Annotated in this window: 62 protein-coding genes and 1 riboswitch (2 of these 63 only partly in view); of the genes, 23 read left to right on the top strand and 39 right to left on the bottom strand. The window is 48.3% G+C overall.

The genetic code is table 11. The features are described 5' to 3' along the window. Together H615_RS0102485 and H615_RS0102480 are read left to right on the top strand one after the other, a co-directional pair. Positions 1-438: the final stretch of a Ger(x)C family spore germination protein gene (locus tag H615_RS0102485; RefSeq protein WP_027953677.1), read on the top strand. The gene continues 744 nt to the left of window position 1, outside the view; 438 of the gene's 1182 nt are visible here — the last part of the coding sequence; its start codon lies beyond the left edge, outside the window; it ends in the stop codon at positions 436-438. A 13-nt stretch (positions 439-451) separates the two neighbouring features. Further along, a complete protein-coding gene (locus H615_RS0102480) occupies positions 452-1543 on the top strand; it encodes a GerAB/ArcD/ProY family transporter (RefSeq protein ID WP_027953676.1) in 1092 nt (363 codons plus the stop codon). Positions 1544-1592: 49 nt separating this feature from the next. Here the strand turns inward: H615_RS0102480 and H615_RS0102475 are convergent, their stop codons facing one another. The 5 genes from H615_RS0102475 to H615_RS0102455 all read right to left on the bottom strand — a co-directional run bounded on the left by H615_RS0102475 (position 1593) and on the right by H615_RS0102455 (position 5746). Continuing rightward, positions 1593-1988: a VOC family protein gene (locus H615_RS0102475; RefSeq protein WP_027953675.1), complete on the bottom strand. Its 396-nt coding sequence runs from the start codon at positions 1986-1988 to the stop codon at positions 1593-1595. An 85-nt stretch (positions 1989-2073) separates the two neighbouring features. Beyond that, positions 2074-2730, bottom strand: coding sequence for a response regulator (locus H615_RS0102470; protein ID WP_027953674.1), 657 nt, complete (start codon positions 2728-2730; stop codon positions 2074-2076). Beyond that, positions 2727-4271: a GAF domain-containing sensor histidine kinase gene (locus tag H615_RS0102465; RefSeq protein ID WP_027953673.1), complete on the bottom strand. Its 1545-nt coding sequence runs from the start codon at positions 4269-4271 to the stop codon at positions 2727-2729. Before H615_RS0102465 ends, H615_RS0102470 begins: the two co-directional genes overlap by 4 nt. Before the next feature lie 18 nt (positions 4272-4289). Beyond that, complete coding sequence (locus H615_RS0102460) at positions 4290-4802, bottom strand: NADPH-dependent FMN reductase (protein ID WP_027953672.1); 513 nt, start codon at positions 4800-4802, stop codon at positions 4290-4292. 125 nt (positions 4803-4927) lie between these two features. After that, positions 4928-5746 (bottom strand): helix-turn-helix transcriptional regulator, encoded by an 819-nt coding sequence (locus H615_RS0102455; protein WP_027953671.1) that lies wholly within the window; start codon positions 5744-5746, stop codon positions 4928-4930. A 115-nt stretch (positions 5747-5861) separates the two neighbouring features. Between H615_RS0102455 and H615_RS0102450 the strand changes: the two genes are divergently transcribed. Next, positions 5862-7028: an MDR family MFS transporter gene (locus H615_RS0102450; RefSeq protein ID WP_027953670.1), complete on the top strand. Its 1167-nt coding sequence runs from the start codon at positions 5862-5864 to the stop codon at positions 7026-7028. Between the two features lie 93 nt (positions 7029-7121). Here the strand turns inward: H615_RS0102450 and H615_RS0102445 are convergent, their stop codons facing one another. From H615_RS0102445 to H615_RS0102365, 14 genes are all read right to left on the bottom strand, one after another. Continuing rightward, the gene (locus H615_RS0102445; RefSeq protein ID WP_027953669.1) at positions 7122-7439 is read right to left on the bottom strand and encodes a hypothetical protein; all 318 of its coding nucleotides are present in this window, start codon (positions 7437-7439) and stop codon (positions 7122-7124) included. Between the two features lie 49 nt (positions 7440-7488). Continuing rightward, positions 7489-10878 carry an SCO7613 C-terminal domain-containing membrane protein gene (locus H615_RS0102440; RefSeq protein WP_035531171.1) on the bottom strand — a complete coding sequence of 1130 codons (3390 nt, stop codon included), beginning with the start codon at positions 10876-10878 and terminating at the stop codon, positions 7489-7491. A 102-nt stretch (positions 10879-10980) separates the two neighbouring features. Next, on the bottom strand, positions 10981-11697 hold the full coding sequence (locus tag H615_RS0102435) for a phosphatase PAP2 family protein (RefSeq protein WP_027953667.1): 717 nt from the start codon (positions 11695-11697) through the stop codon (positions 10981-10983). 222 nt (positions 11698-11919) lie between these two features. Beyond that, entirely contained in the window at positions 11920-12270 is a 351-nt protein-coding gene (locus tag H615_RS0102430) for a nuclear transport factor 2 family protein (RefSeq protein ID WP_027953666.1), read from the bottom strand. Further along, positions 12267-12593: a VOC family protein gene (locus H615_RS0102425; protein WP_342341472.1), complete on the bottom strand. Its 327-nt coding sequence runs from the start codon at positions 12591-12593 to the stop codon at positions 12267-12269. The genes H615_RS0102430 and H615_RS0102425 overlap by 4 nt, the downstream gene beginning before the upstream one ends. Before the next feature lie 58 nt (positions 12594-12651). Beyond that, on the bottom strand, positions 12652-13305 hold the full coding sequence (locus tag H615_RS20720) for a YdbC family protein (protein WP_051254560.1): 654 nt from the start codon (positions 13303-13305) through the stop codon (positions 12652-12654). Between the two features lie 144 nt (positions 13306-13449). Then, positions 13450-14184, bottom strand: a complete 735-nt coding sequence (locus H615_RS0102415) for a class I SAM-dependent DNA methyltransferase (protein WP_027953664.1) — start codon at positions 14182-14184, stop codon at positions 13450-13452. A 14-nt stretch (positions 14185-14198) separates the two neighbouring features. Beyond that, positions 14199-14621 carry a metallothiol transferase FosB gene (gene fosB, locus H615_RS0102410; RefSeq protein ID WP_027953663.1) on the bottom strand — a complete coding sequence of 141 codons (423 nt, stop codon included), beginning with the start codon at positions 14619-14621 and terminating at the stop codon, positions 14199-14201. Positions 14622-14714: 93 nt separating this feature from the next. Continuing rightward, positions 14715-14960 carry a hypothetical protein gene (locus tag H615_RS0102405; RefSeq protein WP_035531167.1) on the bottom strand — a complete coding sequence of 82 codons (246 nt, stop codon included), beginning with the start codon at positions 14958-14960 and terminating at the stop codon, positions 14715-14717. Continuing rightward, positions 14957-15589, bottom strand: coding sequence for a lysozyme family protein (locus H615_RS0102400; protein ID WP_027953661.1), 633 nt, complete (start codon positions 15587-15589; stop codon positions 14957-14959). The genes H615_RS0102405 and H615_RS0102400 overlap by 4 nt, the downstream gene beginning before the upstream one ends. A 359-nt stretch (positions 15590-15948) precedes the next feature. Then, a complete protein-coding gene (locus tag H615_RS0102395) occupies positions 15949-16224 on the bottom strand; it encodes a hypothetical protein (RefSeq protein ID WP_027953660.1) in 276 nt (91 codons plus the stop codon). A 1230-nt stretch (positions 16225-17454) separates the two neighbouring features. Further along, the gene (locus tag H615_RS0102375; protein WP_027953657.1) at positions 17455-18624 is read right to left on the bottom strand and encodes a type III PLP-dependent enzyme; all 1170 of its coding nucleotides are present in this window, start codon (positions 18622-18624) and stop codon (positions 17455-17457) included. A gap of 3 nt (positions 18625-18627) precedes the next feature. Next, complete coding sequence (locus H615_RS0102370; RefSeq protein ID WP_027953656.1) at positions 18628-20601, bottom strand: IucA/IucC family protein; 1974 nt, start codon at positions 20599-20601, stop codon at positions 18628-18630. Then, a complete protein-coding gene (locus H615_RS0102365) occupies positions 20598-22427 on the bottom strand; it encodes an IucA/IucC family protein (RefSeq protein WP_027953655.1) in 1830 nt (609 codons plus the stop codon). The genes H615_RS0102370 and H615_RS0102365 overlap by 4 nt, the downstream gene beginning before the upstream one ends. A gap of 202 nt (positions 22428-22629) precedes the next feature. Between H615_RS0102365 and H615_RS0102360 the strand changes: the two genes are divergently transcribed. Then, the gene (locus H615_RS0102360) at positions 22630-23373 is read left to right on the top strand and encodes a hypothetical protein (RefSeq protein WP_027953654.1); all 744 of its coding nucleotides are present in this window, start codon (positions 22630-22632) and stop codon (positions 23371-23373) included. A 42-nt stretch (positions 23374-23415) separates the two neighbouring features. On the opposite strand, the gene H615_RS0102355 is transcribed toward H615_RS0102360, so the two are convergent. The 4 genes from H615_RS0102355 to H615_RS0102340 all read right to left on the bottom strand — a co-directional run bounded on the left by H615_RS0102355 (position 23416) and on the right by H615_RS0102340 (position 29230). Beyond that, positions 23416-24564, bottom strand: coding sequence for a mannitol-1-phosphate 5-dehydrogenase (locus H615_RS0102355; RefSeq protein ID WP_027953653.1), 1149 nt, complete (start codon positions 24562-24564; stop codon positions 23416-23418). A gap of 1 nt (position 24565) precedes the next feature. Beyond that, positions 24566-25003 carry a PTS mannitol transporter subunit IIA gene (locus H615_RS0102350; protein ID WP_027953652.1) on the bottom strand — a complete coding sequence of 146 codons (438 nt, stop codon included), beginning with the start codon at positions 25001-25003 and terminating at the stop codon, positions 24566-24568. A 14-nt stretch (positions 25004-25017) separates the two neighbouring features. After that, the gene (locus tag H615_RS0102345) at positions 25018-27111 is read right to left on the bottom strand and encodes a BglG family transcription antiterminator (protein ID WP_027953651.1); all 2094 of its coding nucleotides are present in this window, start codon (positions 27109-27111) and stop codon (positions 25018-25020) included. 295 nt (positions 27112-27406) lie between these two features. Next, on the bottom strand, positions 27407-29230 hold the full coding sequence (locus tag H615_RS0102340; protein WP_027953650.1) for a PTS mannitol transporter subunit IIBC: 1824 nt from the start codon (positions 29228-29230) through the stop codon (positions 27407-27409). Between the two features lie 249 nt (positions 29231-29479). Between H615_RS0102340 and H615_RS0102335 the strand changes: the two genes are divergently transcribed. Then, complete coding sequence (locus tag H615_RS0102335; RefSeq protein ID WP_027953649.1) at positions 29480-31111, top strand: acetolactate synthase large subunit; 1632 nt, start codon at positions 29480-29482, stop codon at positions 31109-31111. A 212-nt stretch (positions 31112-31323) separates the two neighbouring features. Here the strand turns inward: H615_RS0102335 and H615_RS0102325 are convergent, their stop codons facing one another. The 3 genes from H615_RS0102325 to H615_RS0102315 form a co-directional block, all read right to left on the bottom strand. Then, entirely contained in the window at positions 31324-31953 is a 630-nt protein-coding gene (locus H615_RS0102325) for a fumarylacetoacetate hydrolase family protein (protein WP_027953648.1), read from the bottom strand. Positions 31954-32120: 167 nt separating this feature from the next. Continuing rightward, positions 32121-32660 (bottom strand): YcxB family protein, encoded by a 540-nt coding sequence (locus H615_RS0102320; protein ID WP_027953647.1) that lies wholly within the window; start codon positions 32658-32660, stop codon positions 32121-32123. A 110-nt stretch (positions 32661-32770) separates the two neighbouring features. Continuing rightward, the gene (locus H615_RS0102315) at positions 32771-33397 is read right to left on the bottom strand and encodes an FMN-dependent NADH-azoreductase (RefSeq protein WP_027953646.1); all 627 of its coding nucleotides are present in this window, start codon (positions 33395-33397) and stop codon (positions 32771-32773) included. A 246-nt stretch (positions 33398-33643) separates the two neighbouring features. On the opposite strand from H615_RS0102315, the gene H615_RS0102310 reads away from it, so the two are divergent. Continuing rightward, a complete protein-coding gene (locus H615_RS0102310; protein WP_027953645.1) occupies positions 33644-33832 on the top strand; it encodes a YjzC family protein in 189 nt (62 codons plus the stop codon). A 31-nt stretch (positions 33833-33863) separates the two neighbouring features. On the opposite strand, the gene H615_RS0102305 is transcribed toward H615_RS0102310, so the two are convergent. Further along, positions 33864-34088 carry a hypothetical protein gene (locus H615_RS0102305; protein WP_027953644.1) on the bottom strand — a complete coding sequence of 75 codons (225 nt, stop codon included), beginning with the start codon at positions 34086-34088 and terminating at the stop codon, positions 33864-33866. A gap of 137 nt (positions 34089-34225) precedes the next feature. On the opposite strand from H615_RS0102305, the gene H615_RS0102300 reads away from it, so the two are divergent. The 4 genes from H615_RS0102300 (at position 34226) to H615_RS21940 (ending at position 35766) form a co-directional block, all read left to right on the top strand. Beyond that, on the top strand, positions 34226-34543 hold the full coding sequence (locus H615_RS0102300) for an ArsR/SmtB family transcription factor (RefSeq protein WP_027953643.1): 318 nt from the start codon (positions 34226-34228) through the stop codon (positions 34541-34543). Positions 34544-34615: 72 nt separating this feature from the next. Beyond that, positions 34616-35044 (top strand): DMT family transporter, encoded by a 429-nt coding sequence (locus tag H615_RS0102295; protein WP_027953642.1) that lies wholly within the window; start codon positions 34616-34618, stop codon positions 35042-35044. A gap of 12 nt (positions 35045-35056) precedes the next feature. Beyond that, positions 35057-35515, top strand: a complete 459-nt coding sequence (locus H615_RS0102290) for a DMT family transporter (RefSeq protein ID WP_027953641.1) — start codon at positions 35057-35059, stop codon at positions 35513-35515. 89 nt (positions 35516-35604) lie between these two features. Further along, positions 35605-35766 (top strand): aspartyl-phosphate phosphatase Spo0E family protein, encoded by a 162-nt coding sequence (locus H615_RS21940; RefSeq protein WP_084162951.1) that lies wholly within the window; start codon positions 35605-35607, stop codon positions 35764-35766. Between the two features lie 30 nt (positions 35767-35796). Here H615_RS21940 and H615_RS0102280 read toward each other — a convergent pair whose 3' ends face one another. Then, positions 35797-36882: a GGDEF domain-containing protein gene (locus H615_RS0102280; RefSeq protein WP_051254621.1), complete on the bottom strand. Its 1086-nt coding sequence runs from the start codon at positions 36880-36882 to the stop codon at positions 35797-35799. A 268-nt stretch (positions 36883-37150) separates the two neighbouring features. Beyond that, positions 37151-37234, top strand: a riboswitch (cyclic di-GMP riboswitch). Between the two features lie 10 nt (positions 37235-37244). Between H615_RS0102280 and sda the strand changes: the two genes are divergently transcribed. Next, positions 37245-37466 carry a sporulation histidine kinase inhibitor Sda gene (gene sda / locus H615_RS0102275; RefSeq protein WP_027953639.1) on the top strand — a complete coding sequence of 74 codons (222 nt, stop codon included), beginning with the start codon at positions 37245-37247 and terminating at the stop codon, positions 37464-37466. Here the strand turns inward: sda and H615_RS0102270 are convergent. Continuing rightward, positions 37453-37863, bottom strand: coding sequence for an Lrp/AsnC family transcriptional regulator (locus H615_RS0102270; RefSeq protein WP_027953638.1), 411 nt, complete (start codon positions 37861-37863; stop codon positions 37453-37455). The genes sda and H615_RS0102270 overlap by 14 nt on opposite strands. 116 nt (positions 37864-37979) lie before the next feature. Between H615_RS0102270 and H615_RS0102265 the strand changes: the two genes are divergently transcribed. The 5 genes from H615_RS0102265 (at position 37980) to H615_RS0102245 (ending at position 43431) form a co-directional block, all read left to right on the top strand. Further along, positions 37980-38729, top strand: a complete 750-nt coding sequence (locus H615_RS0102265) for an MBL fold metallo-hydrolase (RefSeq protein WP_027953637.1) — start codon at positions 37980-37982, stop codon at positions 38727-38729. A gap of 154 nt (positions 38730-38883) precedes the next feature. Continuing rightward, positions 38884-40119: a Zn-dependent hydrolase gene (locus H615_RS0102260; protein ID WP_027953636.1), complete on the top strand. Its 1236-nt coding sequence runs from the start codon at positions 38884-38886 to the stop codon at positions 40117-40119. Positions 40120-40132: 13 nt separating this feature from the next. Beyond that, entirely contained in the window at positions 40133-41743 is a 1611-nt protein-coding gene (locus H615_RS0102255; protein ID WP_027953635.1) for an amidohydrolase, read from the top strand. After that, complete coding sequence (locus tag H615_RS0102250) at positions 41740-41961, top strand: DUF3311 domain-containing protein (protein WP_027953634.1); 222 nt, start codon at positions 41740-41742, stop codon at positions 41959-41961. Before H615_RS0102255 ends, H615_RS0102250 begins: the two co-directional genes overlap by 4 nt. Then, positions 41962-43431: a sodium:solute symporter family protein gene (locus tag H615_RS0102245; RefSeq protein WP_027953633.1), complete on the top strand. Its 1470-nt coding sequence runs from the start codon at positions 41962-41964 to the stop codon at positions 43429-43431. 77 nt (positions 43432-43508) lie between these two features. Here H615_RS0102245 and fdhA read toward each other — a convergent pair whose 3' ends face one another. From fdhA to H615_RS0102200, 9 genes are all read right to left on the bottom strand, one after another. Beyond that, on the bottom strand, positions 43509-44723 hold the full coding sequence (fdhA, locus tag H615_RS0102240) for a formaldehyde dehydrogenase, glutathione-independent (protein ID WP_035531162.1): 1215 nt from the start codon (positions 44721-44723) through the stop codon (positions 43509-43511). 167 nt (positions 44724-44890) lie between these two features. Then, the gene (locus H615_RS0102235; RefSeq protein ID WP_027953631.1) at positions 44891-45517 is read right to left on the bottom strand and encodes an FMN-dependent NADH-azoreductase; all 627 of its coding nucleotides are present in this window, start codon (positions 45515-45517) and stop codon (positions 44891-44893) included. 182 nt (positions 45518-45699) lie between these two features. Then, positions 45700-45843: a hypothetical protein gene (locus H615_RS22230; RefSeq protein WP_156896418.1), complete on the bottom strand. Its 144-nt coding sequence runs from the start codon at positions 45841-45843 to the stop codon at positions 45700-45702. 63 nt (positions 45844-45906) lie between these two features. After that, positions 45907-47355 carry an aldehyde dehydrogenase family protein gene (locus H615_RS0102225; protein ID WP_035531159.1) on the bottom strand — a complete coding sequence of 483 codons (1449 nt, stop codon included), beginning with the start codon at positions 47353-47355 and terminating at the stop codon, positions 45907-45909. 8 nt (positions 47356-47363) lie between these two features. Next, positions 47364-48104, bottom strand: coding sequence for an SDR family NAD(P)-dependent oxidoreductase (locus tag H615_RS0102220; protein ID WP_027953629.1), 741 nt, complete (start codon positions 48102-48104; stop codon positions 47364-47366). Positions 48105-48119: 15 nt separating this feature from the next. Continuing rightward, on the bottom strand, positions 48120-49178 hold the full coding sequence (locus H615_RS0102215; RefSeq protein WP_035531157.1) for a tartrate dehydrogenase: 1059 nt from the start codon (positions 49176-49178) through the stop codon (positions 48120-48122). Continuing rightward, on the bottom strand, positions 49175-50404 hold the full coding sequence (locus tag H615_RS0102210) for a M20 family metallopeptidase (RefSeq protein WP_035531154.1): 1230 nt from the start codon (positions 50402-50404) through the stop codon (positions 49175-49177). Before H615_RS0102210 ends, H615_RS0102215 begins: the two co-directional genes overlap by 4 nt. Positions 50405-50417: 13 nt before the next feature. Next, positions 50418-51884, bottom strand: a complete 1467-nt coding sequence (panF, locus tag H615_RS0102205) for a sodium/pantothenate symporter (RefSeq protein ID WP_027953626.1) — start codon at positions 51882-51884, stop codon at positions 50418-50420. After that, positions 51881-52162: a YhdT family protein gene (locus H615_RS0102200; protein ID WP_027953625.1), complete on the bottom strand. Its 282-nt coding sequence runs from the start codon at positions 52160-52162 to the stop codon at positions 51881-51883. The genes panF and H615_RS0102200 overlap by 4 nt, the downstream gene beginning before the upstream one ends. 199 nt (positions 52163-52361) lie before the next feature. On the opposite strand from H615_RS0102200, the gene H615_RS0102195 reads away from it, so the two are divergent. The 5 genes from H615_RS0102195 (at position 52362) to H615_RS22770 (ending at position 55079) form a co-directional block, all read left to right on the top strand. Then, positions 52362-53528: a PucR family transcriptional regulator gene (locus tag H615_RS0102195; RefSeq protein ID WP_027953624.1), complete on the top strand. Its 1167-nt coding sequence runs from the start codon at positions 52362-52364 to the stop codon at positions 53526-53528. A 143-nt stretch (positions 53529-53671) separates the two neighbouring features. After that, positions 53672-54130 carry a LytTR family DNA-binding domain-containing protein gene (locus H615_RS0102190; protein WP_027953623.1) on the top strand — a complete coding sequence of 153 codons (459 nt, stop codon included), beginning with the start codon at positions 53672-53674 and terminating at the stop codon, positions 54128-54130. Continuing rightward, complete coding sequence (locus H615_RS0102185) at positions 54127-54540, top strand: DUF3021 domain-containing protein (protein ID WP_027953622.1); 414 nt, start codon at positions 54127-54129, stop codon at positions 54538-54540. Before H615_RS0102190 ends, H615_RS0102185 begins: the two co-directional genes overlap by 4 nt. Before the next feature lie 72 nt (positions 54541-54612). Further along, positions 54613-54921, top strand: coding sequence for a hypothetical protein (locus H615_RS0102180; protein ID WP_027953621.1), 309 nt, complete (start codon positions 54613-54615; stop codon positions 54919-54921). 35 nt (positions 54922-54956) lie between these two features. Then, entirely contained in the window at positions 54957-55079 is a 123-nt protein-coding gene (locus tag H615_RS22770; protein WP_277988067.1) for a hypothetical protein, read from the top strand. A gap of 37 nt (positions 55080-55116) precedes the next feature. Here H615_RS22770 and H615_RS0102170 read toward each other — a convergent pair whose 3' ends face one another. Continuing rightward, positions 55117-55542: a DUF1801 domain-containing protein gene (locus tag H615_RS0102170; protein ID WP_027953620.1), complete on the bottom strand. Its 426-nt coding sequence runs from the start codon at positions 55540-55542 to the stop codon at positions 55117-55119. A 211-nt stretch (positions 55543-55753) separates the two neighbouring features. On the opposite strand from H615_RS0102170, the gene H615_RS20715 reads away from it, so the two are divergent. Beyond that, positions 55754-57292 (top strand): spore germination protein, encoded by a 1539-nt coding sequence (locus H615_RS20715; RefSeq protein WP_051254559.1) that lies wholly within the window; start codon positions 55754-55756, stop codon positions 57290-57292. Then, a protein-coding gene (locus tag H615_RS0102160; RefSeq protein ID WP_051254558.1) for a Ger(x)C family spore germination protein crosses the window boundary here: on the top strand, positions 57289-57487 show its 5' end (the start). Its footprint extends 998 nt past the window's final position; the window shows 199 of its 1197 coding nt (coding positions 1-199); its start codon is at positions 57289-57291; its stop codon lies beyond the right edge, outside the window. The genes H615_RS20715 and H615_RS0102160 overlap by 4 nt, the downstream gene beginning before the upstream one ends.

The following is a 57487-nucleotide window of genomic DNA, read 5'->3' as shown; positions in this document are numbered from 1 at the left end:
CTGCGGGGAGTGAATCAAAAAGAGAGCCTCACCTTCCCATGTAAGGATGACAACCGTTATATGACCATCAGAACTACAAACACTAATGCTTCAACGAAAGCATCGGTCGATCCATTATCCTTCAACATACAGGTTCACGTGAAAGCTTATGTAGAGGAATACGGGTGTAAAGAGGAAATGAATGGGCAGCGGGGGATTCAAGAGCTTGAGGAATGGCTGGAAGAAACGATAAAAAAAGAACTGACAGTCATGGTTCAAAAACAAGAGGAAGAGGGGGCAGACTTTCTCGGTTTAAAAGATCACTTGTACCGCCATTCACCTGCCTATTGGAAAAAGATGAAGAAGGAGAAAAACGAAGACCTTTCAAAGGTCCCTGTAACGATCGATGTTCAGGCTGTGCTTACTAAAATAGGGAAAACCTCTAAATTACCTTTATGATGAGGACGATAACATGGAACGGACAATCATTACCCCCACTCAGTTTTTCTCACTCATGCTTTTATTCCTGACAGGAACCACCATTATTGTAGGCTTGAACTTCACAGCGCTGCAGGATAGTGGATTTGCTGTACTCTTCGAGATGGCCGCCGGTACTTTCATGTTCTATTTTTATATGTACCTCTCTGAAAAAAGAGGGTGGCAGAATCTCGATGGAATCTTAACCCAAGCATACGGAAAAACAACAGCCAAAGTAATCATTCTGCTCTACAGCTTGTACTTTCTCTATATTGCCGGCCGCGTAACCACAGACTTTTCCTTTTTCGTGACGCACATTATTTTTCAGGACACTCCTCCGTGGGTCATTATGATCCCATTTCTGATGATCATCGGTTACTCGACGGTCTTAGGGATCGAAGCTGTCGCCCGTAGTGCAGAAATTCTTGTTTTCTTTACGATTATGCTTTTGGTTATGTTATGGGGACTCGGGTTCTTTTCCGAAGAATTCGATCCCATCTATCTGCTGCCGTTATTTGATCAGGATTGGTCTGTCCTGCTCTCCATGATTTTCCCTACGGGTATCAGCTTTCCCTATGGAGAGTTGATCGTATTCACCGTTCTGTTTTCCTTGGTAAAAAATAAAAAAACAGTGAAACGCTACGCCTGGGTCCCTATTTCAGCAGCAGGCTTTATCATTATCATCACGATGGAGCTTGTCATCGGCATCCTGCATGCACCGATGGCAGAACAGTATTTCTTTCCTTTTGCTAAGGCGATGGAGCTTGTGACTTATTTCTCCTTTATTGAACACCTTGAAATTTTCACCACTCTTTTACTTCTGAGCGGCGTATTTATTAAAGTCTTTATCTTTGCCTATGCAGCCTATAACCTTTTCAAGGAAACGTTTCCTGTAAAAAAAACAAAGCTTTGGCACAGCTTTCTTCTCATCTTCCTGATTGCCGGCATGTCGATGATCGCTTCTGAAAACCTGATCCAGCACTTGCAGATCGGACTGAAGGTCGTCCCTTATGCTCTACATATCCCCTTTCAATTCGGCATCCCCATCCTTACCGCTTTGGTTTTAATGGTGAAGCCGCAGCGGTAAGGCATGAAAGAAGGCCGCCGCTTCTTCATAAGAAAGTGGCGGGGTTTTCTTACTGCGCTTGTTCGTCCGGTTCGTGAATGCCGATAAGGTTGCCTTCCGTGTCATGGAAATATCCCTGCCAGGCCATACCGGGCAGCGCATACTTCGGCATAGCGACGGTGCCCCCCTGCTCTTTGATCAAACCTTCGGTGCGGTCGAAATTCTCGACACTCATCGTACAGACAAAGCTGTTGACGGGCTGCCCTTTTTCCGGGGCCGGTCCCTGACGCTGCATCAGGGCGCCGTTAATGCCGGGTGTAGAGGCATCCCCGGTCACAGCTCCGAAATAAGGCATCCCTGCATATTCACTGTAATCCTCATACGTCCATCCGAACACGCGGCTGTAAAATTCCTTCGCCCTCTCCATATCATCGACATGAATTTCAAAATGTACCAGACGGCTCACAGGCTACTCCTCCTTTTGGATATTCTATTTATTTACATTCGACTACCCAAAAGAGGATTCCTCCTTTCCAAAGAGGACAGTTGAATCAACTGCTGGATTCTTCGAACATTTTTTCCTTCATCGCAAAGATGGCCGCCTGTGTGCGGTCATGGACGTCGAGTTTGCTTAATAGATGACTCACATGGGTTTTGACCGTTTTTTCTGTAATAAACAAAGCCGCAGAAATTTCCTTGTTGCTCTTCCCCAGGGTAATTTGGTAAAGCACATCCTTTTCCCGTTTTGTTAATCTGAACGGGACCTCCGCCGATTTTCCTTTATGACCCTGGTTCATTTCCGTTAATAACAGCTGGGTCGCTTTCGGGTGGAGCAGTTTTTCACCTCGGTGAGCGGCGCGGATGGTCCGGACGAGCTCATCCGGGTCTACGTCCTTCAGCTGATACCCGGACGCGCCTGCCTGAAGGGCGGGGATAACGTGGTCCTGATCGGAATAACTGGTCAGAACGACGATTTTCGCTTCTGGATACCGTTGAAGAATCTCCTTAGACGCCTCTACCCCGTCCATCACCGGCATCATCAAATCCATCAGGATGACATCAGGAGAACACTCCTCCATTTTTTCCAATGCCGTCCGGCCATTTTCCGCTTCTCCCACCACTTCGATCTCCTGCTGGGTATTCAAAAAGAACTTCAGTCCGCGCAGAACGATTAAATGATCATCGACGAGCATCACCCGTATACTCATTCCATCCGCTCCTTTCGGTTTCCCTTATGAGGGAGAAATACTCGTACTTCTGTGCCCCGTCCCTTCACACTATGGATGGAAAAAGAACCGCCGGCCAGTTCGGCCCGCTCTCTCATACTCGTCAATCCAAGGGTACGGACCTCGACATCTTCACGATGATCGATTCCAGGACCACAATCGGATAGCACCATACCTGCCCCTGTTTTTGTTTCATAAAAGTGGACGGCAGCGGTGGTCTCGTTGGTGTGTTTCTTGATATTATTGAGGGCTTCCTGGCCGATCCGCCATAATGTTTCCTCCGCATTTCCCGACCAGTCCGGAACCTGCTCCATATCGATATCCAGCGTGATGCCGAGATGGACGGCATATTTTTTCAAAGCTGCACTCAACCCTTCTTCAATCCCGACCGGACGAAGCTGCCAGATCAGCGACCGCATTTCCTTCTGGGACTCCTGTGAAAGCAGCAGCATGTCCTCCAGCATCTCCCGGAGGTCCTGTTGGTCATTTGGAATCATTTCTTTTACTCCACGGGCAGTTAAAGAAAGGGAAAAAAGCTTTTGGTTGACTGAATCGTGCAGATCTCTGGCAAGGCGCTTCCTTTCTTCATGCAGCAAAAGCTCCCGGCGTTCTTTCTGAAGGTTCAGGCTCTCAGCTGCAAGAGCCATATTCCGGACGAGGGCCTGTTGGACTTCAGTATCTCTGCGCTCAAAAGGGTGTCTGCTGCCGGAGACCGTATGAAGCAGCCCCACGGTCTCGTTCTTTATGGTGATGTGATGGATGGCCTCTGATTCTCCGTTTTTTTCTGGAATCTGCATAATCTCTTCCGAGAATTCCCCGCCGCTTGACGCTTGTTTTATGTACACATGGTTTTTCTTCACGTACATGGCTGCCGCCTGCCAGCCAAAATGAGCCATTCCTTTCGTAACTGTGGTCTGACATAAGCCAGGGATGTCTTCTTCCTTGTTGATGGAACGAACCACCTTATTCAGCTTTTCATAAAGCTCTGCTCTTTTCTGTTCCTCATGATACAGCCTCGTCCGCTTGATGGCGGTTCCGATCTGATAGGCGACAGACTGCATCAAGGTCAGTTCTTCTTCTGAAAAATGTTCCTTATAAGGGGCTGCGATATTCAATATCCCGAAGAATTCCGTCCCATCGCCGAGGGGAATCGTCGCATGGTGGGAGATTCCCTCCGTGTCTCCACGTTTGTTTTTCACAGCTTCTGTGATCCGCTTGCATTCGATGATATTGACCGGCTCTGTCAGTTTGTTGTTCCAATACCGGTGCAGGCAGTGGCAGTCACCCGAACACATCGGCGCTTTTTCCTCTCTGGAAAGCGCCGGCGGCAGGCCGTAATCGGCGATCATCGTATAATGCGGCTCCTCATCAACGAGAAAGATCCAGCCTGCTTCCAAATGGGTCAGTTCCAACAGCTTCTCAAGGACAGCCTGGAGCATTTCATGCATGTCGTTACAAAGATTCAAAGTTTCCGCGATCCCTTTCATGATTGTTAATTCTTCCACACGGTCATACGCACGCATCCTTTTCCTCCGTTTCCATCAGTTTGTTACGGGAAGGTATTGGTGAAACTCAGCAAGGACGCTGTCCAGCCGGTCCTCCGTTCCTTTCTTTAATCCGCTCTCCGCATCGAAATCCTCCGGGTCGAAGACCATCTGCTGCGGAAGTATCATGGCATACAGGCCCCGGCCGATCGTCCTCATCTGGTTGACCGCATTTATACCGCCTTTTCCTCCGCCACACACAGAAAACAGAAGGGTTGGTTTCCCTTTGAAATGCGAACCATCCAGAAATTCGAGTGCATTTTTCAAGGCTCCGCTCATCCCGTTATGATATTCCGGCGATACCCAGACAAACGCGTCCGTTTCCGCTGCGGTTTTTTTGAATTTCATGACAGCCGGGTGATGCTCCTGCTGTTTTGTACCATCAAATAAAGGCAGCTGCTCTTCACTCAAATCAATCAGCGAAGCTTGAAGCTTCTCCGCCACCTTTGTGGCTGCCTGCCTTGTCCGTCCCTGCTTTCTTGGTGTTCCACTGATCACTGTTATGTTCATTTCGATTCCTCCTTGCTCTTATCTTATCTCTGAAAGGAAAAATCGGACTCCGGGAAATGACGGAACTTTTTCTACAACTTTGGACGGAAAACGTTCGTTCGCCATTGAAAAAGAACAGCTCCCCTTCACCGATGTTGATCGGCATACACCTTTGCCGTTACACCAAAACGGGCTTTAAAGGCCCTGGAAAACGTACTGAGGGACTGATACCCCACATCAAAGGCCGTTGTCGTAATATCACGTCCTGGATTCATCAGCTGTCTTGCCGCTTCCTCCAGCCGGATCTCATGAATGTACGCTCTTGGCGTCCGTCCCGTCTGTTTCACGAACACCCGGTGCAGATGGTATTTGCTCAAATTCATTTGAAAGGCGACCACATCCAGCGTCAGATCCTCCCTGAAATGTTCATTTACAAAGGCCTGTACCTGGGCAGCAATGCCTTCTGGACTGTGAAGATGATCGGCTGCTGCCTGCTGCCATAAGTTTGTGTGAGAGCCCTCTATATGAGTGAGGATGGTTTCTGTAAAAGCTTCCTCGTTGGACAGTACCTGATCGATTCCTCGAAAAGCAGCTGTCTGTATCTGTTTTTCTGCTTCCTTCACGACTGCAGCGGGAACGGTCTGGAGTGCTGAAAAATCTACGGGGGAGGCACCTTGTCCAAGCCGCCCCTCCAGGACCTTCTGGACAACAGTCTCGTTAAAGCTGATCAGCATGATCATCCCTTTTCCCCCGGAAGCTTCATGCTGATGGACATCACCAGGAGGCACAATCAGTGCTTTTTCCGCATCCAGATGCAGATGCGTACCGTTATGGCGGACTGCGATGCTCCGGGACATCGGAATACTGATCTGGTAATGGTCGTGAGGGTGAGCTTCATCCGCCTCCCCCTGCTGTAAATCGAATAGTAAAACTCCGGTATGCTCGAGATCGAGCCTCATTTCCATGCTGCATCTTCCTTTTTTGAGCAAGATTTGCTTATATAACCGCAAGAACCGCCTCGTCCACCCTTCCTTCTTTCCAATACAATAGGTTTACTTCATAAGGAAAGGGGACTTGACGATGGTAAAGCGGACGATAATGATTCAAGCCGGCGGTCATGCGCTCATATCCTTTATATCCATCCTTTTACTTCCGTTTTTAACCTTGTATATGTATGACCGATTCGATGAAAACCTGGGACTGGCTGCTTTGATCATTGGGATCCAGCCCTTCACGGAAATTCTTTTCACACTGCTTTTTGGCAGGTGGATCGACCGCTTCGGACGACGACCAGTTCTATTAGGCTCCCTGTTTTTTCAAATAACGGCGATGGTTGGATTTATCGTGGCTGCCGATGTTTGGACGTTCGCCGCCTGTGCTTTCTTGAATGGACTTGGACGGTTTGTCTACATCCCTGCGGCCAGGGCGCAGATATCAGAAACGGTTCCTTTAGAAAAACAAACACGGACGTTTGCGCTGCTGGAGACAGGTTCGAATATCGGCGCCCTGGCCGGACCTGCTGTTGGAGCGGTGCTTTTTAGCTGGCATCCACCGTTATTGTTCGCTCTGATGGCTGTGCTCACCTTCATCTATGCCTTGATCGTCTGGCTGTGGCTGCCGGAGTCATGGACCGGTGTCCTTACAGGAGCTTCAGAGCGGAAGCCTGTCCCCTATAAAAAACCAGCCTTCCTTGCCTGCAGCATGCTGCCGATCAGTCTGTTTCATGCCCAGATGGAAACCAACTGGCCGGTTTACTTGAAAGAGAACACGGAACATTACCTCTGGTCATTTTCGGTCCTGCAGATGACCGGCACGCTCTTCTTCATCTGCTTTGAAGTCCTGCTTGCCCATTGGGCGGAAAAATGGCCGCGGACCCGGGTCATACAGACCGGATGGCTGTTTTATACAGCGGCTGCATTTGGTTTTGCGTTTTCCTCTCATTTCGTTGGACTTATTGTATCACAGCTGTTGTTGTGTATTGGGGCTGTTCTGGTGCTCAATCCGATGCAGACGTTCATCAGCGCGATTGCCCCGCAGGCTCATAAAGGAAGATATTTCGCCTTGTTCGGCCTGCACTGGGATTTCTCCCGGTCCGCTGGTCCGTTCACAGGCGGCCTCTTCCTTTCCTTTTTCGGTGGAGGGTGGTTGTTTTCCACGCTTGGGATCCTCCTGATCATCGGCGGATTCATACAGACAAACCGCCTGGCCACCTATTCAAGGGATGAACCAGAGAGAGTGGCTGGATGATGGATGTGCATCCAGAATCACTCACACAAAAACCCGTCCTCTCCTCTTATCCCGGGACGGGTTAAATGATATACGTAAACAAGCCGGCCCCGTTCAATACCAGTAGTAAGGATAAAAGGGACCAAAACGGCGGATGCCCCAGAACGGAAAGCCGAATAAACCGAAAGGACCGAAAAACGGGAAGAACAAACGGCTGTCAGCACTGCCCTGGCTCTGCGGCACCTGCTGCTGACCGGCAGGCTTGAGCAAATACAGCTGTTCGTCGTCGAAGCTGTGCAGAATGCCGGCATGAACGGAACCATCATGATTTTCGATCTGGATCATTTGATAAAGGTGCTGATGGCAGAAATCCTTCGCTCCCTGCTGCTGTGCTCCGGTTCGGGGAGACATATGAGACGGATGATTCATCATCGAGACCCTCCTTTTTCTCCCCATCCTATGACAGAAGCCTAAAAGCGTGCTAATCCCATTGTTTAAGGGAAAGCCACAATTTTTTAAGTTTCCGTTCCACAGGTTTTCCTTTGCCGGACTGCTGCTTCTGCCATTCGTTGTAGCTGGCCGTCCCGATCAATAACAGTCCTGCCGTCAACAGGTACACCCACCACGGCGCCCGGCCCCAGTATGGCTTCGTCTGGTAGATGACATTAAAAATGAGCACACTCATTCCTGTAAAAAAGTACGATTTAATCTTAAACTGCATCCCCGTCACCATGGACACTACAGACAAACTGCCGATGATCCACCCATCCCAGAGCGTATGACTGATGATCGCATCGCTCACAAGGTAGGCCGCAATGAAAAGAAGGAGCGCGGACTGCACGTGACTCATGACCCCCCTGTACTCGTGCCACGTTCGTTTTCGTAACAGATAAAAGACGAACAGCAGCGGCAGGGTATACAGTTCAGCTTCCAATAGATCTGGAACGTAGGCCTCATAGTCAACAAGGATCCAAAGATAAGCAATGTAAAAACAGCCGCTCCCGATCGTACAGGACACCTTATCAAACAAGGGACGGTTCCATCTTGAAGCGGATACCATCATCCATGAGCCTGTGAGAAGCAGCGGCAGGACTTCCACCCATGCGTTCCCGTAGGCTGCCGTATAGATCGTAAGAAAACCGATATAAAGCAGGGCGGTGAACGCATAGGCATCGACTTTCTGTCTGGAAGGGACGAGGGAACGGAACAGGTACCCACCTGCACCGTACACGAGCACAGCTGCAGCTGCAAGAACCGGAATCAATACGTCCCTGCCCCAAATCTGTCCGATGTTCTCCCACATCAACAGCGTGAGAAGCAGCGGCAGGAACAGGACATACCACCAGCGGCGGAGATGAATCAACACAAGCGTGATGATGACGTATGCGCACATAGGTGCAATTTCCCAGGAAGCCATAAGGCCGCTCCGGCTCATGATCAGCCCAAGACCAAGAATGGAAAATGGAATCAAAAACCAGTCCAGGCGTTTTTTCCAAGGCTGAGACAAAAAGGTCCAGACGAACCCGAGAATAACCGTGGTGATCATAAACGCATATTCGCCCGGGATCAGCGTCCAAAGACCCCACTGCTCTGAAAGCGTGTAAATCAAAACATATACAAGGAAGGCAGCGGCATAAAGCATCAACCGCCGGCCAATCTCTCGTTCTTCCCGCCAGGAGCTCCAGCTGTACACACCAAGAGGTACAAGGAAAAACAGGGGATGAACGCCCTCTGTTCCAAGCGTCGTCAGCCACATCAACCCGATGATGACCGGAAGCATACCATGAGCCAGCAAGTAAAAGGACGGACGAAGCCCGAGTGCTTTCCCTTTTTCTGCAAGGACAAGCAGCAATACCGGTGCAAACAGACTGTATACGAGCGCTCCGTCAAATCCGGGAAGCGGCAGGGGTTTGATGAGCGACAAATAAAAACCCGCTGTCGTTAAGGCCGGAAATATCCAAAGGGATGCTTTGGATCCATAGACCGTCAGACCGTACGTGACGAATAAACCGATGAACAATAACAGGGGACGGACAAATATCTGATCCACGAGCGGATCGACAAGCAGCAGTGCCATGGCTGCGATATAGGTGCCCTGCCCGATGTAAAAAGTCTTTATCTCCATTGGTTTTTCCTTTAAGAGCCGCCAACCGCCTGCCCCCGCTAACAGGAGCAGCCCGGAACAGGCCAAATGAAACGAATATCCAAAACCATCTCCATACGCCGGAAGCCGGTCTGTCATCGGCTGGTAGATGAGAATCATGGAAATCAAGAGGGCTGCGGGATGAAACCACTGGGCTGTCCATCGCCAGTCCTGTTCAGCTCCCTTTTTGTAGACAGCCACTGCGAGCGCTGAGCTCACGAGAAACTGAAGCGATAGATGCCCATAGGCCTCCATCGTCCAAGCCAGCGTAATACAAGCAGCCATTGCCAGCAGACTTATGTAAAAGCTGCTGAACTTGACCGGCTTCATCCAGCGGCCTTCTCCCCAAAGACCCGGGTACAGGCAGAGAAGTGCAGCGGCAGTATAGACAAACAAATACATCGGTCCAATGCCAATCAGTGACCAGATCTGTGCGGCACTGATCATATAAAAAACCGGGGCCATATACTTAAAAATGGCGCGTCCTGAAACGACAGCAAGCAGCAGATAGTTGATCATGATGATCAGATACGCAGCCAGAAGCAGCCAGGAATCCTGTTCAGCCCGGAGCTGCAGACTTTGGAACGTAATATAGATAAAAGCACAAATAGAAACGACACCACTCGTATAGTGGAACATCTTTTTGACAAAGCCCTGCTGCTTCACGGCATAGGCAAAACCTAAATAAAGCAGACCTGCCGCGGGAAATAACACCTCTTCGATGTGCTGCAGCGGCGAGTGTTCGACAAGCTGATAGACAGCATAGGCGAGCATTGCGGAAAAGACGAATTGATATTCCTTCGTCCCGTAAATAAATACCATCGCCATATACATGGCCGCTGTAAGCAGCAGGTTAAAGCTGTAAAAGACCTCCTCTTCAAAAAAGAAGAGCATGAACAGAGTCGATAAGACAAGATGCAGCTGGGTATATAATGGTAGTTCTTTCGTAAACAGCTGCCAGCGCTTTTGTTTTCTAAAACGGATATATCCTCCAAGCAGAGCAGCGTTGTAGGCCATAACGATGAGATAAAACCCATCTGTACCGACAGGCAGCGCCCCGGCCGCAAATGCCGTGGTCATGCTCATGAAAACCAGCGATATCCATACATACAGCCGCGAGCGGTAAACTATGGCATGGCGGATATACAAAGGCAGTGGAATCAGTGTCCCTGACACGCCCAGGATGTAGCGCCCTTCTCCGTCCAACGAAAAATAGCTGCCAAACAGTTCAAAATAACCGGCGGCCAGTATTGCGACCGGGATCAATAAACTGCCGAGTGTCAAAAAGGCAAAAGCCGTCTTTTCAATTCCAAGCACCCTTTTCGTCCCGTAACTGAGCGCAAAGAAGAAGAGAGATACTCCAATGATGGCTGAGAGCTTTGCTCCTGGTCCCATCTGGTCCCATTGACTCGTTGCAAGAATCACCCCCGTCATAAGCAGGAGGGCTACTCCGAGGATCAAGGACCACGTAATGTTCCGTTCTCTCACCTCTTCGGGAGACTTTTGTTTTTTCATCTTCTTTACCGGTTCAGCCGGCTTCGGCCTTTCTTTTTCAGCCGGTTCGGAAATCTGCTGCCGCTCGATCCTTGCGGCCACGGCTTCCTTATAGTGTTGATCCTGTGTTTTTATATAAGTATAGGTCTCTTCATCGATGTAGCCTTCGCTTCGTAATCGATTCAGCCTCTCGTGGAAGTATTCATCTTTAAGCTGATCGGCATATTTCCCCATCGCTCTCCCTCCTATCCCATCCATTGTAACACTCGGTTGGCAATATTTGGGTCGTGAATAAAAAAACGTCCGGCCCTTCTGTTGAAGAGCCGGACGTTTCCGTCATGACGACATCGTTTGTTTTTCAGAGGCTTGATGGTTTTTGCGCCGGCGCCACATCATCATTTCCAGAGAGGCTATACAAATCAGCAGCCAGCCGAGACCAAGCGCGAGACCTGCTGCGATATCGGTGAAATAGTGCACCCCGATAAACGTCCGGCTTACAGCAATAAGAACGATTAACGCTGATAAAAGAACATTGATCGTCCATTTCCATTTTTTGCGAAGGGGACTGATCACGATCATATAAATCAAAAACCCGTAAAACGCCATCGCTCCTGACGAATGACCACTCGGAAAACTGTAGCCCACACCGTCGTACTGCTCCAGCACTTCCGGCCGTTGCCGCTCAAACAGCAGCTTTAACCCTTTTGTTAACGCACTGATGCCGATCATATTGACGAGGAAGAACACCCACAGCCACCGGCTCGTTTTAGAAAAGAAAGCGAGATAAATCAGCGTCACAGCAGAAGCGGCCGTGATCCACCAGACAGACCCAAGCTCCGTCACCGTTCCCATGAACTGATCAAGTCCAGAGGAGGACAGCGATGCTGTTATATTCGACACGGCCTGATCGACCGCAAATTTTTCGTCTTCCATCACATCTTCCGCCAGCTCAATAAAGCCGTAAAACGCCGTACCCATCAAAAAGAAGCCGATGATGACTGTAACGACAGAGGCTTTGGAGGGCTCGGAAGGATGAATACCACGGAATAGCATAATGATGATCTCCTTTCACCCAAGGTCAACTACTCTTCTCTTACCCCTCTCCACACTCTTTGCAAACCGCTGAAAATGCCTGGATCAGCCTGTTCGTTGATAGATGTGCCATTTCGTTGATAGATTCATAAATGAATTGACATCTCCAGAAAATTATTGATCAAACCTTATTTTCATAGATAACCGCACAAAAAAGCACAGGAACCAGTCCTGTGCGTGCGTTCATTTCGGAGTCGGGGTCCCCTGGTGATGAACCATCTTCCACGTTTCTCCGTACTTTTTCCAAATTGAGCTCCGCCATGACGTTTTCCCTGTCTCTTTGATATGAAGCAGGAAGGTGGTCAGTGCAGCATCTTCGGCGAGCTGCTGTACTTGAAACTGCTCACATGTCAGACCGCGGTCCTCTTCCTGCGGCAGACGTTCCATCACGTGTTCTTTTCCGAAGACTGCCCCTGTACTGGATATTTCCTGGAAGTCATCAGCAAGCCGCCGGTCGAGCTCTTCTTTGGAAGACCTCACCTCCAGCGTTAACAGTTCCGTTTCCTGTTGATACAAATGGTCATGCAGATTCATGAGGAACGCTCCTTTCGTTCGATAAGTCCAAATCCGATCCCAGTCGGATCAACGAGATAGGCGAGGGAAAAATCCTCCGATTCCATTTTCCCCTTTACTACAAGCGCCCCACTTTTCTCAGCTTCTGCAAGCGTTTCATCAATGGAATAGACTTCCATATGGATACGGACGCGATGTGGAAAGTCAGCACCGCCTTTGGAAATGCCGCCATAGATGCCGTTCTCCTTTTCAGTGGAAACCGGTGCATACCCATGGGAAGGATCCCCAACGTCCCATCCGAACACATCTTTATAAAACGAGGCCGCTGTTTCGGGCTGCGGGATGCTCAGTTCGAACCCTACGATCTTTCCTTTCCTGTCTGGAAGCCCTCTCCTCCTCCATTCATGAATGCCGCCCCATTAAAACAGGGGTTACCCGCCAGTTCTCTTCAAGCACACATCCATCTCCTGTAAGTGTCACCACGAGGTTTCCAGGCTTGGCGTTTGTCAACAGCTTCGGAAACACATCCGATTGATACTGCCTGTGATACACCTCTTCGGCCCAGCTCGATAAAATGAGGTAACAGGACTTACTTTCCGTATGTCCCGCAAAAAATCCGCCTGTCATGCCGGGTGAAGCAGCCATCCCTGGATTCCAAACGTTTTCCTGTATGGTAAGAAAGCTGTCGAGTTTGTCTTTTTTCACCTGCGTGAAAGCCAGACGAAGGAAGGCAGCCTTCTCCAAAACGTCTGCGGGGGAGGTGCCTGTGATGTTGTACAGTGATTCATACAGTTGGACGTCCAGCCTTTCATAAGTTCGTTCCTGTCCGGATTGATGAAGCACCTCATCGTGGCTGTCCTTCATAAAAGCATCATAAAAGTGACGGTCCTCCCAGAAGGCGATAATAAAGGCGCGGTCGGGATGTTTTTTACTCCAGCCGCCGGCCTGCCCTAAAAACCCCGGAATTTCTCTGAGGAGACTCCATGAAGCCTGCGCTTCTGAAAAAGCCTCTTTCTTTTCAGGACTCACTTTACATTTCATTAATTTGATCAGCATGCAGATTCTCCTTATCCATGCACATGTACCCAGCCGGCATCCGACAAAAAATCTTTTCTTGTTAAGGAACGTTCTTCAAGAATTTCGCTTTAGGAAGGATGATCGCGTCATGAGACAACACAGCTATCACTTGTAAGACGAACTTCACCTTTTTTCACCACCCAGAATCAAAAACAGCGGAATTCTCATGCGCCGCTCATATTCCTCTTTCGTTTTATATGCATCCGGAGAAGGACAACCTTCTTTCAGTCCCGTTATCCGGAACCCCGCCTGCAGAAGCTCTTGAACATACACTTCTACGGGACGGTGATATTTGATGACCTCATGATCGATCCAATGTTCCTTCCGCTCTCCTCTATGAAAATAATCATCCACCACCCAGTTCGTACGCCCTCCAGGCTGATCAGACGGCGCTGTAGTCGATGTCAGTAGCGGATGCTGCACACTGAATACAAAGCGGCCGCCGGGCTTCAGGCCTTGATAGACGCTTCGGAAGACTACGGACACCTCTTCTATATAATGGAGCACCATCCTTGAAGTAATCAGATCATAGGATTCCGGTTCCATTCTAAAATCTTCCACCATTGTATGGTGAAGACGGGCACGGGCGGTTTTCAGGTTTTCCTGTGCGGCCTTAAGCATGTTTGCTGATCCTTCTACTCCCTCATAGATCCGGCAGCCGGCCCTGCAAAGGTCCAACCCAAAGGAGCCATCCCCACAGCCGAGGTCCAGCACCCGCTGGTCATGAACCTTTCCCATCATGTTTAGAAAAGCCGGCTTTTCCATCGCATTATTCGGACTATCACGCCGGTTGCGCCGGTGTAAAAAAGCATCAAAAAATTCATTTTTGTCATAAATAGATGAACCTTTGTATCCCATCCTGCCCCTCCTGATCAGTCATCATAAAATTCCATATGCGGCTTCGTCTTTTTGTAATGATCCATCCTGTCCGCCAATGTCCCGGTATGAAACTCGAATTTATGCCCATCAGGATCTGTAAAATAGACCGATGACCGATCGCCGTCCTCCCGTTCCCTGCCGCTTAAAATGTTTACACCCCGGTCCTCCAGCTTCAAGACCATTGATGGGAGTTCGTTTTCCTCTATGGAAAAAGCGGTATGCGTGTAGGACGCCTGCTCAGGCCTCGGTATATTCTTTTCTTCGTTAAGGGCCAGCCATATCCCTGCAAGATCAAAGTAAGCGGTCGTTTTCCCCTTCGCAAGCAGACGAGCGCCAAAAATGTCCTGATAAAAATGGATGGAGCGCTCCAGGTCTGAGACTGAATAAAGAAGATGGTTTAATCCAACTGCCCTCACCAATCGTCACCCTTTCTATGAATCTTTATTTATTATTTCAAAATAATTGAAGGTTTTCAATCTTCTTCCACACAAAAACCCCGGAATGAGTTTTCATTCCCGGGGTTCTCCGCAGCGGCATGTGTAGGCGTCAAAGGTGTATTCTTTATAAAACAGGGGAGCTGATTCATCCTCCACCGGCGTTTGGTATACGTGGACAACAGGAGCCACATCCTGCGCGGCCGCTTTGGCTGCAGCGGCTTCTATATCCTCTTCCTTTTCAATTACATAGCTGTTCATGGCTTCAAATAACGATTCGTGCGGACAGACATCATAGGTAACCGCTCTAAAAGCCCTCATGATACGCCCCCTTCTTCTTCATAATAATCGAGTACAGCATCTACATAATAGATATCCCCGTAACAGGCATCATACTGCTCAGCTTCTTCCCGGATACAGCTGTATTCCCCCGTACCCTTCAACTCTTCATATTTTTCTGCTGAAAAAGAAATGGCCAGTTCCTGTGTATATTCGCCGCCACGGTTCATGACATAATCGATAAAACCGGCCCCGAAGTTGTAGGCCTGCAGGGCAAGCTTGACATCGCCATCTGCCTTTTCCAACGTTGTGGCAAAGTAGGACACACCCTGCCTGATGGATACTTCCGGATCTTCTATACACCCGACTTCCCCGCAATAGGACTCAGACGCCTGCATCGGGTCATCCCCTCGGCCGCCGGATTCCTGCATCATAAGGGCCAGCAGCACATCCGTCTGGTCTGCAATCCCCTCTTCGGCTGCGTATTTCTCCACTTCCTCTTCATACTGCCGGACATTGTTTGATAGCGGGTCCGTCTGTTCCTCAACGATACTGCTCATCACTCCACCACCGCCAGCTTCCTGTACGATGAGGTAAACAAGACCAGCCGCTAAAAGGAGAAAAAGAAAAGGTCTCCACGGACCGGATGTGTTTCGTTTACTGGATGCCATTGCCTTTCCTCCTTTTCTTCTCTCTTCATCATACAATAAGATGAATAGATTGATAGAATAAATGCTCATGAAACCGTCCACAGAATAGCTTTTAAATATTGTAAAAGTCCTGGCCTTCTCCGGGGCTACTCTTGCTTATTGGTGGATGTCTGCCTCCGCCACATATGGCCTACACAGCCATCCGGACCAGCGGAATGTTCTCTAACTTTAAAACGAAGGCATTGTTAAAGTTTACTGTTGATATTACTACAAAAAGGAACTTCCGATTTTATGAAAGTTCCTTTTTTATATTTGACTTATTCAACTTAAGCCCCCGTTACCCAAAGACTCGATTTCGAGATGTAGACATTATACGAAACCTACCCTCCCATTATTAAAGATAAATAATTTATAAAAGCAAACCATCCCAAGGAAGCTATACTTAATGTAAGCACAGCAAGTGACAGATAAGGGTGATAGCCCGAATCTTGTTTTGATCGTACTAAGAAATATATTGCGCCCAAAATACTTACTACAAATATCAATCCCAAGATAACATTCATTACATTAGACAGTCTGATTCCGATACCAACAAGTACGTTAATTAAGTAAATCAGGTTAACAATTACTGATATTGCTAATAATATTTTCTTCATAGTACCTCCTTAATCAATGGTAGTGTGTTCATTAATAAATTCAGCCTTTACATAATTCCAATTATTTCAAATGGGAGTAAGGACCTCAATCCTTTCTCACTAAAAAGAGACTCATCTTTACTGCAGATAAGCCTCCGATAGTTGAATTCTTGAATTTAAAATTAATTTATCATCTTTGGTGTATCTGTATCACTCACTTTTATTTCTATCTTGTTTTTTAATTTTGTGTTCTATGATTGCCCAATATAAAGTAACTCCCAACGCAATTATCATAGTTATCGCAAAATAAGCACTCTCTCTCAACCCATTAATAGTTAATAGTAGGGCAATTATTAATAGGGTAATAGAGGTTGATTGTGATATTCGTGCTTTCCTTTTCATCGATGACATACTTTGCACTCCAATTATTATTTTTTCTTCTTCTTCCCAATGTTATAACCTGTAATAATCCCAGCAATAGTGAAGATAAGTATGCCTTCATCAAAGTCATTGAAAAACAATCCAAAGCCTGTCCAGACTACTAGAAAGGCTAATATTGAACTTATTAAAGCTCTCAACTTCCCCCACCTCTCCCGAAGTACTCTTCTTTAAGCACCTATCCGGTTCTTAACTATGTATTGAGCGAATGCTTATATCGCAAACGCCACCGATACAGAAAGAATTGTTTTCAAGACATTTTAGTATAAGACTTTAAATGAAAACCGTTGTATAAAAAAGAAATATTACTACACATCACTTTTTAAGTTACTTGTTACGATAAGATATACAAAGAAACTTACTCCAATAAATCCTAATATCCCTGATAAAGTAAGCAAGACGTACTGCTCAACATACAAAATGCTGACAGCAAATATAGCAAAACAAAGGATAATCCCTAAAATATTTAAGATAGTATTCCTCCTGCCTTTCATAATCCCCCCTCCTATTATAAAAAACTCTTATTACATATACGATACCATCCCAATTGAGTTTCAAACTGCCTAATATCTCGAATTCAAGCCTTCCGCAAATCTGCCCTTTACTGGAAGACTCAGTTACAAGGTATATATCCAATTCGGGGCAAAAATTCAATGATTACATCGTGAAAGTAGAAAATCTAAAATTATCATAATAGAATGATCGTTCGCATTCTTCGTATATCAACAACAAGCTTTAAAAGTGTCAAAACTAAAAAAAGCTGTCGAAAGCTTTCTCGACAGCCTTAAAGCCTCCTTTTGCGGGAGGCTTCTATCACTCATCCAAATAGATCATCTGAGGTTTAGGATGACTTAAAAAGTCATGGTGTGAAATCGTCCAGGCATAAGCTCCGGCATATTCAAAAACAACAAGATCTCCGGCACGAAGCTTATCCACCTTCTCCCCGCGGACGAGCACGTCATTCGGCGTACATAGTTCTCCAGTAATTGTTACATCCTGATTTACAACACCCGGACGCGGCCAGTTTTTCTCCCACCTATCTACAGGAATGACCTGGAACGGTTGACTCATTTTCCACGCCGCCGGCAGACGAAGGTGGTGGGAGCCGCCGCGCACAAGGGCAAAGGCTTGCTCATGGTTTTCCTTCACATCCAGAACCTCTGTTACATAATAACCACATCCGGCTGTCATATAGCGTCCCAGTTCCAAAATCACTGTCATGTCCCCGGCTTCTTTCTCCAATTTTTGAATTCCTTCAACGAACGTCATCCAGTCAAAAGGTGTGTCCGGGTCCCAGTAATTGATACCGATGCCTCCCCCGACATCGACGGTTTCCAGATCCAGGTGGAACGCGCCGGCCCAGTCCTTAGCCTTCTGGATGCAGAGACCGGTAAAAGCTACGTGCTTTTCCGCATCGAGGTTGTTGGACATGGCGTGAAAATGGAAACCTTTCACATCAACATGATCCAGTCCGGCCGCAGCCTTCAGAATATCCGGCATCTGATATTCATCAATACCGAACTGGGTGGGTGTTCCAGACATCATATGATGACTTTCCGGCACATCCTTCCGAAGGTTGACGCGCAGCAGGACAGGCATGACTTTTCCAGATTTCCCAGCCGCTTCATTGATCCGGTATAGATCGTGAAGGCTCTCCACATTGATGTACCGAATCCCTTTTTCTACAGCGGCTGCGATTTCCCTGTCTTTCTTAGCAGGCGCACCGAAAAGAAGCGGCCGTTCTCCCCCTGCTTTATTCATCTCCTCCTCTGATGCCGTGTCAAAACCATCTACGATAGGAGTAAGCGCCGCTAAAACATTAGGGTCCGGGTTTGCTTTTACAGCATAATACAATTCACAAAAATCCGGCAGGCTCGACTTCAGTGATTCCGCATGGCTTTTCAGCTGCTGTAGGTCATAGACATACGCACAGACGGGATCTTTTCCTTGATGCTTTTCATTTATGATCTTCTCGATATCCATTCCTTATTCCTCCACAACCTGACGCCCTAACGGATTCGGCACTTCATTGTACCCATACCCCTGACTGTTCGTAAGACGCATTTTTGTCAACGATTTGTGCATGACCACAGGCTGATAGAGGAAATCACGGTCTTCCTTCACAGCCTTGTCCGATGCTTCATCAACTGCCAGCTCGTCCAGTATCTGTTCACACTGCTGTTTCACCACGTCCCAGAACCACGTCTCTCCGGCATTTGTCCACTCACTCAGCTGGCGGATGATTTCCCCGAGGTGATTTTGGAAGACCGTGTAATACAGCTTATGGTGCATGTCGGACAAGTTGTTCGTCACACTGACAGAATCAGCGGCGAACGCCGGGGTATGACCGCGGCTGCGGAGACGGTCTGTATAAATGCGCGATCCGCCCCAGTCACGAAAGAAGAAACGGGAAAGACGGCCGTTTTTGAAGACGGGAATACTGTTCTGCAAATGCCCCTCCAGGGCGATGCCGTATTTCACCATCAGCTTCAAATAACCAGGAAGAACCTTCTCAACATAGGACTTGAAAAAGGATTCCGATGCTTCTGCTATCGTAAGGTTTTCACAGCGGCTCAGTTCTTCGATTATATCTCTCAAAACGGTCCGGCCGCTGATCGGAGATTCGGCATAGAGGGCCATTCCAGCCACCGCCCATTCTTCATCCTCCAAATGATGATCGATGTCTTCCCGCAGCAGCATTGTTAAATTCCTGCTTTTAAGGCGGTCGTCCGATTTGAAGGCCGCACCGGAAAGCTCCATCAGAGGAACGAAGCTCTTCATATCTGATTCTTTCTCGTAGATGTCCTGAATCAGACGGGAAAAGACAGTGGAATTCATAGCCGTCTGCATCGAAATCGACCGGATCGTGGATGTCATCTGGCTGTTGACCGCCAATTTCATGACCGGTTCATTCCCTCTCGGGGCCACAGTTCGAAACGATGAGGTAGCTTCCGCATCCAAGTATGGCTGATCCAATAGAACAACCACCCCGCTTTTTATCTCATTTTCATAAATAACGGGAAGAGCGTTTTCCATCTGCCACGGATGGACAGGGACCACCTCATACTCCCCCGCTTCATACCCTTTATCTGCAAGCTCCCGTCGGGCAGCCGTTGCCTGATCCGTAAAGTACTCCTCCAGGCCGGTCTCTGTCATAACAAGCGCACTCCGCCTCACAGCCGCAAACCGGATGGTAAACGGCTGATGAAATTCAGGTGAAAACCGGAACACATCTGGATAGGAAAGACCGAGTTTCGTCTTAGCTCCCGGGTGTAAATGATGCCCCTCGACGACAAGTTGTTCGAAAAACAATCCTGGCGAAAATCCGGACCCTCTTTTAGAGGCCAGATAAGAAAACAGTGTATCCGCTCCAAGATTATGGGCTTCCTTCTTCACTCCATCCTTCCATACCTCATCAAAAGCAAGTGCCATTGTTAAATTCGCCGTTCCATTATTCAGTTCCCGTGTAAATGGGAATAGGTTCGGAAAATCCTCCACGGAAAATAATAGATGAAGAAGGTCAGCCGCTGATTCCACACGCCGGCAGCCTTCGCTGGAGACAAACAGGATTCCCTCCGCCGTTTCAATCATTTGGAAGGCAGATACCCGGCGGATCGGAAATAAGACACCATAATCCCCCCGGCAGATGAACAGATAGTCCCTGCCTTCTTCGAGAGGCTGGTTTTTCAGCCCCTTATACAGAGGCTCTTCGGAGACGGGGATTCCATCTGCCAGCAGCGTCCCACGCTCCACTTCAACCTTCCGAGCGGTTTGATACATCCCCTGAATGTTCTCGCGAAGGATCGAATCGGCCAGTTTATGCAGAATTCCCTTTCTCCCGTTATCTCTATGTTTATGGAAATAGGATACGAGTTCCGGATACGAAGTGGTCAGGAACTCCAGACACTTCTCCTCTTCAAAAATCGGTCGGGGCATCGTGTGAAGATCTGTAGGAATCATTTCTTCGTCACCTCCTTTGTCAGTGGATTGGGAGCATCCACATAACGATAGTCTGTATATTGATCTGTGAGTCTCATTTGAACGAGGGCTTTCATCTTAGACGGGCCGGAACATAAGGCCCTCTCGTCTTCTTCCGCCTCTCGTTGAATGGAAGGAAGCTTCTTCAACTCTTCATATTGATCATGAATAACCTTTCGGACTTCCTCCCACATCTCATCCTCTCCACAGCCAAGGGATCTTGCGAGAGCCGTAATGATTTCGCCGAAGTGATTATGAAGCAGCGCATGAGAAAAGACATGCAAAAGATCCTCCGGCTGCTCGGTCAGCAGGTTCGTAGCCGGATCAATCGGCAGCTGATCAAAAAAGCGTTCGAGCCGCCCGCTCATCATCCGGATGCCGCCATAATCTCTCAAAATGATACGCTCAGGCCGTCCCTTTGAAAATACAACCACACAATTCTGCAGATGGGCTTCCATTCCAATACCATACTTCGTCAAAAGCGTCAGAATCGGCGGGAGGACGGCCTCCGCATAGGCTTTGATAAAAGATGCTGCCGTTGAATGTTCCATCGACTCCATCATTTCCCGGGCAATTAACCGACCGCTGATTGGGGAGTCAGCTACAAGAGCAGCCGCCGGGACAGCGACTTCGTCTTCATTCAGATCCTGTTCCGGATTTTCACGTAGAATGGCTGCCAGATTCTTCTGCTTTTCATGTCTGACGTCAGCAGATAACGGACCTTTGGGTTCGTAGTGTAGACCGGCGGATTCCTTCATCGCAGACAGACGCCCGGCCAAATCAGGGTCCTGACTTAACAGGGTTTCAAAAAGACGGGATAAGGCAGGACCGTTCTTTGTTGAAGCGGCGGACACGGTCCTGACTGCACTCGTCATTTGTACGTTCACAGCCGTTTTTATATGATGGCGGGTGACGCTTCCTTCGGGAGCAAGGGTACGAAAAGAAATCAAGGCTGTCATTGGAAGGGTGTACGCCGGGACCGGAAATACCAGACCGCTGTCCAGTTCTTCCTTATAGTCCGGTTTTATCGTATGCTCCCACTGCCAGGGATGGACAGGAAGAAGTTCATAGTCCTCCTTGTTGACTTCCTTCTGTCTACAGGCCGCTTCAAAAGCATGCTCCAGCCCTTTATATTCTTTGAATAAAATGGATGAAGCTGTTTCCGCCCCCATCGTCGTCTGTCGCACGACGTCTTTATGTACCGCTGCCGGAATGACACCTGGATTCCCCGCCCATTCCGGCGCAAAAGTGCGGATGTCTTCCGTACTCAAACCCATTCGCGTGCGTGATCCGGGATGGATTGTATGTCCCTGAATGACCCACTGTTCAAAATAGACGAGTGGACTGAAAGAAGCATTCTCACGTTTTTTATGTTCCACATAGGACAGCATCGTTTCCGCTCCCCGTCTGCGGGCTTCTTTAACGGCGGTCGTTTTCCTGATGGATGCCGCCTCAAGGGCCAGGGCATAGTTTGAAGCACTATTGACCATTTCATCATAAAACCGCTGGACGGACTCTTTTTCATCAGGGGCATACAGGAAATCCAGCAGCTGTTCCGGCGTTGTGACCACAGTCTCTACCCCATTATCGTCTATATGAAAGACACGGCTGATATCTATTTGTCCGAGCATGTATGTTTTTTCCACGATTACATGGATCATTCCTCTTTTGGATTTCAAGTGGATTTCTCTGTCCCCATTCTTCCATTCATAAGCAAAAACATGCTCACGTATGATGGCTTGAAGAAGCTGATGGAGCACAGACAATGACGCTTTTTCTTGATGCTGAAGTTTACTTATTTCTTTCATTTCTGTCACCTCTTGCCGGGGTTCATTTTATGTACCGGGGTCTATTCCCTCAAACAATAGGGAATAATCTCCCCATACTGCCTGTAACGTTAGAATACTCTTCTTCCCCCTCTGGTTATGCTCTACCTGTTGTCCAAAGACAGAAAATATTTTATACTTGATAATGATTATCACTATAAAATCACATGTAGGAGTCATATTTATGAAGACTGCATTCCAAAACATTCAAAAAAACCATCGCATCTACATCGGGAGCCCGCATGCCGGACATGTCTCACACAACGTCACAGACCTGATTGAAAACAAAGAAAACCTTGAACGTCTGTTGACCGCCCAGGCGGACAATCTTGCAGCCCCGAATCTGTCTGTTGCCGGGCTGTTATTTGGAAAAATGTACTCGGTTCTTACGATGGGTCTGTTTGAATCCATCGTCCGTCATGGCATTTTGTTTGATGGACACCCGGAGCATTATGGGATTCAACAGAAAGAAAAGAACGTCATGAATTACATCCTTGCGGAAGGTTGCGCCCATAAAGTCGAAGATGTATCCGAGGAATATGTAAAAGCACAGATTCGTACGTTCATCGTACATCATCTCCAGCCGTTGTTCCAGACAGCCGCCCACGTCTCCAAATGCAAGGCTGCCCATATGCGTTCCATCGTTTCCCACAACCTGCATCAGCGCATGTGTGCGCTTGAAAAAGAAGGGGTGGATCCGGATCAGCTGGAAAAAGTATTCCGCTGGTTCACATCAAACGAGCTATTCCATGAAAATGAGCGCAATCCGCTCTACTTCAAATTCCGTTGGTACACCTCTGAAGAGGGAAAACAAACTTATGTCCGCCGGCACTGCTGCATGAAATATATGCTCCATGATGCGGATAAAAGCAAATGCTGTCCGACCTGCCCGCTCATATCCGATAAGGAGCGCAGGGACCGGATATAAGGAAAACCCCCGCCAGGCTTACGCACTGGACGGGGGTTGTTTTTATGCTTTCATTTGATTGTATTTCTGTTCTACGAGCTGGACGAGCGGATGACCGGCGTCCAGACCTGAAACGCGGGCCAACGTGGATTGAAGTCCTTCGTTTTTCAATTCTTCCTGGATTTCAGCTGCTTCCGGATCCTCCTTATAATCATACAAGAGGGCGGCAGCAATAACTTCTGCCAGGTGGGACGGCTCTTCGTTCATACGTTCAGCATACTCGAAGGCTGGACGAATCAGACGGTCTTTCGGTCCAAGCTTCCTTTTCGGGGCACGACCGACGCGGGTCACTTCATCAGATAGATCCGGGTTTTCAAAGCGCTCGATGATTTTATCAGCATACGCTTGATGTGTTTCTTTGTTAAAGCCGTACTTCTCTACAAGAACGGCCCCTGTTTCAGCAAGCGTACCACGAAGAACATCCTTCACTTTTGGATCATTCATCGCTTCCATAATCGTTTTATGACCATAATAATAGCCGAGATAAGCAGGAACCGCATGCCCCGTGTTCACGGTAAACAATTTCCGCTCAATATACGGCGTTAGATCACTGACATAGGTAATCCCTTCGACAGCCGGGCGCTCTCCTTTAATTGCCGGTGTTTCCACAACCCACTCATAGTAAGGTTCTACCTTGACGGCCAGCGGATCTTCGTTAAACTGGTCAGGAACAATACGGTCGACCGCTGCGTTCGGGAAACCTGTTTCTGCAAGCACAGCGTCCGCTTCATCGCCCTCAAGATGCTCTAGAACGGAGGCTTTTAATGATTCACTACCACCAATCATGTTCTCACAGGCGATCACATTCACAGAACCACCGTTGTTCTGGCTGCGCTGCTTCAAGCCTTTAGCTAAGAGGCCTGAGATGACAGAGAGAATGTGGGGGCCGACCGCTGTCGTAATCAGATCCGCTTCAGCAATCGCTTCAATAACGGCCGCTTCCTGCTGGATACTGTTCAAACCGGAAACGTGATGGACTTCCAGGGATTCAGCTGAGCCGGCAAGCTCCACCGTGTAACTCCGGCGTTCATTCAACTGATTGATCAGCGTTTCATTGACATCGACGAAAATCGTTTCGAATCCTGACTGGTCCAGCAGAGCCCCGATAAACCCTCTGCCGATATTTCCTGCTCCAAAATGAACGGCCTTCATGTTATTCCACCTCGCTGAACATTTGAATGACTTCTTCCTTGCTTTCCGCTTCAATTAACTTTTGTACGTTTTCTTCTTCCGAACATACAATCGCAATTTGAGAAAGAATTTCAAGATGCTCATCGCCTTTACCAGCAATACCGATCAACAGCTTCACGATGTTTCCGCCTCCGAAATCCACACCTTCTGGTACCGTCACAACACTGATCCCTGTTTCAAGTACCGCTTTTTTTGCACCTTCTGTACCATGAGGGATCGCTACAAAGTTACCCATGTATGTGGAAGTCAGCTCTTCACGTTTCAGCATTTCATCAATATAGGACTCCTCTACATACCCTTGACCATTTAAAATACCGCCTACATAACGGATCGCTTCTTCTTTCGTCGCCAGGGTTTGGTTCAGTTCAATGTTTTCTTTTGTCAAAATGTTGTTAGACATGATTCATTCTCCTCTTATTGTTTAGTTTGTAAATATTCATAAAGCTTTGTGCTGAGGTAATTGACGATGGTGTCTTCCTCTCTGGATTCCAGAACAGCCACACATTCTTCCTCCTCAACAATCAGCGAACTCAAGTAACTCAGTGATTCGAGACCCTCCCTGCTCATATCCGCCGGTGCGAGCATAAGCAGAATGGTGTGTACGTCAGCGTGTTCCCCACCCATATCGACAGCCTTCACCGGCTCATGAGTGAAGTGAACTGTAAAGGATGGCTCTTTCACCGCCTCACTGCGTGTATGGTACAACGCAAGGGATGTACCAGGGATGGCGAGCCCGCCTTTCTGCTCCCGTTCCAGCAAGGCTTCCAGAACAGCAGGACCGTTTGGAATGACACCGTCTGCAGCCAGGCGATCCGTCATCGCTGTCAACACACTGGGTATATCATAACCATCTGCCTCCAGAACACGGAGCCTGTTCAGCAGATGATCAATAACATCAGCAAAGCTCCTCCAGCTTTTCAGCCTGTCTTTCACCTGCCGGAAGTCCACCCGGGTCAACGAGGGTTTCGGATCCTTTTTCGCTTCTTTCAAATGCTGAAACACCTGGACACGCCGGATGGTGTGCTCCAGCTTATGAACATCCTTCTGCGGCAGGACCGGGCTCACCCTGACATAGTCTTCTATATCCGGGAGTTCAATCGTAGAAACGATCACATCATAATTTTCCTTCACCATATCCTTCAGCTCAAAAAGAGAACGGTGCTCTACGGTTTCTATCTCATGGAACCGTTTTTGAAGCTTGGCGGCCAGAATCTTAGCTGTCCCGATTCCGCTTGAGCAGACAACAAGGATATCCAGTCCCCTTCTGCCTTCCAGCTTTAAGAGAGCGGAGGCGAAATGCATGACAACAAAGGCCACTTCTTCTTTCGGAAAGTAAAGATCAGGAAAAACTTCAGCAAGACTTTCTTCGATATGGACGAAAAGCTCCGGGTAATCCACCATCATCTGATCGGTAAACGTGTTCTCAATCCCCATCTGGTGCTGAAGCCTGTATAAACTCGGCTTCAGGTGGGCCACCAAATCGTGGAGCAGGCGGTCGGACTGTTGAAAATGGATGCCTGTCCGTTTCGTAACTTCTGTGATCAGCTGTTTCGTCTTGAACGCTACGCTCATACTTGAATCTTCAAGTACCGAATGACGGTCATAACGCGCTTTGGCTCCCATCAAGTGCATCGTAATGAAACCTGTCTCCGCTTCCGGGATGTCCAGTTGAAACGCATCCGCCAGCATCCGTGTCAGCTCCCTGGCAAATTCAAACTCCTTGGAGTGCCGGAGCTTATCCAGCTGTTCTTCTTCCATAAGAATGATTTCCCCGTATTGAATCCGTTCGATCGCAAGCCCAAGATGGATGACCAGAGCAATATAGGCACTGTCTGCGAGTGGATAATGCAGTTTGTCCCTCAATTGATCAACATGGGTTTCAATAAGCGTCAGCTTGTCCGGCTGAACAAATTCAAGCACCTGACCGGAAATGGAGGAAACAGGCTTTTTCTCCGCCTGCATATTCTGCTGAAGAATCGAGAACAAATCCAGTTCATTCAAGTGTTTCATGATCAGCGAACTGATCGCCTTACGGATACCCGATTCAGCTCCGTTGACTTCCACACCGTACCCACGCCTGCGGACAAGCGTAAGATCAAAACTCTCCAAATGGATTTCCACTTTATCAAGATCATTGCTGGCGGTCGCTGACGTTACTCCTAAATCCGCAGCTAAAGCGGACAATTTCACGGGCTCACGCGATTCCAACAGCTTCGATAAAATAAGCACCTGGCGTTCTTCCGGCGTATAATCCACCGTTTCCTGCTGGTGAAGCTCCCGTTTGAACTGTCGGCGGTTTTCAAAGGGGCCCTCCAGAGTCAGCCAGCCTCCGGATTGTTTGGATAAATGGAGCCCGTACTCCTCAAGAACACTTTCAATTCCCTTCAAGTCACGGTGGACGGTTCTCGTGCTTATACCGAGATCCTCAGCCACCTGTTTGATCGTCACGGTCTCTTCCCTCGAAAAAAGCTGCTCTAAAATCTTTCTTTCGCGGGCTGTCACATACATCTGCCTCACCTCCCTCGTTGACAACATTTAATTAGTTTATTTTCTATATTTCCATCTTAGCCCGGTTCGTAAGGGTTTTCAACAGAAAGTAAACCCACTATCGTCACGATGGCTGTGACAAAATTAAAAAAGAAAACATCCTCCAACAGAACTCCGACGGTTGGATCAGGCGCGTGCCGCATAACTGTGAATGCTTGCGGTAGGACGGAAATGGTCTTATCACGTGAAGGCACGAGATATAATATATTTTGATCAAACAAAAAAAGGAAGCCGCCCGGGCTTCCTTTTTTTGTGCTTATTCGTCTTCTTTCAATTCATTGACCAATTCATCATAGCGCGGGCTGTTCAGGAAGTTGTCCACGGAAATATGATGGGCTCCTGGTACACGCTGCATCGCACGCTCCGTCAAATCTTTGTGCGTGATGACAATGTCCACATCGGACGGCAGGTCATTGATGGCCATGTTCGTCACATCAATATGAATGCCTGCCTTTTTGAATTTGTTCTTAAGGAGAGATGCTCCCATCGCACTGGATCCCATGCCGGCGTCACAGGCGAAGATAATCCGGTCGATTTCCTTCTCATTTACAGCTGGCACTTCTTCTGTGTTTCCAGACGTTTCCGGCTGCTCATTTTCTGAAGGTCCTTCATTGTTCTGCAGTTCATTGACAAGCTCATCATAGCGCGGGCTGTTCAGGAAGTTGTCCACGGAAATGTGATGGGCTCCTGGTACACGCTGCATGGCACGCTCTGTCAAATCTTTGTGCGTGATGACGATGTCCACATCAGATGGCAGGTCATTGATCGCCATGTTCGTCACATCGATGCTGATTCCTGCTTTCTTGAATTTATTTTTAAGAAGAGATGCTCCCATCGCACTGGACCCCATACCGGCGTCACAGGCGAAGATGATACGGTCAATATCCCCTTCCCGTACAGACGGAACTTCTTCTGTATTTCCAGAAGAAGCCTGCTCTTTAGAAGCTTCTTGTGTTCCTTCATCCTTGGTCAACTGACTGGAAACAGAACTCTTCTTCCCTTTCATCTGCTCCATCTGAGCTGTCGCCTGGTTCAAATCATCTTCGTCCTCTTTCTTGCTCAGTTTCAGAATCAAGGAAGCGACAAGGAAGGAAGCGAGGGCGGCAATCAATACACCTGCAATGACTCCCAATAGATCTCCACGTGCTGTCAATGTCCCGATAGCGATAATACTACCCGGAGACGGTGTAGCTGTCAGTCCGACACCAAGAGCGGCAAAGGTTGCTGTCCCTGATACACCACCTGCAATAACAGCTAGAAGCAGGGCCGGCTTGGATAGAATGTAAGGGAAGTAGATTTCATGAATCCCACCGAAGAAATGAATGATTGCAGCACCAGGTGCTGTCTGGCGGGAAACCCCTTTTCCAAAGATCGTAAAGGCTAACAGGACACCAAGTCCAGGTCCTGGGTTGGACTCAAGCAGGAAAAGAATTGATTTTCCAAGATCCTGCGTTTGATCCACTGCAATCGGGCTCAGGATGCCGTGGTTGATGGCGTTGTTCAGGAACAAAATCTTCGCTGGTTCAATAAAGACGTTGACCAGAGGAAGCAGTCCGGCACCGATCAGGAACTCTACAGCACTTCCGAGAATATTCGTCAGACCAGCCATAACCGGTCCGACCACATAATAACCAATGATAGCAAGAATACCTGCGGCAATACCGGCCGTAAAGTTGTTGATCAACATTTCAAAACCGGATTTCACTTTACCTTCAAACAGTTTGTCTACATATTTGATGACAAGGCCACTGAATGGACCAATCACCATGGCTCCAAGGAACATCGGAATGTCTGCTCCAACGATAACCCCCATCGTCGCTGTCGCACCAACCACTCCTCCTCGCAGACCGTGGACAAGACGTCCACCTGTAAAACCAATCAATAATGGAAGGAGATAGGTAATCATCGGACCGACCATTTCGGCTAAATCTTCATTTGGAAACCATCCATCTGGTATAAATAAGGCGGTAATAAGTCCCCATGCAATAAATGCGCCGATGTTCGGCATGATCATACTACTTAAAAAGCTGCCAAACTTCTGTACCCGGGCACGAAAACCAGCTTGCTGCTTTTCACTCATAATGTTTCCTCCTCGTCTCTTTCGTGTGTTTCTTCTGTAACCTTATGATAAAGCGGTTACAACTCTTATCTCAAGACAATCTAAACGCATGTTTGTCACAGATGTCATGACAGGATTAAAAAAGCTGTCATGGCGCGGTTTACAAGCCCTCCACAATCATCAAAACTGGAATTCGATCCCAGATTTTGTTTGAGTTTCTGCTCACAGGGAACGTTTACACAAGATAATAAGGACAGGAGGAATAGGACGATGAATGCAGCTCAACTACTGATTCAATGCTTGGAAAATGAAGGCGTCGAGTACATGTTCGGCGTGCCGGGTGAAGAAAATATTGATGTGATGGATGCTGTTTTGGACTCATCCATCCAATTTGTCACAGCAAGACACGAAACGAGTGCAGCTTTTATGGCAAGTACGTATGGACGTTTGACCGGAAAACCCGGTGTCTGCCTGGCCACGCTCGGGCCAGGTGCTGCCAATCTATTAACAGGCGTGGCCAACGCAAACATGGACCACTGCCCATTGATTGCGATTACCGGTCAGGCAGGCCTTGATCGTCAGCATAAAGAGTCCCATCAGTACTATGACCTTGTCGATATTTATGAACCTGTGACCAAATGGAATGCCCAGATCAAGACAGGTGAAATGATTCCGGAGGCCGTACGGAAAGCATATAAAGTTGCCGCGGAGGAAAAACCGGGGGCGACGCACATCGATCTTCCCGAAGATATTGCCGAAACCAAAGTAGAGGGCGCTCCGCTGCCAATCAGCCGCTCCACTCTGCCGGTAGCAGAAACGTCCGTGATCCAGGAAGCAGCGGAAATTATAAAGAAAGCACGGTTTCCACTCATTTTAGCCGGAAATGGAGTGACCAGGGCAGGAGCTTCTGAGGAACTCAAGGAGTTGACCGAAAAAGCCTCCATTCCTGTTGTCCATTCCTTCATGGGGAAAGGGGCACTCTCTTGGAAGCATGAACACAATCTGTTTGCAGCAGGTAGCGGGACAGATTACATTACCTGCGGATTCAGCAAAGCTGATTTAATCATCACGATCGGCTTTGATATGGCAGAGACACCTCCGGAAAGCTGGAACCCTTCCGGCCGCACCCCTGTCCTCCATATCGATACGGCAACAGCTGAAATCGATTCCCACTATCCTGTCAAGGTGAATGTCATTGGGAACATTCGTAAAAACCTGGCTCAGTTGAATACATCCCTCTCAAGTCAGGAGCGGGACCTTTCATGGGCGGAACATGTGCGCAGTCAGATGCTTGAAGATATGAACGCCCATAAAGATGATGACTCCTTTCCTTTGAAACCGCAGAAAATCATCTCCGACCTGCGCCTGACTTTGAAGGATGAGGACATCGTTATTTCCGACGTGGGCGCTCATAAAATGTGGATGTCCCGCCTCTATCCGGCCGCCCTACCTAACACGTGCCTGATTTCCAACGGGCTTGCTTCCATGGGAGTAGCTGTACCCGGCGCTGTAGGAGCTAAGCTGGCTCACCCGGATAAAACGGTTGTAGCCGTGTGTGGTGACGGCTCTCTTTTGATGACAGAAGCAGAAATGGAAACGGCAGTAAGACTCCAGCTTCCTCTGATCATTCTGTTATGGCGTGATGAAGGCTACGGATTGATTGAATGGCATCAAAAGAAGAAATTCGACCGCTCTTCCCATATCGGTTTCGGAAACCCCGACTTCCCCAAACTTGCAGAAGCATTCGGTTTTGAGGCTCTATCAGTAGAGAAGGGCGATGCTCTTACAGAAACCCTTCAACATGCCATTTCTTTAAACAGGCCTGTACTGATTGACTGCCCTGTCAATTACGGTGAAAATATGAAGTTGACGGAAAAACTAAACCAAATCCAATGCGACTGAGTGGTTGGGTAGGAAAGCAGCTTCATTGAATGAATAAAAATAAGCGGAGCCTGATGGCTCCGCTTTCCAGGCTGTCGAGAAATTTATCGGCAGCTTTTTTGATCGTTTCTTTTTCTTCTTGTTCCCCATGTATGTAAGAACATGTCCAAGAGATTCTTTTCATATAAAAGGGGTAGCTCCCAGAAAAGACCTATACTTTTTCTCTGCTTTCTTTACTGGATATGAAGAGGTCCGAAGGTATATGATTGACTTCCCGACTCCATCTCGAATGTGAAAACATCCCCACGCGCAACAGGTCCTACTCCCTCCGGTGTACCCGTGAAAATGATATCTCCCCGGCCGAGCCCGAGATGGCCTCCGATCACGTCAATAAGCTCCCGCAGGGAAAAAATCATTCGTTCCGGATACCCATTCTGAACGATTCTTCCGTTTTTAAAAAGGGAAAATGCCCCCTCACGAAAAGCCTCTTCCCCTGGGAAAGGCACAAACCGACTGACTACAGCTGATCCAGGAAAGCCTTTCGCCATTGTCCAGGGATGACCTTTTTCCTTGAGCTTCGACTGTACATCTCTCGCTGTGAAATCGATGCCGAGGGCGATGCCGTCGAGCATTGCATCGAGCGATTTATCCGGATGGTAGTCCTCTCTCATCCTTACAACCAACTCTCCTTCAAAGTGGATCTCCCCCTGCTCAAATGGTAAGTGGACTTCCCCCTCCGTTGTATGTAACGCGTGGGTCGGCTTCATAAAAATGAGCGGCTCTGACGGCACCTGATTGCCAAGCTCTTCCGCATGCTTTTTATAATTGCGCCCTACACAATAGATGTTGCGGATTTCCTCCATCTTCTTTCAACTCCTCCCTGTTTTCCTGCTTTCTCCAGTTTAGCACAGGAACCTGGAGCTCTTACGGAATATCCCTCGAATGTATACAGATTTTCCACCCTTTACACGTTTTTCAACAAGCAGGCAATCCATTACCATAAAAAAACGCAGAGCAAAAAGCTCTGCGTTTACGTGGAAGCTGGAATCCAGCGTTTATATGGTTGTTTTCTGAGATGACGGTCAGCGAAATCCTTGAATTCCTGCTGCTGTTCGACGGAAGCAAAATATCGTTTCGGCAGAATGATCGTCTGCTTATCCTTCGTATACAGGACAAACATCGTTGACACTTCATTCAACGTCGCAATTTCTTTCCATAAGTAGCAGTGACTCTGCTTTTTTATCTTTTCGGTAATGCCTTTATCATCAATCGTATACGTCCATGCATTTTTGGCATAATAATCGGCTTTGTAAACGCCTGTCGAGCGGAGATGGAGGACAAACATCATGATCAGGAAGACAAAAGCAGCCGGGATCAAGGCATATCCTATAGAAACCAGTCCCTTCTGCCACCAGGCTCCATCCACAGATCCGTAAAACAATATCGTAAACAGCACCATTGTGCTGAACAAAGTCCATAATTTCATGCGTTTAAAATGAAAAGCGTGGCATTTCTTAAATTCGTTCAATTGAAGAATGCCGCTGATTTGAATTCCCTTCTGGATATTCATGGTGTACCCTCCCTTTTAAAAGTCTATGCTAAGAGTAGGGGTTATCCTGACCTTTAGCAACCATTATGCTTAAAAAAACGCACCCCAATTTATGGGATGCGTTGAAAAAGTCAGAAGGAAACGGCCGCTTTTTCTGCTTTTTCCAGACCTTCTTCAATGATGCTTTCCGCACGGTCTGGGAATTGGTTATGCCCCTCAATAACGAGCGTCGTAATGTCTGATATGCCCCAGAAACCAAGAATGTTTTCCACGTAGTTAACCGCCATCTCAGCAGATTGAGCGGGTCCTTCAGAATAAACACCGCCTCGGGCGTTCAAAACAGCCACTTTTTTATCAGGAAGCAGCCCAACAGGTCCTTCCGCCGTATAACGGAATGTTTTACCTGCTTGAGCTAGATAGTCAAAGTAGGTGTGAAGAACTGCCGGTATCGTAAAGTTCCACAATGGGAAGGCGAAAACGACTTTGTCCGCTTCCAGGAACTGGTTTAAATATCCATTGACCGTCTTCGTGGCTGCTTCTTCGTTTGGAGTCAGTTCCATCCCTTGAGACAGTTTGAACATGCCGTTGATTTTATCGGTATTGTAGTACCCCAGATTTTCTTCAAACAGATCCAGCTCTTCAATTTCGTGATCCGGATGATTCTCTTTATAATGATCCAGGAACGTGTGATACAGCTTCACACTCACGGATTGTTCAATTGGTCTAGAATTTGCTTTAACAAACAATACTTTTGTCATTAAAAAATCCCTCCAGCATATATTCAGGCCTTCCGCCTATTTAGTTCGAATTCATAATGTTGCTATACATACTATATAACAATCATCATGCTAATCGTCTTCGTTGAATATGTCAATCATCACGCACTCAGGGATGCACATACGACATAATACCCATTTTTATCCAAATTGGTTTAACACGAATAAAACCCGGCTATAGAGCTAATGTGCGCACAGGAAATCATTAAATAGAAAGGATGTATACGTATGGCAGATCGTTATAAGACAGGCGAAAAAGCTCCTGAATCAGGTACTTATGAATTTGATGGTTTAGCCGATGGCCGCAAGAATAATAACGTTACGGAAGATGAAAAACATATTGAACTCAGCAGCGGTGATACATTCCCACCTCTCCGTTCAAGTAAGGAAGCAGCCTATTGGAAAAAAGCCAAATAAAAAGAAACCTGAACCCCTTTCATAACTGGGTTCAGGTTTTTTTCTTCCCCTGGATCACTTTAAACCGACTGCCTTTGGCGCCTGGTTTCTCTTCAAAAGATGTGATGGCGGCCCTCACACCAATGGAAAGGGAGCCATCGGCCTCTACTAAAAATAAGGTTCCCGGTTCTTTCACCTCAACGGAACGAACGTTATGCCTTGCAAAAAGCTCCTGCAGCTCCTGGATCAGTTCTGTTTTACCGTATGTGAAACCCATTTTGGATCACTCCTCGTCTAGTCTTGTTACTAGTAGGTTATGTAGAAGAAATAGAAACATGCCACTTCTCTATGACAAGAGGGCCGTTGAAAGGCACGGTCGTTGACATATCGATAATCCTCGATTAATATAGGCCTATGAAAAATTACATCGATATCTTCAAAGTATTAGCCAACCAGACAAGATTGGATATGCTTATGTGGTTGAAAGATCCTGAAAAGCATTTCGATAAGCCGACCGCTCATCTATCTAAGAACATCAATGAAAAAGGCGGCGTCTGTGTCGGAGATATTCAGGAAAAAGCCGCCCTTTCCCAGTCGACGGTCTCCCATTACCTGGCGATGATGCAGCATGCCGGACTGCTGGAATCCGAACGCCATGGCAAATGGACCTATTACCGGAGACGTGAGGAAAAAATTGAGGAAGTCGCGGAATTTATAAAAAGAGAGCTTTAAGCTCTTTTTTTACCACCGATATATCGATAATTTTAGATATGTAGATATGAGTTCAAAGGAGGAACTTTTCATATGAAAATCTGGATTTATTTCATTGCTCTGATGGCAGGCATTTCCCTCAGTATCGAAGGAGCTGTTTATGGAGAACTCGGAAAGACCATTGGAAAACTTGAAAGCAGCTTTTATAATTTCGCAGCCGGATCCATCATTCTTGGACTTATTGTACTCTTTTTTGGTAAAGGAAAGCTTTCTGCCACCACCGAAGCGCCCAGGTGGCAGATGAGCGGCGGACTGCTGGGCATCATTTATTTAACTATATTAATTTTTGCCATACCGGTGGTCGGTGTAGGTGCCGCCATGATCAGTGTCATTGTCGGGCAGCTTCTCATGAGTCTGCTGATTGAATCGAGAGGATGGCTTGGAAGCCGGGCCGCTCCTGTTCCTAAAGAAAAAATCTTTGCTGTTGTCCTGATGACTATTTCACTGTTTCTCATTTATTAAAGGAGGATTCTTATGGGCTTATTGATTATCGCAGCCTCTGTGGCAGGGGGTACACTACTCAGTTCACAAAGCTCCATCAATGGAGCATTAAGCAGAAAAGCCGGCACGTATGAAACGACCTTTTTCACGTTTATAACAGGAGCACTCATGCTTGCTCTGCTCGTCCTTTTCTTCGGCAGTGGCGACGTTATGAAAATTCTGGAGGCTCCTGCCTGGCAGTTGAGTGCTGTATGGTTCGGAGTCGGCTACTTGTTTCTCACCGTTCTCGCTGTTCCGCAAATCGGTGTCATTGCCACCAACATTTCCACCATCATCGGACAACTCGGCGCCGGAATTCTGATCGATCACTTCGGATGGTTCGGAGGGCTCCGAATTCCCCTGGACGGGGAGCGTATCGCAGCGTTCATCCTTCTACTCGCCGCTCTTTGGCTGATATATAAAGCCGATAAAAAGCAGATCAAAAAGGCATAAAATTTGTAGAAGTTTGTAACCTTCTGTATAATCTATCACTATGAATAAGACCTTCCACTATAGTGGAAGGTCTCTTTGGTAGGTGTCTTATGCTGAATACAACTTTTTTGTCAAACTTGAATGAAAAGATCGAAGGCGTCCGGGCTAAAATGTATGAAGCCTATGAAGATGGACGCAGCTATGAAGAACTCCTCAAAATCTCCCAGGAGCTTGATGACCTGTTAAATCGTTTAGAACAAATAACAAAATAAAAAGGATGCCTGACTCACAGGCATCCTTTTTCATGCAGATATAACTTTATTTCTCCCCGAGTGTTTCGCCTCATATAACGACTCGTCTGCTTTTTCCAATAATCCTTTCGCTGTTGACACATGGTCAGGATATGTACTCACCCCAATAGAGACCGTAATGAAAATCTTTTCTCCATCAGGGAGGAGAAACTCTTGGTGTTCCACCGTCCGCCGAATGCTTTCTGCTTTCGCCCTGCCGGCTTCATTGCTGCAGTCCAGAAGGATAACGGTGAACTCTTCTCCACCGTTTCTGGATACGATATCAAAGGATCGGGTTACCTCATTCAAGGTACTCCCCAGCTGCCGCAGTACTTCATCACCGGCCGCATGCCCATATGTGTCGTTCACGCGCTTAAAGAAATCAATGTCGATGGCAAGCAGAGTCAACGCTTCTTCTTTTTCCACGGCGTTTCTCACACTATGGTTCCAGAGGCGGTCAAACTCCCTTACATTATATAACCCAGTCAAATAATCGACGGATGACTGCTCTTCATACGTTTTAAAAAGATAATGAGACCTCCGCAGGTAATGGACGAGGTAGGAAGCCAGCATCCCACCGATAAATGAAATCAGCCAGTAGATGGGAATGAGAAACTGCAGTGTGCCCCAGTCCCTGATCACCAAGGAAATGACAATCGAAAAGACAATGTTCGACCAGAGCAGCATTTGAAAGGAGGATTTGAGCGGACTCTCCCTGTGATGAAGCTTCCGGTACAGCCACATATACCCGATAAACAAGAAAATCATTAAGATGACAGCGGCCATCGAAGAAAGATTGACCCCATACAACAGCCGTCCGGAAGCAATGATGACAGCACTCAACAAAGCCGGGCGGATCCCTATGTATAAGAGCAGAAGCATGACGGGGAGATGGCGCAGATCAATAATCGTCTGTTCTGTCACCTGTATAGAAAAATACATCAGCAAAATGCCAAGCAATCCGCCTGCAACCCCGTCGATCCACTGACTGTTCTGTTTAGAAACCGCAGGCAGCAGTTTCGTCCACCGAACTTGCAGATACATAAAAACGAGGGCAATTACGATGCAGATATTTATAAAAAATTCCTGAATGATCACAAACAACCTCATCCCTCTTTCTCTTCTTGCACCCATTTGTTCTATTATCGACATCTTCCAACAGATTTGTCTATGAAAATTGTCATTCCTTTGTAAAAGAAGATGTACAAAACGTATACACATCTGTGTATCACGGTCTTTCTTCCTATTACAAAACCAGTCATTATGTGGTAATAATAGAGTATAAACAACGACGATTATAAGAAACAGCCCCCTGATGTTCAGGTCGTTTCCTTTTGTGAATGGAAGGGTATACGTATCAAAATAAAATAAACGAGACACGATGAACTGTGATTTTTAATGTGGGCACTTGAATCACAGGGAGTGAGTAGTGCAACCGGCTCCGCTCAGGAGGCATAACCATGAGTAAAACACCCCCGCGTCCTATGGAAAGCAGTGACGATAACAAAAACCACATCGTTCACCTGAAAGCTTCGTCAATCAAAACCTTGTCGGACCCCCTTCTCCTACTGACCTACCGTCAGGCTGCCGAGATGGGTCTGGATCAAGACTTTCTTTACCTTATCTGTAAAGAGTTGAAAGACAGGGGGTTCTCCATTGAATGCTCCTCTAGCTACGGATGACAATGGATAATTTATAGCTCACCCGTTGATTAAGCTCTACCAGCCATTCATCCAGCACCTCATTGGAAGGAAAACGGCATTCCAGTAAATAGCACCCCTCCCCGCTGATTTTATAATTATTCCTGACGAATGATGGATGGTTCTCAAGAAATGTAAAATAGGGTTGATGATTCAGGCTGTCTGTGTAGATATTCAAAAAACAGTGGACAGGATAGCCCATCTTCTTTTCATTCACGCGGACTGTATAGGATTCAATCAGCCCTTCGTCTTCTAATTTCAAGACTCTTGCCGCTGCTGCCTGTCCTGTGAGATGGACATGAGCGCCCAGCTCCTTCATCGTCATCCGGCCATCTTTTTTCAGCTCTTCTATAATTTTCTCATCCGTTTTGTCCATGATTTCTGCCTTCCTTTCATATTTCAACTCTTTTCAGCCAAACACTTGATTAATGTGGTGTACTCCTATTTCCCTTCATAGTACGCTATTGTCAACAGAGATAAAAGGAGGAAGGCTTTATGAAAATCAAGCTGATTCGAAATGCAACATTACAATTGAACTATGGAGGAAAAACCTTCTTAATCGATCCATTCCTTTCCACACAGGGAGCGATGCCGGCTTTTCCAAATTCGCCGCATCAGGATTTAAGGAACCCGACCGCCCCCCTGCCTGTTGATGCCGAAAGTCTGACCGATGTGGACGCTGTCTTCATCACCCACCTTCATCCTGATCATTTTGATGACGAAGCGAAGGCTGTTCTAGCCAAAGAAACGCCTCTGTTCGCTCAAAATGAGGAAGACGTGAGAGCTGTGCAGGACGCAGGATTCACCCATGTCCACTCCTTCCAAAATGGTGTGGATATAGAAGGCATCCGGATTACCCGCACCCCGGGACGTCACGGATCGGAAGAAATGACAGCTATAACGGGAAAGGTGTCCGGTCTCCTTTTTGAAGCAGACGGTGAGAAAAGTCTTTATATTGCCGGGGACACGGTTTGGTATGAAGAAGTCGAACAGACGCTGGCCTCCCGCCGTCCTGATGTCATCGTAGTGAACGCGGGGGCCGCTCAATTTTTAGAGGGCGGGCCGATTACGATGACGAAAGAAGATGTCACAGCTGCCGCCCAGGCTGCACCAGAGTCCGAGATACTCGCTGTGCACATGGAATCCCTGAACCACTGCCTGTTAACTAGAGAAGAGTTGAAGTCTTATACGAGCGGTTATCCGTCTATTCACATCCCTGAGGATGGAGAGACGCTGACCTTTTGATCCTTTTCCCTCCGGACCTGCCGGAGGGTTTTTTTATGCCTGACAAAAGGAATAGTCACACCTTCCACCAATATCCAACAGCGTTTTACATTATGTTAATTGTCAGACAATTCAGATGTTGATATAGTGATAAAAACAAAGGAGGCGATGATTGTTGCAGATCAATCAGGACAGGTATAAAGATCATCTCATGACACTTGCGGAGATCGGGAAAATTGGAGAAACGGGTGTGAACCGGCTCGCCCATTCCAAGGATGACCGGAAAGCGGTTGATGTCGTACAAGGATGGATGGAAGAAGCCGGGCTGACGACCAGAATTGATGGTTTCGGCAATTTGATCGGTCGTACAGAGGGCACCGAGCCTGATCAACCTATTCTCATGATGGGGTCCCACATTGATTCCCAGCCGTACGGGGGCCGTTTTGATGGAACCGCCGGAGCTCTTGGAGCGATTGAAGTTGTACATACAATGAAAGAGCAAAACATAAAGCCGGTACGCACGATTGAAGTGATCTGCTTTGCTGATGAAGAAGGATCCCGATTTAACAAAGGCGTATTTGGTGTACGCGGCCTCATCGGTCAGCTGGAGGAAGGGGAGATACTTCGAAAAGATAAAAACGGGATGACCCGGCTCGAGGCTTTAAGGGAATTCGGTGTCGAACCGGATTTATCGGAAAGTCCCGTCTACAAGCCAGGTGATATTGAAGCTTTTTTAGAGCTTCATATTGAACAGGGGCCTGTCCTTGAATCAAAAGATAAGCCTGTAGGCATCGTTTCAGCCATCTCCGGACCGATCTGGCTTACGGTTACCCTGGAAGGCTTCGCCGGCCATGCCGGATCTGTACCGATGCATTTAAGACAGGATGCCATGCTCGGTGCTGCCATCATTACAAAAGAATTCAATGAACTTGTCCGCAGGGAAGGAACACCAAATACCGTCGGAACGGTCGGAAGCATCCAAAATTTCCCGAACTCCAGAAACATCATTGCTGAAAAGGTCGAGTTCACCATTGATTTGAGGGATATCGACCTGGACGCGAGAAACCGCCTGGAAGAAAAACTCTATCAATTAATAGAAAAAACAAGTAAAGAATTGAACCTCGACTACTCCATTACAGAAGATACCAAGAGTGATCCCCGCTACTGCGCGGACTGGATTAAAGAGATTATGAAGAAGCACGATGAACAGCTTGGTTATCAATCTCCCACCCTCATGAGCGGTCCGTTTCACGACGCCCTGTTCATGTCCTATATCAGTGATTACGGCATGATTTTTGTGCGGTGTGAAAAAGGGATCAGCCATAACCCGCTGGAATATGCAGAAATGGAAGATCTACAAAAAGGGGTGGAACTGCTTTATCATACAGCGATGGAAATTGCCGGAGCTTAGAAAGGGGGAACGTATGCACGCAGACAAAATTTTTATAAACGGTGAAATTGTCACAGCGGACGAACATTTCCATGTGTATGAGGCACTTGCAGTCCAGGGGGAAAGCATCCTCAAAGCGGGAAAGAACTACGAAATCATGAAAACCGCCGGCGCCCTCACAGAGGTTGTCGACCTAAAGGGCAGAACGCTCATGCCCGGATTCATTGACGCCCATGTCCATCTCGAGCTTTACGGAACGAATGTCCTCGGTGTCAACTGTAAAAAACCCCGGACGATTCCTGAAGTTCTGAAGGCACTGACAGAAAGGGCTGCGGAAACTGCTGAAGGCCAATGGGTGCGCGGCTGGGGCTACAATCAAAACGAACTGGCCGAGAATCGGCATCTAACGAGGTGGGACTTGGACAAAGTGTCCACCTCCCATCCGATCATAGTTGTCCGGACGTGCGGACACATCTCCTGCGTAAACACCAAAGCCTTGGAGATGGCAGGAATCGAGGAAACCACTCCAGACCCGGTGGGCGGGTCTTATCACAAAATCAACGGACAGTTGAGCGGCCTGCTGCTGGAAGCCGCTCATATGATCGTCTTCCAGCACGCGGACTACAGTGAAGAAGAAGTTCTCCACGGATTAACACTTGCTTCTCAGGACTTCTTATCCTACGGCATTACAAGTGTTCATGATGCCGGCGGTTATGGGACGAAGCATATCCGCTATTTACAGCAGGCTGTCCAACAAGGCATCGTGAAGCAGCGCGTCTATGCTCTGTACGGTTCCCTGTCCAACGCTCCGGAAATGGTTCGTGCGGGACTGGAAAGCGGCATTTCAACAGGCCTTGGTGATGAATGGTTCAAAATTGGACCGGCGAAGCTTTTTATTGATGGGAGCAGCAGCGGTCCTACCTGCCGTACAAGAGAACCCTATAACAGCAACCCCGAAGACAGAGGTATATTATACATCACCCAGGATCAACTCGACGGACCACTTCTGGAGGCCCACCATCGTGGCTGGCAGATAACCGCTCATGCGATGGGCGATGAAGCCGTAGACATGATGCTGCACACCATTGAGCGAGCGCTCGATCAGGCACCAGCAGCTATTCCCCGCCACCGGATCGAGCATGCAGGAATCGCACCTTCCGACCTCGTCGAACGGATTCGAAACACCGGGGCGGTTCCTATTCCGAACCCATCGTTCCTTTATGAATTCGGTGATGGCTATGAGAAAGATTATGGAGAACGCATCAACCATATGTTCCCGTTAAAAAGCTATTCGGATCCATACATTCCTTACGCCATTGGGTCAGACAGTCCGATTACCACTCCAAATCCTTTTTACGGCCTGTATGCAGCGGTCACCCGGCGCAGTAAAAGCGGCCGGATCATAGGAGAAAACCAGACGGCTCCACTAGAGGAGGTGATCCGGGCTTATACGTGGGGCGGCGCTTACGCTTCGCAAGAAGAACATAGGAAGGGAACGCTGGAACCAGGCAAAGCGGCCGACCTTATCCTACTGAATCGTTCCATTATGAAATGCCCTGCTTCCGCGCTTCCGGATATGCAGGTCGAAATGACTATCCTGGATGGAAAAACCGTGTATACGTTACAAAAGGAGGACGTCTATTGAGTAAACAACGCTTTATAAAAATCTACTGTCTATCCCTCGCCATCCCTTTCCTGTTGATGGTTTTCCCGCTTTTCACCCTTGGTAACCGGGAGACGCCCTTCATCATGGGTCTCCCCTTCTCGGTATTCTGGGTGATTTTCTGGATCCTGATCACCTTTGTCATTGTATTATTTCTTTATCGTCTCGATCCGGACAAAGATGAAAAGGGGGTCCAGTAAATGGCTCAGTGGCAGATTGCAATGATTATGATGATCGCTTATCTTGTCATCGCATTATTGATCGGCGTACTTGCCGGCCGTAATCAGGATAAGCAGTCTCTGGAAGAATTCACGACAGCTAAAGGGAACCTCGGTCTCTTCGTCATGTGGTTTTTAATGGGGGGAGCCGTCTTCAGTGCCTTCTCTTTCCTCGGGGCTCCGGGGTGGGCCTTCTCCAGAGGTGCTCCAGCGCTTTATATCATCACATACACCGCTTTCGCTATTTTACCTTGGTACATCATTGGTCCGAAAATCGGACGGATCGGACGGAAACATAACATATATACCGTCGCCGGCTTCATGCAGCTGCGTTATTCCAGCCGTGTGCTGGCCATGATGATCGGAATCATTGCCCTGCTCGCCTCTATCCAGTATCTGGCTACTCAAATGAAAGGAATGGCTTACATCTTCAGCATTATGACAGAGGGCCGCATTCCTTTCTGGCTCGGTGCCTTATTGTCCTACGGCATTGTCGTCGTCTATGTAGCAACCGGCGGTCTGCGGGCAGCCGCATGGTCAGATGTTTTCCAGGGCATTCTAATGATCATTATCTCCTGGACGGTAGGATTGACCATTGTGAACCAGCTCCACAGCAGTGTTCCAGATATGTTCAGGAATTTAACAGAGACCGCTCCGGGCTTCCTTCAGATCGGCGCGGAGGGATCGACGATGAGTGCGATGGCTTATACGACAACGATTCTCGTTTCCACCATCGGCTTTCTCATGTGGCCTCATTTATTTTCTAAGTCCTATGCCACGAAAGCACGGACCATTAAGAAGACCGTTCTCGTCTATCCTGTATTCGCCCTGTTCTTGATCCCCTTGTTGTTCGTCGGATTTTCAGCTGTCAATGTCATTGATCCGTCCCAAATTGGATCACCTGACGAGATTCTCCCTTACTTGATCACGACGGTCCTTACACTGCCAGGCTGGGTGTACGGTCTTGTCGGAGCCGGTGCCCTGGCAGCAGCCATGAGTACAGCCGATGCCATTACTCACAGTGCTTCCCTCGAATTTACCGACGGGTTTGTAAAGAATATCAAGCGTGACCTTTCCTCCAAAACCACCCTTTTAATCATGCGGATCGGTGTGTTTGTCATTGGTGGACTCGCCTATGTGATTACTGTTTTTGGAGGCCAGGGATTGATTGCCCTCCTGCTTGGTGCATACGGATCGATCGTCCAGTTCGCCCCGGGCGTATACGGAGCGCTCTATTCGAAAAAAGTCACAGAACCCGCGGTCATTACAGGGTTGATCACCGGTACAGTCGTGAACTATTATTTCCAGCTCGTTGCACCGACTACACCGCTGGATATTAACCCAGGGATTCTCGGCCTGATCTGCAACATCGGCCTTGTCGTCATCATCAGCGGATTCACACAAGGAAAGGAGCTTCCGATGGCGGAGGAGTACCGCAAAGTCGGATCCTGATAGCGGAAGAACACATGTCCAGCTTTTTCTCTCATAAAAAAATGCATCCCTCTCCAATGAGGGATGCGTTTTCATTTTTACGTACGGATCAGATTGTGAGGATCCAAAACGAATTTCTTAGCGGCTCCCCCATCAAACTCCTCATAGCCGCGCGGGGCTTCATCAAGACCGATGACGGTGGCATTGACCGCTTTCGCAATGTCGGCTTTTCCTTTCAATATCGACATCATCAATCCATGATGATACTGCATGACAGGCGTCTGCCCGGTCGCAAACGACTGCGCTTTAGCCCAGCCTAGCCCGAAATCGAGCTTAAGCAGTCCACGCCGTGCATCTTCCTCAGATGCACCGGGATCCTCTGTTACATAAAGCCCGGGAATACCGAGTCCGCCCCCTGCTTTTGTTGCGTCCATAATGGAGTTCAAAACCGCTGCCGGTGCTTCCTGATGGTTGTGGCCGTGAGCTTCAAAACCGACACAGTCTACAGCCGCATCCACTTCAGGAACACCAAGAATCTGTTCGATTTGTTCAGAGATATTGTCATGATTTCCAATGTTGATCGTTTCACAGCCGAAGCTCTCCGCCTGCGCCAGCCGTTCGTCAATCAAGTCACCGACGATGACAGCAGACGCACCGAGAAGCTGGGCGGAGTGAGCAGCAGCAAGCCCGACAGGACCCGCGCCGGCGATATACACAGTGGAACCCATTTTCACACCAGCTTTATAGGCACCGTGAAATCCCGTCGGGAAAATGTCTGAGAGCATCGTTAAATCAAGGATTTTCTCCATCGCTTCGTCTTTATCCGGAAACTTGAGAACCTGAAAATCTGCGTAAGGCACCATCACATATTCTGCCTGGCCGCCTACCCATCCACCCATGTCGACATAACCATACGCTGAACCAGGTCGGTCGGGATTCACATGCAGGCAGATGTGGGTTTTCCCTTCAATACAATTGCGGCACCTTCCGCACGCAATGTTAAAAGGTACAGACACCAGATCCCCTTTTTTGACAAACTCGACATCTCTTCCTGTTTCAATGACTTCTCCTGTAATTTCGTGGCCGAGCACGAGCCCTTCCGGTGCCGTCGTCCGTCCACGGACCATATGCTGGTCACTTCCGCAGATGTTGGTGGAGACGACTTTTAAAATGACTCCATGTTCACACTTGCGCCCGACATTCTTCGGATTCACACCCGGCCCATCTTTCAGGACAAGTTCGGGGAATTCGATTTCCTTGACCGTTACGCCGCCATTTCCTGTGTACGCTACCGCCCGGTTGTTTGTAGCCATTTCGTTCCTCCTCAAAATAATAGACTCCCTTAAGCGTCGGCTGCTGAATTCCGTGACATGATTTAAAGATATAACATGTATTATTTTCCCATTTATCCCATAATTAAAACAATATTCTGTCATTTTTTCACAAAAAAAGACCCGCCTGTCCAGCGGATCTTGAAAGTTTAAAACGTTTCTGCGGCATCCTTGGCTCTCGCTTCAGCTGTCGACTTTATTTCCCCGGCTTTATCAGGCATAGCCGCATGCCCTTCAACGAACAACCCTTCAATCGAGGGAATACCGAAAAACTGCATGACGGTCTTGAGGTACCGATGCCCCATCTCCATTCCTGCGGCCGGTCCTTCAGAATAAATGCCGCCGCACGCCTGGATATGGAAGGCTTTCTTATCCGTCAGCAGACCAACAGGACCCTCCTCCGTATATTGAAAAGCTTTCCCTGCCACCGCAACGGAATCAATATAGGCTTTCATAACCGGTGGAAAAAAGAAATTCCACATAGGTGTTACAAAGACATATTTATCAGCGCTCGTAAACTGATCACTTAATTCCTTCAGCCGGGATACTTTTCTTTCCTCGTCCGGGGTGAGTTCACCTCCGGACTGCAGTTTCCCCCAGCCACTGAAAATATCCGCATCGATGTGAGGAATGGACTCCTTATACAAATCAATCGGCGTAACCGTATCCTCTGGGTTTGCGGTTTTATACTGCTCAATAAATGCTTTGCCGACACTCATGCTGTAAGAAGCAGTTTCATCATGAGGGTGGGCGGTGATATACAGCACTTCAGCCACGGTTCATCGTTCCTTTCCATTCTCTGATGCTCATTAGTGTGCAGCAAAGAAGGAAACTTACTACAACAGGAAAGCAATAAATTATGGAAAAAGGAGCGGAATGATCACCTGAAGGCATGAAAACAGCCTGTAGGAAAACAGAAGTTTTCTACAGGCTGGGTCCAATCTTATGTGGTTTCTTCTTACAACGAGTCGTCCTCTTGATTCACATATGGATTACCAGACAGATGACGACTGATGTCCTTTGGAATCACAACTTCCTCCGGCTGCTCATATTTTTCCTTTGATTGAACACTTCCATCGTAATGATAAGGTGCATCCTTCATGCGGCACGCCTCCTCTGCATTTCTGTTAGCATGCGTGCGTGAAAGCCGGCGTATACAGAGACATTACATTTTCAAGGCGATGTTTTTCAGTTGTGTATAGTTTCTTAAAGCTTCAAGCCCCTTCTCTCTGCCAAACCCACTCTTGCCGTAACCGCCAAAGGGCATCTGTATCCCTCCGCCGGCACCGTAATTGTTAATGAAGATCTGTCCAGCCTTCACTTTTTCCGCCAGCTTATGGGCACGTGACACGTCCTTCGTCCAAATACCTGTGACAAGTCCATACTCGGTGCTGTTGGCAAGATGAGCCGCTTCCTCATCGGTTTCAAAGGCGAACACAGAGAGGACAGGACCGAAGACTTCCTCTCGGGCTATCTCACTTTCAGGCCTCAGCCCGTCGATAATCGTCGGCTTGAAATAACAGCCTCCAGGTGCATTTGAAACGTAGGCACGTGTTCCACCAAGCAGAAACTTCCCACCATCTGCCTCCACCTTCTTCATAAAGGTCTCGATCCGCCGGCACTGCTGCTCCGATAAAATCGGACCGATATCCGGGTCGCTTTCTCCAGGACCCATGCTCAAATGGTTCATTCGATGAATCACCTTCTCTACGAACGAAGCTTTGCAGTCCGCATGAACGAGCAGGCGGGAACCTGCGGAGCATGTCTGGCCGGCATTTTGAATGATCGATTTGACCACCCATTCGACCGCTTCATCCTGCGATGCATCGGGAAATACGATGTTCGGTGATTTCCCCCCAAGCTCCAGAGTGACAGGGACGATGTTTTCAGCAGCGGCTTTCATAACCTCCGTCCCGGTCGGCACAGATCCTGTGAACGTTATATGGTTCACATCAGGGTGACCAGCCAGGCGAGCTCCTGCGGTATGTCCTTCTCCAAGGACGAGATTGACGACTCCATCAGGGACCCCTGCCTGCTGGAGAATCATCCCCAGCTCCACGGCAGTCAGAGGCGTCTGTTCCGCCGGTTTCATGACGACCGTATTGCCTGTAGCTAAAGCGGCTGCGCAGCTTCTCGAGGCTACTTGAAGCGGATAGTTCCAAGGAATGATGTGAGCCGTGACGCCCACAGGTTCCCGAAGGGTATAGTCGAGCACCCCCGGTTCAATCGGAATGGTTTCCCCGTGGATTTTATCGGCGGCTCCCCCATAAAATTCGAAATAACGGGCCGCTGCCTCCACATCCGCCCTTCCCTGTGAAATCGGCTTTCCCGTATCAAGCATCTCAAGAAGGGCGAGAGACTCTTTATTCTCCCTGATCATCTCAGCCACCCTCAGAAGCATCTGTCCACGTTCATAGGGCTTCACCAACGGCCAGTCTCCTGCACTAAAAGCGTGTCTTGCTGCCGATACGGCCAGGTCTATATCCTCTTTGCTGCTTGCGGGAGCATCGGCGATCACTTCTCCAGTCGAAGGATTATGTATATCCATCCGTGCACCGGCAGAAGGTTCTGACCAGACACCATTAATTAAATTCTTAAGTATGCGCACATTCATTTCCCCCTTTATAATCCGCGGCCGCCATCAATGGAAAAAACACTGCCGGTCGTCATACGTGCTTCATCAGAAACGAGGTATACGACGGCATGGGCAATATCATCAGGGTCAATCAACCGTCCCAGTGGCACAGACCTCTGAAACACCTCCCTCTTTGTATCATCCATATTCTCTCCGGGCCGGACAAATTCCCCAAGCATGCCGGTATCAGACGGACCGGGGTGAATGACGTTGACACGGATGCTGTCAGGAGCCAGTTCTATCGCAAGCGCTTTCGAAAAAGCAGTCACAGCTCCTTTGGAAGCAATGTACGCACTGAGGCCCGGCCTCACCCGTTCAACTGCAATGGAGGCGATATTCACAATAACCCCGCACTGCTCTTTTTTCATATAAGGAACAGCTGCCCGGCACATGAGAAAGGCCGCTTTTGCATTGACATTCATGACCATATCCCAGAAATCTGTTGTCACTTCTTCAAGAGGGGCTGCAGCCTGGGCCATACCAGCAGCGTTGACGACGCCGTAGATTTGTCCATTCTGTTCAATGGAAGTCTTCACAACACGTTCCACATCTTCTTCCTTCGTCAAATCCGCTTCCACAAATGGATACATTCGCTGGTCTATGTCCGGCATGCGGACCCGGTCTACCGCCGTTACGGAGGCTCCTTCTTCCAACAGTCTGGAAATGACCGCCTGTCCCATTCCTCCAGAAGCCCCTGTAACAATGATATGTCTGCCTTTGACTCTCACTTTCTGATTCCTCCTTTACGTTTGGGCATGGATGGCACGGATAATAGCATCGCCCATATCGGCTGTGCTGGATTTCCCACCAAGATCAGGGGTGCGGATCTCCTGTTCAGCAAGAACAGCTTCCATACCGTTCATGACCAAATCACTCAGATCAGGCCGTCCATTATGCTCCAACATCAATGCCGCAGACCAGATCTGTGCTACAGGATTGGCGATGCCTTTGCCTGATATATCCGGAGCCGATCCGTGTATGGGCTCAAACATGGATGGAAACTGTCCCTCCGGGTTTAAATTCGCAGAAGGGGATAAGCCGAGACCCCCCACAATCCCGGCCCCGAGGTCTGTGAGTATATCTCCGAATAAGTTCGAGGCAATGACCACCTCGAACGATTCCGGCCGGTTGATAAAGTAGGCGGCCAGTGCATCGATATAGACAGGAGAAAGACGAATCTCAGGATACTCCTGCCCAACTTCCCGGACCACATCATCCCAAAGCTTCATCGTATGAATGATCGCATTGGATTTTGTAGCACTTGTGACGGTCTTTTTACCATGCTTTCTCGCATAATCAAAACCATACCTGCTCAGTCGGCGGATGCCTGCCTTCGTCATGACCGTCGTCTGCACCGCCATCTCCTGACTGGTTTGTCCATACATCCTCCCGCCCATATGGGAATATTCCCCTTCTGCATTTTCACGAAAGACGACGAAATCAATCGGGGCTTTCGTGTCCAGCGGGGAGGCGACGCCCTTCAGCTGTTTTACAGGCCGTACGTTCACATACTGCTGAAACTCCTTCCGGATTGGCATGATTAAATCCCAGATGGTCACTTCATCAGGCACCCGGGCATCTCCGATCGCTCCGAATAGGATGGCATCGAAATGCTGCAGATAACTGAGAGCGTCCGCAGGCATCATCCTGCCGGTTTCCATGTAATACGCACTGCTCCAGGGCAGCTCTTCCATCTCGAGCTGAAGTGTTGAATCCAGAGAAGAGAGGGTGTTCAACACTTTAAGCGCTTCGTTCATTACCTCGGGGCCGATGCCGTCACCTGCCATGACCGCGAGCTTCATGACTCTTTCGGCTCCTGAAGAAATTCGAGTGCTGTCTGCCTGTATAACTGGGTCGTTTCCACAAGATCACAGATGTCGATGTATTCATCCACCTGATGGGGGACTTCCCGGTCTCCTCCACCCGTCGTCAAAATGGGGATGCCGGCAAGGTGAAGAAATGTTCCGTCTGTGGCTCCGGGGACACCGTTATATACCGGCGCTTTGCCCGTCACTTTTTTATAGGCTTCCGCCACCGCCGTTACCACTGGGTTCTCCCGGTCCGTTTTCGTCCAGGGGCGCTCCTCCAGAACGATCATTTCCGCATCGAACCCCGCATCCCCTTCCATCGTCCTATCCAGGATCTGTTGGATGTCCCGTTTTAAAGCTTCGTGATCCTGGCCTGGAACTGTACGGATATCCAACGTTGTCCGGCACTGTTCCGGCACTACATTGATCTGGGGTTCACCGGATACAGGGGCCTGCAGAATTGTCGGTGTGATGCTCGGCCACCCAAGCAGCTCATGCTTCCCGGTCTTCTCTTTTTCCCTCTGCTCCAGTTCATCCAAAGCCGTGATGATCTTCGCCATCCTCGTATTCGGATTCAGCCCGGAAAGGGGCATTGCCCCATGCGCCTGACGGCCGTAGGCATCAATCTGGATCCTCATCGCCCCTTTTTGAGCGGTACAGAGCTGGTTTTCCTCCGGTTCACATATGACAGCTCCATCTACATCACGCGCCCATCCCTGCTGGATAAAATGTTTAATGCCGATCATCATCCCTTCTTCATCACAAGGAATGCACAGAATGATTTTCCCATTCAGCTCCTCTTCATCCTTGATCAAGGAATGGACCGCTGTAATGGCACAGGCAAGATTTCCTTTCGTATCATTCGTGCCCCTGCCGTACATCCGTCCTTCGACAATCTCAGCTCCGAATGGATCATACGTCCAACGGGCCGGATCTCCTTCTGTCACCACATCGGTATGACCTTCAAACAACAAGGTCTTCCCAGGCCTTTTGGTATCATAAATTCCAATGACATTCGGCCGGCCCGGTTCGACTTCCTCCACATGGACGTCCATCCCCATCTCTTCCAAGTAAGCGGCCGCATAATGGGCGGTTTTTTCTTCATTTCCATCCTTCACTCCAGGCCGGTAGACACTTGGAATCCGGACGAGCGCCTGCGTCAGATCGACCACTTCTTTTGTATCCCTCTCTACACGTGCTTTTTCATCAATCAAGATCATTCCATCCACTCCTCTATGCACTCCATAGTTTGGTAATGACTTCATCCTGAACCTTGGCATGATGTTTCATCGTGATGAGACTGACAAGAACGTACGCAGCGAACGACAACAGCACCGGCATAACGACCGTATGCATTCCGAAAGCATTCGGCATGAATGAATGGAATACAACATAGCTTCCGACCCCGGTGATGATCGAGGCCATTGCTCCGCCTGCATTGCCTTTTTTCCAATACAGGCCCATAATCACCGGCCAGATAAAGGCCGCCTCCAAACCGCCGAAGGAGAATAAATTCAACCAGATCAGCAGCTCGGGCGGATTGACCGCCATAGCAAAGACGAGCAGACCGATAACCGTCGTGACACCGATACTGATTTTTTTGATCGTCCGGTCGTCCGCCTCGGGCTTCACATAATTCAAATACACATCCTTAACGACAGCAGAGCTGACCAGCAAAAGCAGCGAGTCCACCGTCGACATAATCGCTGCCATCGGGGCAGCAAGTACAATTCCGGCGAGCCAGGCCGGCAGCACTTCCATCGCGATTCTCGGCATGACCGTGTCTCCGACTTCTATACCTGGAAGGACAGAGCGGGCAAAGACACCCGTCAAATGCATGCCGAGCATAATGAACCCGACAACAACCGTACCAATCAACAAAGCGCGGTGCATTCCTTTCGAACTTTTATATGACATTGCGCGCACCGCCACCTGCGGCAGACCAACGACACCGACACCGACTAAAATCCAGAAGGAAGACACATAAAGCGGTGTGAGTGACTGATCCGCGCCATACGGGGAAATCAAATTCGGATTTTCCGCTGCCAGATCCGACATGATCGGTCCGATTCCACCGCCTGCAATGATGGTCCCGATCAAAATGATGAGCGTCCCGAAGAACATGACGACGCCCTGGACGGTATCGGTAATCGCTACCGCGCGGAAGCCGCCGATAATGACGTAGACGAGTACAGAAACAGCAAAAATGAATAACGCCGCTGTGTAGGAAAGACCCGTTAATGACTCGATCAGCCGGGCGCCGCCCACCCACTGGGCCGCCATAGCCGAAAACAGAAACAGGATAATACTGAGCGCTGACAAAATGACGACCCATTTATTTTGATAGCGTTCTTTCAGAAAATCGATCAGCGTTACGGCTTTGATTTTCCTTGCCATAATAGCGAATTTCTTTCCAAGTACCGATAAAACGAAATATCCTGTAGCAAGCTGTGTCATGGAAAGGAGCACCCAGCCGAGACCCATCGTATAAGCGACACCGGGTCCGCCAATAAAGCTGCTCGCGCTGCCGTATGTAGCAATCATCGTCATGGCAAGGATAAACCCACCCAGCTGCCGGCTGCCAAGGAAATACTCCTGCAGGAAATTGGATGTAGTTTTCAAATGGTTCGATGCATAAAAGCCGATACAGAAAATAATAACGAGAAAAACTAAAAGGGGGACAACAACTGCCCAGTTCATGATTCATCCTCCTCATCCAGCGGGACTTCCTTATAAAAATACTTCACAGCAAGAATTACGAGAAGAATGATGACAACGGTCGTTACCACACAACTGTAAAAGAACCAGTCCGGCAGCCCGAAAATATAATTGTATTCCGAAACCGGTTTTGATCCGAGCCCGTACGCCGAGCCGAACCACATGAGGAAGTTAAGGATGACAAGGCCGACGCCGATCAGCGCTTCCCTGTCGGCCACCCGGTACCGCGGGTCATCCTCGAAGGGTTTTTTCTCTTTCATATAGATCCTCCTTTATCTAATACCGACATCCTGTTTCACTAAAGAAACCTTTCCCCATCGACAATTTTCAGATATATTTGAATTGAGAGATTATTAATAACCTTAGCATGGACCGCTGAGATGCACATTAGACATCAGGACCACTTTCAGCATCAACCCATGTACACAATGTAAAAACATACAGGAGGTTGATTTTTCTATGTCCCCTATGATGTTTACGGTACACGACATGCTGATGCGCCCCCAGTTCCAGCATGCTTCCATTCTGGCCGGCCGCGGTGGTCTGGAGAAGACTGTTTCCTGGGCGCACATCCTTGAATTGACGAAAGTGAAACACCTGCTTCACGGCAGCGAATGTGTCATGACGACAGGGATCGGATGGGGAAAGGAATTGCAGCATGCCCGTTCCTTCCTTGAACAGCTTATCGAAAAAAAAGTCACCTGTCTCTGCATAGAACTCGGCGATTATATCAACCAGCTTCCCCCTTCACTCCTGCAGCTGGCGGATGACCATGACCTTCCCGTCGTCGTCTTTGACAAGGAAGTCCGGTTCATCGATATATCCAAGGATATCAACCAGCTGATTCTACAGTCCTCCCGCCTCATGCCCCGTCAGGAAAACTGGGTGAGCCGGTGGCTGGAGGGCACAATGACGGATAAAGAGGTGCTGCCCTACCTCCAGAAGACCATCGGAAAAAATGAGGCACGGGGGATCCCCTGCTTGTTGACGGGATACGATGACAGCATCCCCTATCAGCGGGACATTTTCCAATCCTTTTTTCAAAAGGAAGGCTTTCATCCACTCCCGCTTCAGCATCGGGACGAACTCGTCCTTCTCCTTCTGGATGAACGGAAACAAGACGTTCCAGAACGACTGTTCAGATCCTTGCAGGTGATGAAGGAAAAAGTACGCAGTATGTATCATACCATCAGCTATGGACCATTGTTTACAAACCTATCAGAAATCCCCAGGTCCATGCGGTGCACACAGGAAGCCGCCCATATCCAAGCCGCTTTTCAGCTTGAAATTCCGTTTTATGAAAAACTCCATCCGTGGCGGCTGATCGTGGAAGATGATAAGCAGGGACGCCTTGAATCTTTCATTCAGGACACTCTCGGAGATGTTCTTTCCTATGATGAATCTCATGACACCGAACTGCTGGAGACCCTCCGGGCATATCTGGAAAGCTATGGTTCTAAAAAAGATACGGCGGAGCGCCTGTTCATTGTGCGGCAGACCCTCTATCACCGGATACAGAAACTGGAGGAAATCCTGGGACCTCACTTTCTCCGCTCCGAACAGCGGGTAGCCCTGGAAATGGCTTTACTCGGCTGGCAGTACATACAAAGCCCGGTCCGCTCCTGACAGCGGGCCTTTTTGCAGGTCACTTTTTCTTATCCCCCCCTCACCTTTCCAAAACAGCGGTTCGCCGGTATGATGATTACAGAATAGCCAAACCACGCTTATACTAAAATTAGTTCCAAAGCGGCAGGAGGGAGCAGTGAGCCATGAAAGTGAGTATTGACGTGGATGAAAACCATCCGGAAACAAGCATTACAATCCACTGCAGTCAAGTCGATGATACAGTGAAGGAAATCCTCGATTTCCTTCATGAAAGAAAACAGGATTTTGTTGTCGGAAAAAACGGTGAAAGCCAGCATATTCTAAAGCCGGAGCATATCCAGTTTTTCCGATCCGAGGATGAGGCTGTGTTTGCCTATACCAGAGACGCCTCGTTCAAGGTTAAGGACAAACTTTACGAATTGGAGCGCTCCCTTCCTTCCCAGCGGTTTGTCAGAATATCCAAGTCCGTCCTCGCCAACCTATATGAAATGAGCCGGTTTGAGCCTTCATTTAACGGCACCCTCTGCGTGTATTTCAAATCAGGAGAAAAAGAATATGCATCCAGACACTACGTGGGAAATATCAAAGAGATGCTGAATATGAACAGGAGGGACAGCAGATGAAGACATTTCTAATCAGAAGTGCAGGGGGCATTTTCTTCGGAGCCTTCTTATCCACCGTCATTGTTTACGCGCTGATCTTTTTCGGAGACACGCTTGTCCTGGACAGCGGTGCCTTCGTTAAAAATTCCATGGCGGCCATGGCGGCGGGCTGGTTGTTTGCTGTCAGCCCGTTATACTTCGAAATCCAGTCATTCCACCTTATCCAGCAGACCCTTCTTCATTTTTTAACGGTAACTCTCGGCTATTACCCGCTGGCGATTTATGCCGGATGGCTGACCCTGACCTTAGGAAGCTTCCTGATTTTCACGGCTGTGTTCCTCGTCATTTATGCGGTGATCTGGACCGGTTTTTATTTCCATTACCGAAATGAAGCGGAAGATATGAATGAAAGCCTCGATCAGCTTTCTTAACAAACAAATCGGTTGCACATAAAAGCGTCTTTTGTATAATAGGATTATCCTGAAGCGGAAAGGAGGGCTTTTTTGAAGAAGTTACAGCCGTTGTTCATGCTGATATGGATGGTGGGCCTGGGCCTTATGCTTTCCCATCCGGATCTGTCCCACATCCCTGTAAAAGCAGATCTTCAGGAAAGCCCCACGGTGACGGAGGAGGAGCCTTCGTTTGAAGAAGAGCCATCGGCTGTGGATGGAATCTTTTTCACCGGCTCTGCCTGGACGGATCACCGGATCGCCCCGCTTTCCCTTATGGATGCTTCGTGGAATACGGGCAGACCCACATGGCTGACGACGATCTTTTACCAATCCAATTACTTATCACCCTTTCCTTTTTGATGAACCCATATCAAAAAAGGAAAGGGGGACCACCAATGTTTTGGTTCAGAATGATTATGATCGGCCTGTTTTCTTTAACAGCCCTGTCATTATTTACGGTTCAAGGAACGGAAATGTATCACGCGTTCATGGAACTGTTCAACCATAAGCAGCGATAAAAGAATGCCTCTCCCTTTGCATGGGAGAGGCATTCTTTTATTGGTCCGGGTATGTTTGTTTCAGGAAAGTGATCGACTGTCTGATCAGCTCCTGCAGAACATCCGTATCAATATCCTCCAGCTTATTGACATAGACACAGGCTTTCCCCGATTTATGCTTCCCCAGCTGCTCCAGAAGTTCGGCTCTTTTATCATCCCCTGTTGCGAAGTAAAGACTGTGCCGGGCTTTTCGGGGAGAAAAACCGACGAGTGGAGCATCTCCTTCATGGCCGGTAGGGTACTTGTAATGATAGGATCCAAAACCGATGATGCTTGCTCCCCACATTTTCGCCTCATATCCACTGGTTTCTGTAAAGATATCGAGGAGACGGTAGGCATCTTCTTTCTTCTTTTCTGATTCCACCTCTTCAATAAACTCTATGACACTGCGGTCATTCTGCTTTGTTTTCAATTCATACCCCATGCATTTCCCCTCCTTGATCTATTGTTTCTATTCTAACCCTATTTCCACGTCTTCGTGTACAAATCCTCTCTATTCCTTCTTCCATTAAAAATTTACCGGGTCCCCCTATGTATCACACAGCCCCGCCTGAGATTACATAAAGGAAAAAATCATAATCTCTCTGACCCTGCGCATGCTATTTATAAAATAGGACAGAAAAGGAGAGGACTTGATGGAGAATTATTCAGAAAACAGCCGGTCCCCTTTAACAACTCCAAAAGAACAGCCCCACCCTCTCTTTTTCTCTCTTCGTGAAAATGTGGCTCATATCCAGGAGCAGTTGGGGTTCAGCTCGGACCTGGCTGTGCGATGGGTGATGATTAATGAGACAGCATGCGCCTTTCTCTTCATAGACGGTCTTGTGGATAAAGATACGATCCATGATTATATCATGAGCTCCCTCATGCTTGATATGCCTGTAAAAGCATCCAGTTCCGACCTGTTGTACGACCGGATCAAAACGGTTTCCCTTCCTGTAGGTGAGTTATTGGAGACGGATGACTTCCGTCCATTATTTTCTTCCCTGTTGAGTGGAGAAACCATCCTTCTTCTTGAAAATGAAAACAGAGCCCTCATGGCAAATACGAGAGGATGGCAGGACCGGGGTGTCCAGGAGACAACCTCTGAAGGGGTCATCCGCGGACCTAAAGAGTCTTTTAATGAGACCCTCCGTACCAATACGGCTCTGTTAAGAAGAAAGATTAAAAATCCAAAGCTCCGGATGGATGGGAAAACCATCGGCAGACTTTCACAAACGGACATTGCTGTGGTTTATATCGAAGGGCTGGCCGAAGAACAGGTGGTAAAGGAAGTGCACCAGCGTCTGGATCAAATCGACGTCGACAGCATTTTCGAAAGTGGCTACATCGAAGAATATATTCAGGATGCCCAGTACTCTCCCTTTCCAACAATCTATTACTCAGAAAGACCAGACGCCATTGCTGAGGGCATAGCGAAAGGCCGGATTGCAATTGTCATCGATGGGACACCGGATGTCCTTTTGGTCCCTGCTTTATTTATCCATTTCTTTCAATCCAGTGAAGATTATTATCAACGAGCGGATATCGGCTCCCTCCTTCGGTTGCTGCGGCTCGTCTGTTTCACCATTGCTTTATTCACACCATCCCTGTATATCGCATTCATTACGTTCCACCAGGAAATGATTCCGCCTACGCTGCTGGTCAGCTTAGCAGCCCAGCGCGATGGCGTTCCCTTTCCTGCATTCTTTGAAGCGCTCATTATGGAATTGACCTTTGAGATTTTGCGGGAAGCCGGGGTACGGCTGCCTAAGCCCGTAGGTTCAGCGGTATCCATTGTAGGGGCTCTCGTATTGGGACAATCCGCTGTACAGGCCGGGCTCGTGTCTCCCGCCATGGTTATTGTCGTAGCCATTACAGCGATCAGCAGCTTTGTGTTCCCTTCCTACAATATTGCGATCCCAATACGAATGCTGCGTTTTGTTTTTATGACTCTGGCAGCGACATTCGGCTTATACGGAATCATTCTTGGATTAATCGCCATGGTTCTTCACCTCTGCAGTTTGCAGTCGTTCGGGGTTCCTTACATGTCCCCGCTTGCTCCAATGATTCCGAAGGACCAAAAAGATGTGCTTCTTCGTTTGCCTCATTGGAAGCTGTTCACGAAATCCGCTGCATTGACGAAAGACTATAAAGGTTCTAAACACGGCGGAACGAAGGAGAAGCAGTCATGAACATTCCAACGATGAGAGCTGTTGTATCAGCGATGATCTGTCTAGCCATGCTGACCGGCTGCTGGAACAGCAGAGAGCTGGATGAGCTGGGGATTGCGGTTGCTACCGGGATTGACAAAAATGATCAGGGAGAATATTTGATCACCGTCCAGGTCATCAACCCGTCCGAAGTCGCTACGGAGGCTCCGACCACCC

Source organism: Halobacillus kuroshimensis DSM 18393 (genome assembly GCF_000425705.1).
Taxonomy (GTDB): Bacteria; Bacillota; Bacilli; order Bacillales; family Halobacillaceae; genus Halobacillus; species Halobacillus kuroshimensis.
This window is presented reverse-complemented; position numbering and strand designations above follow the sequence as displayed.

Excerpts from the sequence above, each read along its gene's own strand:
- H615_RS0102480 (WP_027953676.1), top strand. The coding sequence starts at position 452 with ATGGAACGGACAATCATTACCCCCACTCAGTTTTTCTCACTCATGCTT.
- H615_RS0102470 (WP_027953674.1), bottom strand. The coding sequence starts at position 2,730 with ATGAGTATACGGGTGATGCTCGTCGATGATCATTTAATCGTTCTGCGC.
- H615_RS0102465 (WP_027953673.1), bottom strand. The coding sequence starts at position 4,271 with ATGCGTGCGTATGACCGTGTGGAAGAATTAACAATCATGAAAGGGATC.
- H615_RS0102460 (WP_027953672.1), bottom strand. The coding sequence starts at position 4,802 with ATGAACATAACAGTGATCAGTGGAACACCAAGAAAGCAGGGACGGACA.
- H615_RS0102455 (WP_027953671.1), bottom strand. The coding sequence starts at position 5,746 with ATGGAAATGAGGCTCGATCTCGAGCATACCGGAGTTTTACTATTCGAT.
- H615_RS0102450 (WP_027953670.1), top strand. The coding sequence starts at position 5,862 with ATGGTAAAGCGGACGATAATGATTCAAGCCGGCGGTCATGCGCTCATA.
- H615_RS0102445 (WP_027953669.1), bottom strand. The coding sequence starts at position 7,439 with ATGATGAATCATCCGTCTCATATGTCTCCCCGAACCGGAGCACAGCAG.
- H615_RS0102440 (WP_035531171.1), bottom strand. The coding sequence starts at position 10,878 with ATGGGGAAATATGCCGATCAGCTTAAAGATGAATACTTCCACGAGAGG.
- H615_RS0102435 (WP_027953667.1), bottom strand. The coding sequence starts at position 11,697 with ATGCTATTCCGTGGTATTCATCCTTCCGAGCCCTCCAAAGCCTCTGTC.
- H615_RS0102430 (WP_027953666.1), bottom strand. The coding sequence starts at position 12,270 with ATGAATCTGCATGACCATTTGTATCAACAGGAAACGGAACTGTTAACG.
- H615_RS20720 (WP_051254560.1), bottom strand. The coding sequence starts at position 13,305 with ATGCTGATCAAATTAATGAAATGTAAAGTGAGTCCTGAAAAGAAAGAG.
- H615_RS0102415 (WP_027953664.1), bottom strand. The coding sequence starts at position 14,184 with ATGGGATACAAAGGTTCATCTATTTATGACAAAAATGAATTTTTTGAT.
- H615_RS0102405 (WP_035531167.1), bottom strand. The coding sequence starts at position 14,960 with ATGAGGGCTTTTAGAGCGGTTACCTATGATGTCTGTCCGCACGAATCG.
- H615_RS0102400 (WP_027953661.1), bottom strand. The coding sequence starts at position 15,589 with ATGGCATCCAGTAAACGAAACACATCCGGTCCGTGGAGACCTTTTCTT.
- H615_RS0102395 (WP_027953660.1), bottom strand. The coding sequence starts at position 16,224 with ATGAAGAAAATATTATTAGCAATATCAGTAATTGTTAACCTGATTTAC.
- H615_RS0102375 (WP_027953657.1), bottom strand. The coding sequence starts at position 18,624 with ATGGATATCGAGAAGATCATAAATGAAAAGCATCAAGGAAAAGATCCC.
- H615_RS0102370 (WP_027953656.1), bottom strand. The coding sequence starts at position 20,601 with ATGATTCCTACAGATCTTCACACGATGCCCCGACCGATTTTTGAAGAG.
- H615_RS0102365 (WP_027953655.1), bottom strand. The coding sequence starts at position 22,427 with ATGAAAGAAATAAGTAAACTTCAGCATCAAGAAAAAGCGTCATTGTCT.
- H615_RS0102360 (WP_027953654.1), top strand. The coding sequence starts at position 22,630 with ATGAAGACTGCATTCCAAAACATTCAAAAAAACCATCGCATCTACATC.
- H615_RS0102355 (WP_027953653.1), bottom strand. The coding sequence starts at position 24,564 with ATGAAGGCCGTTCATTTTGGAGCAGGAAATATCGGCAGAGGGTTTATC.
- H615_RS0102350 (WP_027953652.1), bottom strand. The coding sequence starts at position 25,003 with ATGTCTAACAACATTTTGACAAAAGAAAACATTGAACTGAACCAAACC.
- H615_RS0102345 (WP_027953651.1), bottom strand. The coding sequence starts at position 27,111 with ATGTATGTGACAGCCCGCGAAAGAAAGATTTTAGAGCAGCTTTTTTCG.
- H615_RS0102340 (WP_027953650.1), bottom strand. The coding sequence starts at position 29,230 with ATGAGTGAAAAGCAGCAAGCTGGTTTTCGTGCCCGGGTACAGAAGTTT.
- H615_RS0102335 (WP_027953649.1), top strand. The coding sequence starts at position 29,480 with ATGAATGCAGCTCAACTACTGATTCAATGCTTGGAAAATGAAGGCGTC.
- H615_RS0102325 (WP_027953648.1), bottom strand. The coding sequence starts at position 31,953 with ATGGAGGAAATCCGCAACATCTATTGTGTAGGGCGCAATTATAAAAAG.
- H615_RS0102320 (WP_027953647.1), bottom strand. The coding sequence starts at position 32,660 with ATGAATATCCAGAAGGGAATTCAAATCAGCGGCATTCTTCAATTGAAC.
- H615_RS0102315 (WP_027953646.1), bottom strand. The coding sequence starts at position 33,397 with ATGACAAAAGTATTGTTTGTTAAAGCAAATTCTAGACCAATTGAACAA.
- H615_RS0102310 (WP_027953645.1), top strand. The coding sequence starts at position 33,644 with ATGGCAGATCGTTATAAGACAGGCGAAAAAGCTCCTGAATCAGGTACT.
- H615_RS0102305 (WP_027953644.1), bottom strand. The coding sequence starts at position 34,088 with ATGGGTTTCACATACGGTAAAACAGAACTGATCCAGGAGCTGCAGGAG.
- H615_RS0102300 (WP_027953643.1), top strand. The coding sequence starts at position 34,226 with ATGAAAAATTACATCGATATCTTCAAAGTATTAGCCAACCAGACAAGA.
- H615_RS0102295 (WP_027953642.1), top strand. The coding sequence starts at position 34,616 with ATGAAAATCTGGATTTATTTCATTGCTCTGATGGCAGGCATTTCCCTC.
- H615_RS0102290 (WP_027953641.1), top strand. The coding sequence starts at position 35,057 with ATGGGCTTATTGATTATCGCAGCCTCTGTGGCAGGGGGTACACTACTC.
- H615_RS21940 (WP_084162951.1), top strand. The coding sequence starts at position 35,605 with ATGCTGAATACAACTTTTTTGTCAAACTTGAATGAAAAGATCGAAGGC.
- sda (WP_027953639.1), top strand. The coding sequence starts at position 37,245 with ATGAGTAAAACACCCCCGCGTCCTATGGAAAGCAGTGACGATAACAAA.
- H615_RS0102265 (WP_027953637.1), top strand. The coding sequence starts at position 37,980 with ATGAAAATCAAGCTGATTCGAAATGCAACATTACAATTGAACTATGGA.
- H615_RS0102255 (WP_027953635.1), top strand. The coding sequence starts at position 40,133 with ATGCACGCAGACAAAATTTTTATAAACGGTGAAATTGTCACAGCGGAC.
- H615_RS0102245 (WP_027953633.1), top strand. The coding sequence starts at position 41,962 with ATGGCTCAGTGGCAGATTGCAATGATTATGATGATCGCTTATCTTGTC.
- fdhA (WP_035531162.1), bottom strand. The coding sequence starts at position 44,723 with ATGGCTACAAACAACCGGGCGGTAGCGTACACAGGAAATGGCGGCGTA.
- H615_RS22230 (WP_156896418.1), bottom strand. The coding sequence starts at position 45,843 with ATGAAGGATGCACCTTATCATTACGATGGAAGTGTTCAATCAAAGGAA.
- H615_RS0102225 (WP_035531159.1), bottom strand. The coding sequence starts at position 47,355 with ATGAATGTGCGCATACTTAAGAATTTAATTAATGGTGTCTGGTCAGAA.
- H615_RS0102215 (WP_035531157.1), bottom strand. The coding sequence starts at position 49,178 with ATGAAGCTCGCGGTCATGGCAGGTGACGGCATCGGCCCCGAGGTAATG.
- H615_RS0102210 (WP_035531154.1), bottom strand. The coding sequence starts at position 50,404 with ATGATCTTGATTGATGAAAAAGCACGTGTAGAGAGGGATACAAAAGAA.
- panF (WP_027953626.1), bottom strand. The coding sequence starts at position 51,884 with ATGAACTGGGCAGTTGTTGTCCCCCTTTTAGTTTTTCTCGTTATTATT.
- H615_RS0102200 (WP_027953625.1), bottom strand. The coding sequence starts at position 52,162 with ATGAAAGAGAAAAAACCCTTCGAGGATGACCCGCGGTACCGGGTGGCC.
- H615_RS0102195 (WP_027953624.1), top strand. The coding sequence starts at position 52,362 with ATGTCCCCTATGATGTTTACGGTACACGACATGCTGATGCGCCCCCAG.
- H615_RS0102190 (WP_027953623.1), top strand. The coding sequence starts at position 53,672 with ATGAAAGTGAGTATTGACGTGGATGAAAACCATCCGGAAACAAGCATT.
- H615_RS0102185 (WP_027953622.1), top strand. The coding sequence starts at position 54,127 with ATGAAGACATTTCTAATCAGAAGTGCAGGGGGCATTTTCTTCGGAGCC.
- H615_RS22770 (WP_277988067.1), top strand. The coding sequence starts at position 54,957 with ATGTTTTGGTTCAGAATGATTATGATCGGCCTGTTTTCTTTAACAGCC.
- H615_RS0102170 (WP_027953620.1), bottom strand. The coding sequence starts at position 55,542 with ATGGGGTATGAATTGAAAACAAAGCAGAATGACCGCAGTGTCATAGAG.
- H615_RS20715 (WP_051254559.1), top strand. The coding sequence starts at position 55,754 with ATGGAGAATTATTCAGAAAACAGCCGGTCCCCTTTAACAACTCCAAAA.